The 53,303-nt window shown below is 42.1% G+C and carries 74 protein-coding genes and 2 pseudogenes (1 of these 76 running past the window's edge); 40 read left to right on the top strand and 36 right to left on the bottom strand.

Features of this window, described 5'->3' with window-relative positions; genetic code table 11:
* The 6 genes and pseudogenes from galU to ACWIUD_RS09810 form a co-directional block, all read right to left on the bottom strand.
* A pseudogene (galU, locus tag ACWIUD_RS09835) lies at positions 1–237 on the bottom strand (UTP--glucose-1-phosphate uridylyltransferase GalU) (its annotated part extends 579 nt beyond the left edge of the window); the annotation flags it as partial.
* Positions 234–371, bottom strand: coding sequence for a hypothetical protein (locus ACWIUD_RS09830; protein ID WP_454148751.1), 138 nt, complete (start codon positions 369–371; stop codon positions 234–236). The pseudogene galU and the gene ACWIUD_RS09830, both read right to left, overlap by 4 nt.
* The gene (locus ACWIUD_RS09825) at positions 368–1,126 is read right to left on the bottom strand and encodes an ATP-binding protein (protein WP_454148750.1); all 759 of its coding nucleotides are present in this window, start codon (positions 1,124–1,126) and stop codon (positions 368–370) included. Before ACWIUD_RS09825 ends, ACWIUD_RS09830 begins: the two co-directional genes overlap by 4 nt.
* Positions 1,126–3,537 (bottom strand): AAA family ATPase, encoded by a 2,412-nt coding sequence (locus ACWIUD_RS09820; RefSeq protein WP_454148749.1) that lies wholly within the window; start codon positions 3,535–3,537, stop codon positions 1,126–1,128. The genes ACWIUD_RS09825 and ACWIUD_RS09820 overlap by 1 nt, the downstream gene beginning before the upstream one ends.
* A 1-nt stretch (position 3,538) precedes the next feature.
* Entirely contained in the window at positions 3,539–3,694 is a 156-nt protein-coding gene (locus tag ACWIUD_RS09815; protein ID WP_454148748.1) for a hypothetical protein, read from the bottom strand.
* A 1-nt stretch (position 3,695) separates the two neighbouring features.
* Entirely contained in the window at positions 3,696–3,992 is a 297-nt protein-coding gene (locus tag ACWIUD_RS09810; protein WP_454136460.1) for an ATP-dependent Clp protease adaptor ClpS, read from the bottom strand.
* 154 nt (positions 3,993–4,146) lie between these two features.
* Between ACWIUD_RS09810 and ACWIUD_RS09805 the strand changes: the two genes are divergently transcribed.
* From ACWIUD_RS09805 to ACWIUD_RS09745, 13 genes are all read left to right on the top strand, one after another.
* Positions 4,147–5,847: an ABC transporter ATP-binding protein gene (locus ACWIUD_RS09805; RefSeq protein ID WP_454148769.1), complete on the top strand. Its 1,701-nt coding sequence runs from the start codon at positions 4,147–4,149 to the stop codon at positions 5,845–5,847.
* 33 nt (positions 5,848–5,880) lie between these two features.
* Positions 5,881–6,120: a hypothetical protein gene (locus ACWIUD_RS09800; RefSeq protein ID WP_454148747.1), complete on the top strand. Its 240-nt coding sequence runs from the start codon at positions 5,881–5,883 to the stop codon at positions 6,118–6,120.
* 10 nt (positions 6,121–6,130) lie between these two features.
* On the top strand, positions 6,131–6,295 hold the full coding sequence (locus ACWIUD_RS09795; protein WP_454148746.1) for a hypothetical protein: 165 nt from the start codon (positions 6,131–6,133) through the stop codon (positions 6,293–6,295).
* Between the two features lie 99 nt (positions 6,296–6,394).
* Entirely contained in the window at positions 6,395–7,147 is a 753-nt protein-coding gene (locus tag ACWIUD_RS09790; RefSeq protein ID WP_454148745.1) for an NAD+ synthase, read from the top strand.
* Between the two features lie 137 nt (positions 7,148–7,284).
* Entirely contained in the window at positions 7,285–8,208 is a 924-nt protein-coding gene (locus ACWIUD_RS09785; RefSeq protein WP_454148744.1) for a tetraacyldisaccharide 4'-kinase, read from the top strand.
* On the top strand, positions 8,205–8,786 hold the full coding sequence (locus tag ACWIUD_RS09780) for a hypothetical protein (protein WP_454148743.1): 582 nt from the start codon (positions 8,205–8,207) through the stop codon (positions 8,784–8,786). The genes ACWIUD_RS09785 and ACWIUD_RS09780 overlap by 4 nt, the downstream gene beginning before the upstream one ends.
* A gap of 19 nt (positions 8,787–8,805) precedes the next feature.
* The gene (locus ACWIUD_RS09775) at positions 8,806–9,759 is read left to right on the top strand and encodes an LTA synthase family protein (RefSeq protein ID WP_454148768.1); all 954 of its coding nucleotides are present in this window, start codon (positions 8,806–8,808) and stop codon (positions 9,757–9,759) included.
* Entirely contained in the window at positions 9,740–9,913 is a 174-nt protein-coding gene (locus ACWIUD_RS09770) for a hypothetical protein (RefSeq protein ID WP_454148742.1), read from the top strand. Before ACWIUD_RS09775 ends, ACWIUD_RS09770 begins: the two co-directional genes overlap by 20 nt.
* Positions 9,910–11,334: a peptidylprolyl isomerase gene (locus tag ACWIUD_RS09765; RefSeq protein WP_454148741.1), complete on the top strand. Its 1,425-nt coding sequence runs from the start codon at positions 9,910–9,912 to the stop codon at positions 11,332–11,334. The genes ACWIUD_RS09770 and ACWIUD_RS09765 overlap by 4 nt, the downstream gene beginning before the upstream one ends.
* 3 nt (positions 11,335–11,337) lie before the next feature.
* Positions 11,338–12,711 (top strand): cell division protein FtsA, encoded by a 1,374-nt coding sequence (gene ftsA / locus ACWIUD_RS09760; protein ID WP_454136451.1) that lies wholly within the window; start codon positions 11,338–11,340, stop codon positions 12,709–12,711.
* A gap of 27 nt (positions 12,712–12,738) precedes the next feature.
* On the top strand, positions 12,739–13,863 hold the full coding sequence (gene ftsZ / locus ACWIUD_RS09755) for a cell division protein FtsZ (protein WP_454136450.1): 1,125 nt from the start codon (positions 12,739–12,741) through the stop codon (positions 13,861–13,863).
* Positions 13,860–14,471, top strand: coding sequence for a GDSL-type esterase/lipase family protein (locus tag ACWIUD_RS09750; RefSeq protein ID WP_454148740.1), 612 nt, complete (start codon positions 13,860–13,862; stop codon positions 14,469–14,471). Before ftsZ ends, ACWIUD_RS09750 begins: the two co-directional genes overlap by 4 nt.
* 50 nt (positions 14,472–14,521) lie before the next feature.
* Complete coding sequence (locus tag ACWIUD_RS09745; RefSeq protein ID WP_454148739.1) at positions 14,522–14,788, top strand: hypothetical protein; 267 nt, start codon at positions 14,522–14,524, stop codon at positions 14,786–14,788.
* A gap of 12 nt (positions 14,789–14,800) precedes the next feature.
* On the opposite strand, the gene ACWIUD_RS09740 is transcribed toward ACWIUD_RS09745, so the two are convergent.
* Together ACWIUD_RS09740 and ACWIUD_RS09735 are read right to left on the bottom strand one after the other, a co-directional pair.
* The gene (locus ACWIUD_RS09740) at positions 14,801–14,968 is read right to left on the bottom strand and encodes a hypothetical protein (RefSeq protein WP_454148738.1); all 168 of its coding nucleotides are present in this window, start codon (positions 14,966–14,968) and stop codon (positions 14,801–14,803) included.
* A 27-nt stretch (positions 14,969–14,995) separates the two neighbouring features.
* Positions 14,996–15,205: a hypothetical protein gene (locus ACWIUD_RS09735; protein ID WP_454148737.1), complete on the bottom strand. Its 210-nt coding sequence runs from the start codon at positions 15,203–15,205 to the stop codon at positions 14,996–14,998.
* A 144-nt stretch (positions 15,206–15,349) separates the two neighbouring features.
* Here ACWIUD_RS09735 and ACWIUD_RS09730 point away from each other — a divergent pair, with 144 nt between their 5' ends.
* From ACWIUD_RS09730 to ACWIUD_RS09720, 3 genes are read left to right on the top strand one after another with little or no spacing between them, the layout of a single operon-like run.
* On the top strand, positions 15,350–15,826 hold the full coding sequence (locus ACWIUD_RS09730; protein ID WP_454148736.1) for a PH domain-containing protein: 477 nt from the start codon (positions 15,350–15,352) through the stop codon (positions 15,824–15,826).
* A 3-nt stretch (positions 15,827–15,829) separates the two neighbouring features.
* The gene (locus ACWIUD_RS09725) at positions 15,830–16,255 is read left to right on the top strand and encodes a hypothetical protein (RefSeq protein WP_454148735.1); all 426 of its coding nucleotides are present in this window, start codon (positions 15,830–15,832) and stop codon (positions 16,253–16,255) included.
* Between the two features lie 10 nt (positions 16,256–16,265).
* Entirely contained in the window at positions 16,266–16,883 is a 618-nt protein-coding gene (locus tag ACWIUD_RS09720; RefSeq protein ID WP_454148734.1) for a hypothetical protein, read from the top strand.
* Between the two features lie 390 nt (positions 16,884–17,273).
* On the opposite strand, the gene ACWIUD_RS09715 is transcribed toward ACWIUD_RS09720, so the two are convergent.
* Genes ACWIUD_RS09715 through ndk form a run of 5 tightly spaced genes read right to left on the bottom strand, consistent with a single transcriptional unit; the run spans position 17,274 to position 20,196 of the window.
* Complete coding sequence (locus ACWIUD_RS09715) at positions 17,274–18,236, bottom strand: beta-ketoacyl-ACP synthase III (protein WP_454148733.1); 963 nt, start codon at positions 18,234–18,236, stop codon at positions 17,274–17,276.
* 10 nt (positions 18,237–18,246) lie between these two features.
* Positions 18,247–19,224 carry a phosphate acyltransferase PlsX gene (plsX, locus tag ACWIUD_RS09710; protein ID WP_454148732.1) on the bottom strand — a complete coding sequence of 326 codons (978 nt, stop codon included), beginning with the start codon at positions 19,222–19,224 and terminating at the stop codon, positions 18,247–18,249.
* A complete protein-coding gene (gene rpmF / locus ACWIUD_RS09705) occupies positions 19,221–19,373 on the bottom strand; it encodes a 50S ribosomal protein L32 (RefSeq protein ID WP_454136439.1) in 153 nt (50 codons plus the stop codon). The genes plsX and rpmF overlap by 4 nt, the downstream gene beginning before the upstream one ends.
* Before the next feature lie 3 nt (positions 19,374–19,376).
* Positions 19,377–19,739 carry a hypothetical protein gene (locus tag ACWIUD_RS09700; RefSeq protein ID WP_454148731.1) on the bottom strand — a complete coding sequence of 121 codons (363 nt, stop codon included), beginning with the start codon at positions 19,737–19,739 and terminating at the stop codon, positions 19,377–19,379.
* A gap of 43 nt (positions 19,740–19,782) precedes the next feature.
* Positions 19,783–20,196 (bottom strand): nucleoside-diphosphate kinase, encoded by a 414-nt coding sequence (gene ndk, locus ACWIUD_RS09695; protein ID WP_454148730.1) that lies wholly within the window; start codon positions 20,194–20,196, stop codon positions 19,783–19,785.
* Positions 20,197–20,264: 68 nt separating this feature from the next.
* Here ndk and ACWIUD_RS09690 point away from each other — a divergent pair, with 68 nt between their 5' ends.
* Positions 20,265–20,456 carry a hypothetical protein gene (locus tag ACWIUD_RS09690; RefSeq protein WP_454148729.1) on the top strand — a complete coding sequence of 64 codons (192 nt, stop codon included), beginning with the start codon at positions 20,265–20,267 and terminating at the stop codon, positions 20,454–20,456.
* Here the strand turns inward: ACWIUD_RS09690 and asnB are convergent.
* Genes asnB through ACWIUD_RS09665 form a run of 5 tightly spaced genes read right to left on the bottom strand, consistent with a single transcriptional unit; the run spans position 20,453 to position 23,916 of the window.
* Positions 20,453–22,162 carry an asparagine synthase (glutamine-hydrolyzing) gene (gene asnB / locus ACWIUD_RS09685; RefSeq protein ID WP_454148728.1) on the bottom strand — a complete coding sequence of 570 codons (1,710 nt, stop codon included), beginning with the start codon at positions 22,160–22,162 and terminating at the stop codon, positions 20,453–20,455. The genes ACWIUD_RS09690 and asnB overlap by 4 nt on opposite strands.
* Positions 22,063–22,467 (bottom strand): hypothetical protein, encoded by a 405-nt coding sequence (locus tag ACWIUD_RS09680; RefSeq protein WP_454148727.1) that lies wholly within the window; start codon positions 22,465–22,467, stop codon positions 22,063–22,065. The genes asnB and ACWIUD_RS09680 overlap by 100 nt, the downstream gene beginning before the upstream one ends.
* Positions 22,415–23,071 carry a hypothetical protein gene (locus tag ACWIUD_RS09675; protein ID WP_454148767.1) on the bottom strand — a complete coding sequence of 219 codons (657 nt, stop codon included), beginning with the start codon at positions 23,069–23,071 and terminating at the stop codon, positions 22,415–22,417. Before ACWIUD_RS09675 ends, ACWIUD_RS09680 begins: the two co-directional genes overlap by 53 nt.
* Positions 23,055–23,762 carry a Bax inhibitor-1/YccA family protein gene (locus ACWIUD_RS09670; RefSeq protein ID WP_454148726.1) on the bottom strand — a complete coding sequence of 236 codons (708 nt, stop codon included), beginning with the start codon at positions 23,760–23,762 and terminating at the stop codon, positions 23,055–23,057. Before ACWIUD_RS09670 ends, ACWIUD_RS09675 begins: the two co-directional genes overlap by 17 nt.
* 22 nt (positions 23,763–23,784) lie before the next feature.
* Positions 23,785–23,916 (bottom strand): hypothetical protein, encoded by a 132-nt coding sequence (locus ACWIUD_RS09665; RefSeq protein WP_454148725.1) that lies wholly within the window; start codon positions 23,914–23,916, stop codon positions 23,785–23,787.
* Positions 23,917–24,074: 158 nt separating this feature from the next.
* Here ACWIUD_RS09665 and ACWIUD_RS09660 point away from each other — a divergent pair, with 158 nt between their 5' ends.
* The 6 genes from ACWIUD_RS09660 (at position 24,075) to mqnE (ending at position 29,831) form a co-directional block, all read left to right on the top strand.
* A complete protein-coding gene (locus tag ACWIUD_RS09660; protein WP_454148724.1) occupies positions 24,075–24,977 on the top strand; it encodes a DMT family transporter in 903 nt (300 codons plus the stop codon).
* Positions 24,974–26,182, top strand: a complete 1,209-nt coding sequence (gene ilvA, locus ACWIUD_RS09655; protein ID WP_454148723.1) for a threonine ammonia-lyase — start codon at positions 24,974–24,976, stop codon at positions 26,180–26,182. The genes ACWIUD_RS09660 and ilvA overlap by 4 nt, the downstream gene beginning before the upstream one ends.
* Positions 26,169–27,170, top strand: a complete 1,002-nt coding sequence (locus tag ACWIUD_RS09650; protein ID WP_454148722.1) for a hypothetical protein — start codon at positions 26,169–26,171, stop codon at positions 27,168–27,170. The genes ilvA and ACWIUD_RS09650 overlap by 14 nt, the downstream gene beginning before the upstream one ends.
* A 3-nt stretch (positions 27,171–27,173) precedes the next feature.
* A complete protein-coding gene (locus ACWIUD_RS09645; RefSeq protein ID WP_454148721.1) occupies positions 27,174–28,397 on the top strand; it encodes a glycosyltransferase family 39 protein in 1,224 nt (407 codons plus the stop codon).
* A gap of 34 nt (positions 28,398–28,431) precedes the next feature.
* Positions 28,432–28,689, top strand: a complete 258-nt coding sequence (locus ACWIUD_RS09640) for a hypothetical protein (RefSeq protein ID WP_454148720.1) — start codon at positions 28,432–28,434, stop codon at positions 28,687–28,689.
* Between the two features lie 98 nt (positions 28,690–28,787).
* Entirely contained in the window at positions 28,788–29,831 is a 1,044-nt protein-coding gene (gene mqnE / locus ACWIUD_RS09635; protein ID WP_454148719.1) for an aminofutalosine synthase MqnE, read from the top strand.
* On the opposite strand, the gene ACWIUD_RS09630 is transcribed toward mqnE, so the two are convergent.
* Complete coding sequence (locus ACWIUD_RS09630) at positions 29,828–29,971, bottom strand: hypothetical protein (RefSeq protein ID WP_454148718.1); 144 nt, start codon at positions 29,969–29,971, stop codon at positions 29,828–29,830. The genes mqnE and ACWIUD_RS09630 overlap by 4 nt on opposite strands.
* Between ACWIUD_RS09630 and ACWIUD_RS09625 the strand changes: the two genes are divergently transcribed.
* From ACWIUD_RS09625 to actP, 5 genes are all read left to right on the top strand, one after another.
* Complete coding sequence (locus tag ACWIUD_RS09625) at positions 29,955–30,287, top strand: hypothetical protein (protein ID WP_454148717.1); 333 nt, start codon at positions 29,955–29,957, stop codon at positions 30,285–30,287. The two genes, ACWIUD_RS09630 and ACWIUD_RS09625, sit on opposite strands and share 17 nt — an antisense overlap.
* The gene (locus ACWIUD_RS09620; RefSeq protein WP_454148716.1) at positions 30,248–30,412 is read left to right on the top strand and encodes a hypothetical protein; all 165 of its coding nucleotides are present in this window, start codon (positions 30,248–30,250) and stop codon (positions 30,410–30,412) included. Before ACWIUD_RS09625 ends, ACWIUD_RS09620 begins: the two co-directional genes overlap by 40 nt.
* Positions 30,413–30,440: 28 nt before the next feature.
* A complete protein-coding gene (locus ACWIUD_RS09615) occupies positions 30,441–30,617 on the top strand; it encodes a hypothetical protein (protein ID WP_454148715.1) in 177 nt (58 codons plus the stop codon).
* Between the two features lie 273 nt (positions 30,618–30,890).
* Positions 30,891–31,250, top strand: coding sequence for a DUF485 domain-containing protein (locus tag ACWIUD_RS09610; RefSeq protein ID WP_454148714.1), 360 nt, complete (start codon positions 30,891–30,893; stop codon positions 31,248–31,250).
* Between the two features lie 10 nt (positions 31,251–31,260).
* Positions 31,261–32,916, top strand: coding sequence for a cation/acetate symporter ActP (gene actP / locus ACWIUD_RS09605; RefSeq protein ID WP_454148713.1), 1,656 nt, complete (start codon positions 31,261–31,263; stop codon positions 32,914–32,916).
* Positions 32,917–33,062: 146 nt separating this feature from the next.
* On the opposite strand, the gene ACWIUD_RS09600 is transcribed toward actP, so the two are convergent.
* The gene (locus ACWIUD_RS09600) at positions 33,063–33,440 is read right to left on the bottom strand and encodes a hypothetical protein (RefSeq protein WP_454148712.1); all 378 of its coding nucleotides are present in this window, start codon (positions 33,438–33,440) and stop codon (positions 33,063–33,065) included.
* 60 nt (positions 33,441–33,500) lie between these two features.
* Between ACWIUD_RS09600 and ACWIUD_RS09595 the strand changes: the two genes are divergently transcribed.
* The 3 genes from ACWIUD_RS09595 to ACWIUD_RS09585 are packed head-to-tail and all read left to right on the top strand — an operon-like array spanning position 33,501 to position 35,262.
* A complete protein-coding gene (locus tag ACWIUD_RS09595) occupies positions 33,501–33,848 on the top strand; it encodes a c-type cytochrome (RefSeq protein ID WP_454148711.1) in 348 nt (115 codons plus the stop codon).
* Positions 33,845–34,498, top strand: a complete 654-nt coding sequence (locus tag ACWIUD_RS09590) for a M48 family metallopeptidase (protein ID WP_454148710.1) — start codon at positions 33,845–33,847, stop codon at positions 34,496–34,498. The genes ACWIUD_RS09595 and ACWIUD_RS09590 overlap by 4 nt, the downstream gene beginning before the upstream one ends.
* A gap of 2 nt (positions 34,499–34,500) precedes the next feature.
* Entirely contained in the window at positions 34,501–35,262 is a 762-nt protein-coding gene (locus tag ACWIUD_RS09585) for an SDR family NAD(P)-dependent oxidoreductase (RefSeq protein WP_454148709.1), read from the top strand.
* Here ACWIUD_RS09585 and ACWIUD_RS09580 read toward each other — a convergent pair.
* Complete coding sequence (locus ACWIUD_RS09580; protein ID WP_454148708.1) at positions 35,239–35,370, bottom strand: hypothetical protein; 132 nt, start codon at positions 35,368–35,370, stop codon at positions 35,239–35,241. The genes ACWIUD_RS09585 and ACWIUD_RS09580 overlap by 24 nt on opposite strands.
* Positions 35,349–35,549 carry a hypothetical protein gene (locus ACWIUD_RS09575; RefSeq protein ID WP_454148707.1) on the bottom strand — a complete coding sequence of 67 codons (201 nt, stop codon included), beginning with the start codon at positions 35,547–35,549 and terminating at the stop codon, positions 35,349–35,351. The genes ACWIUD_RS09580 and ACWIUD_RS09575 overlap by 22 nt, the downstream gene beginning before the upstream one ends.
* A gap of 69 nt (positions 35,550–35,618) precedes the next feature.
* Between ACWIUD_RS09575 and ACWIUD_RS09570 the strand changes: the two genes are divergently transcribed.
* On the top strand, positions 35,619–36,344 hold the full coding sequence (locus tag ACWIUD_RS09570) for an exodeoxyribonuclease III (protein ID WP_454148706.1): 726 nt from the start codon (positions 35,619–35,621) through the stop codon (positions 36,342–36,344).
* Here ACWIUD_RS09570 and ACWIUD_RS09565 read toward each other — a convergent pair.
* The 6 genes and pseudogenes from ACWIUD_RS09565 to ACWIUD_RS09540 form a co-directional block, all read right to left on the bottom strand.
* On the bottom strand, positions 36,306–36,485 hold the full coding sequence (locus ACWIUD_RS09565) for a hypothetical protein (protein WP_454148705.1): 180 nt from the start codon (positions 36,483–36,485) through the stop codon (positions 36,306–36,308). The genes ACWIUD_RS09570 and ACWIUD_RS09565 overlap by 39 nt on opposite strands.
* A gap of 17 nt (positions 36,486–36,502) precedes the next feature.
* Positions 36,503–36,631, bottom strand: coding sequence for a hypothetical protein (locus ACWIUD_RS09560; protein WP_454148704.1), 129 nt, complete (start codon positions 36,629–36,631; stop codon positions 36,503–36,505).
* Entirely contained in the window at positions 36,628–36,795 is a 168-nt protein-coding gene (locus ACWIUD_RS09555; protein WP_454148703.1) for a hypothetical protein, read from the bottom strand. Before ACWIUD_RS09555 ends, ACWIUD_RS09560 begins: the two co-directional genes overlap by 4 nt.
* A gap of 9 nt (positions 36,796–36,804) precedes the next feature.
* Positions 36,805–37,362: a ribosome recycling factor gene (gene frr, locus ACWIUD_RS09550; RefSeq protein ID WP_454148702.1), complete on the bottom strand. Its 558-nt coding sequence runs from the start codon at positions 37,360–37,362 to the stop codon at positions 36,805–36,807.
* Between the two features lie 68 nt (positions 37,363–37,430).
* Positions 37,431–37,709 (bottom strand): annotated as a pseudogene (gene secG / locus ACWIUD_RS09545) (preprotein translocase subunit SecG); the annotation flags it as partial.
* Positions 37,706–37,933: a hypothetical protein gene (locus tag ACWIUD_RS09540; protein WP_454148701.1), complete on the bottom strand. Its 228-nt coding sequence runs from the start codon at positions 37,931–37,933 to the stop codon at positions 37,706–37,708. The gene ACWIUD_RS09540 and the pseudogene secG, both read right to left, overlap by 4 nt.
* Positions 37,934–38,013: 80 nt before the next feature.
* Here ACWIUD_RS09540 and ACWIUD_RS09535 point away from each other — a divergent pair, with 80 nt between their 5' ends.
* From ACWIUD_RS09535 to ACWIUD_RS09525, 3 genes are read left to right on the top strand one after another with little or no spacing between them, the layout of a single operon-like run.
* Complete coding sequence (locus ACWIUD_RS09535; protein ID WP_454148700.1) at positions 38,014–39,021, top strand: Fe(3+) ABC transporter substrate-binding protein; 1,008 nt, start codon at positions 38,014–38,016, stop codon at positions 39,019–39,021.
* Positions 39,022–39,058: 37 nt separating this feature from the next.
* Positions 39,059–40,642 carry an ABC transporter permease gene (locus tag ACWIUD_RS09530; RefSeq protein ID WP_454148699.1) on the top strand — a complete coding sequence of 528 codons (1,584 nt, stop codon included), beginning with the start codon at positions 39,059–39,061 and terminating at the stop codon, positions 40,640–40,642.
* A complete protein-coding gene (locus tag ACWIUD_RS09525; protein ID WP_454148698.1) occupies positions 40,639–41,796 on the top strand; it encodes an ABC transporter ATP-binding protein in 1,158 nt (385 codons plus the stop codon). Before ACWIUD_RS09530 ends, ACWIUD_RS09525 begins: the two co-directional genes overlap by 4 nt.
* Here the strand turns inward: ACWIUD_RS09525 and ACWIUD_RS09520 are convergent.
* From ACWIUD_RS09520 to ACWIUD_RS09510, 3 genes are read right to left on the bottom strand one after another with little or no spacing between them, the layout of a single operon-like run.
* Positions 41,756–41,917, bottom strand: coding sequence for a hypothetical protein (locus ACWIUD_RS09520; RefSeq protein ID WP_454148697.1), 162 nt, complete (start codon positions 41,915–41,917; stop codon positions 41,756–41,758). The genes ACWIUD_RS09525 and ACWIUD_RS09520 overlap by 41 nt on opposite strands.
* A 28-nt stretch (positions 41,918–41,945) precedes the next feature.
* A complete protein-coding gene (locus tag ACWIUD_RS09515; RefSeq protein ID WP_454148696.1) occupies positions 41,946–42,485 on the bottom strand; it encodes a DJ-1 family glyoxalase III in 540 nt (179 codons plus the stop codon).
* A gap of 58 nt (positions 42,486–42,543) precedes the next feature.
* Entirely contained in the window at positions 42,544–42,726 is a 183-nt protein-coding gene (locus ACWIUD_RS09510; protein WP_454148695.1) for a hypothetical protein, read from the bottom strand.
* 58 nt (positions 42,727–42,784) lie between these two features.
* Between ACWIUD_RS09510 and ACWIUD_RS09505 the strand changes: the two genes are divergently transcribed.
* The gene (locus ACWIUD_RS09505; RefSeq protein ID WP_454148694.1) at positions 42,785–43,495 is read left to right on the top strand and encodes an outer membrane beta-barrel protein; all 711 of its coding nucleotides are present in this window, start codon (positions 42,785–42,787) and stop codon (positions 43,493–43,495) included.
* 8 nt (positions 43,496–43,503) lie between these two features.
* Here ACWIUD_RS09505 and ACWIUD_RS09500 read toward each other — a convergent pair whose 3' ends face one another.
* From ACWIUD_RS09500 to hemL, 5 genes are read right to left on the bottom strand one after another with little or no spacing between them, the layout of a single operon-like run.
* Entirely contained in the window at positions 43,504–44,151 is a 648-nt protein-coding gene (locus tag ACWIUD_RS09500) for a hypothetical protein (RefSeq protein ID WP_454148693.1), read from the bottom strand.
* Positions 44,145–45,329, bottom strand: coding sequence for an MFS transporter (locus ACWIUD_RS09495; RefSeq protein WP_454148692.1), 1,185 nt, complete (start codon positions 45,327–45,329; stop codon positions 44,145–44,147). The genes ACWIUD_RS09500 and ACWIUD_RS09495 overlap by 7 nt, the downstream gene beginning before the upstream one ends.
* 37 nt (positions 45,330–45,366) lie before the next feature.
* Positions 45,367–45,921: an AtpZ/AtpI family protein gene (locus ACWIUD_RS09490; protein WP_454148691.1), complete on the bottom strand. Its 555-nt coding sequence runs from the start codon at positions 45,919–45,921 to the stop codon at positions 45,367–45,369.
* Between the two features lie 15 nt (positions 45,922–45,936).
* Positions 45,937–46,179: a hypothetical protein gene (locus ACWIUD_RS09485; RefSeq protein WP_454148690.1), complete on the bottom strand. Its 243-nt coding sequence runs from the start codon at positions 46,177–46,179 to the stop codon at positions 45,937–45,939.
* Positions 46,172–47,464 (bottom strand): glutamate-1-semialdehyde 2,1-aminomutase, encoded by a 1,293-nt coding sequence (gene hemL / locus ACWIUD_RS09480; protein ID WP_454148689.1) that lies wholly within the window; start codon positions 47,462–47,464, stop codon positions 46,172–46,174. The genes ACWIUD_RS09485 and hemL overlap by 8 nt, the downstream gene beginning before the upstream one ends.
* 170 nt (positions 47,465–47,634) lie before the next feature.
* On the opposite strand from hemL, the gene ACWIUD_RS09475 reads away from it, so the two are divergent.
* From ACWIUD_RS09475 to ACWIUD_RS09460, 4 genes are all read left to right on the top strand, one after another.
* Positions 47,635–48,816 (top strand): NifS family cysteine desulfurase, encoded by a 1,182-nt coding sequence (locus ACWIUD_RS09475; RefSeq protein WP_454148688.1) that lies wholly within the window; start codon positions 47,635–47,637, stop codon positions 48,814–48,816.
* Positions 48,817–48,827: 11 nt separating this feature from the next.
* Entirely contained in the window at positions 48,828–49,808 is a 981-nt protein-coding gene (locus ACWIUD_RS09470) for an iron-sulfur cluster assembly scaffold protein (RefSeq protein WP_454148687.1), read from the top strand.
* Positions 49,809–50,042: 234 nt separating this feature from the next.
* Positions 50,043–50,258, top strand: a complete 216-nt coding sequence (locus ACWIUD_RS09465; RefSeq protein ID WP_454148686.1) for a hypothetical protein — start codon at positions 50,043–50,045, stop codon at positions 50,256–50,258.
* The gene (locus ACWIUD_RS09460; protein ID WP_454148685.1) at positions 50,236–52,974 is read left to right on the top strand and encodes an FAD-binding and (Fe-S)-binding domain-containing protein; all 2,739 of its coding nucleotides are present in this window, start codon (positions 50,236–50,238) and stop codon (positions 52,972–52,974) included. Before ACWIUD_RS09465 ends, ACWIUD_RS09460 begins: the two co-directional genes overlap by 23 nt.
* Positions 52,975–53,303 lie beyond the last annotated feature (329 nt).

Here is a 53,303-nt window from a genome sequence, read left to right as displayed (position 1 = left end):
GGCGTCTTTTAGTTGCGCTTCTAGCTCGTAACTTGCGTCAAAATGGTCTTCAATGGCGCGTTTGCCCCGCCCCGTTACGATTGCCATCGTATCGCATTTTGCATTCAACGCTTCTTCGATTCCATATTGAATGAGAGGCTTTGCATTTACAGGGAGCATTTCCTTTGGTATCGCCTTTGTAGCAGGGAGAAACCGCGTCCCATAACCCGCTGCGGGAAATAAACATTTTTTAATCATCTTTTATCCTTTCGTGTTAAAATTGCCGTCATTGCGAGATTTTGCGTAGCAAAATCGTGGCAATCCATTTTTGATTCGTGGATTGCTTCGTTGTGGCTTCGCCACGCCTCGCAATGACGATAAAAGCACTTCATACCAATCCTATCTTTGAAGCGCGATAAAAATTATACGCTACGCGCCCACTTCGCGCACCCTTTTGCGTAGCGTAAGCAAGGGCTTTTTTGCGCACCTCATCACTAAAATCGCCCTCAAAATACAACGCCACGATTTGCAAATATTCATCGATTGTGGATTTGTAAAATGGCAACGATAGCCCAAATCTATCGCTAAGGCTGATTTTTTCCTCTACGGCGTCTTGAAAATGGATTTCGCCATTTATAAAATGCGCTCCCTCATTTTCGCTTTGCATTTCGCTAATCAAATGTTTGCGATTAGAAGTAGCGTAAAGCAAAACATTGCTTGGCACTTTTTCGATAGAGCCTTCAAGGACGACTTTCAACGCCTTGTAGCTCGTATCGTCCGCCTCAAAGCTCAAATCATCGCAAAACAAAATAAATTTATAGGGCTTATCGCGAATCTTATCAATTAGCATTGGCATAATATCAATATCGCTCATCGCAATTTGAATGACTTTTAATTCGCCCATAAATTTTGTAAAAATCGCACGAACCAAAGTGCTTTTCCCGCAACCACGCGCACCATAAAGAAGCGCATTCATTCCGCCACGCCCACTTATGAAACTTTGCGTATTTTTTAAAAGCGATTCTTTTTGCTCATCAATGCCGACTAATTTTTCTAAATCAAATGCGTTAAAATCCTTGACTTCGTGTAAATATTTGCCCCGCCAAATAAAGGCATTGCTTATTTCAAAGTCTAATTTTTCAATCATTATTCTTTGCCTTTTTTATGAGTTTTATTCGCAGAATCTAGCGCAGATTCTGCGTTTTTTGGGCGGGATTTTGTAGATTCTGCGTTTTTTATATTGTTATTTCGAGTCTCTTTTTTGTCATTTTGAGCTTTGTCATTTTGAGCCGTAGGCGAAAAATCTCTTTTATTTTTTTTGAGATTCTTCGCTACGCTATCGCTTCGCTCAGAATGACAAATAAAGGTAAATTCTTCGCTTTGTTTAGGGCATTTATTAAATTTTAGTCCATTTTTATCCACGCTAATTTTTATATGAGAATCCTTTGTGAAACGCTCAAAGATTATCATTTCGCTTAATGGGATTTTGATAACTCTGTCTATGATTCGCTCAATCTCTCGCGCTCCAAGCGATTTGTCAAAGTCCAAATTTAGCAAATAATCCACCGCCTTTGAATCTAGCGCGATTTGAATATCTTTTAATTGCAAATTTAAATCAGCGATTTGTTTTGCGACAATCTGCCTTAAATGCGACATTTCAAGCGCATTAAACTTCACCACACAATCCAAGCGATTGCGAAACTCAGGCGAAAAAATCTCTTTTAACGCGCTATCTTTGGCACTTGAATCCTTTGTAAATCCAAGCGTAGGCATTTCTCCCTGCCCCACATTTGAAGTCATAATGATTATGACATTTTTAAAATCCGCCTTATTTCCGCTATTGTCCGTCAATGTCGCACTATCAAAAATCTGCAAAAGTAGATTATAAATGCTACTATGCGCCTTTTCGATTTCATCAAGTAGCAAAACGCAATGCGAATCCTTGCGAATCGCCTCCACAAGCAAACCGCCCTCTTCAAATCCCACATATCCCGCAGGTGCGCCCACAAGGCGCGAAACCGAATGCGCCTCGCTGTATTCGCTCATATCAAAGCGTTTGAGATTGATATTTAGATTTTTGGCAAGTTCCTTTGCAAGTTCGCTTTTGCCCACGCCTGTGGGTCCTGTGAATAAAAACACGCCGATGGGTTTATTTGGATTGCCAAGCCCAGCTTTGTTTTTAAGTAGCGATTTGTAAAGTGCCTCTATCGCCAAATCCTGCCCATAGATTCGCGCTTTTAGTTTGGCGCAGAGATTTTTTAGCAAAATCTTATCATCTACGCTTTTATCAAGTGGGAGCTTTAAAATCCGCGCCACTAGGGATTCAATGTCGCTTTGCTCTATTTTATCTTTTCGTGCGATTTTATAATGCGCCCCCGCTTCATCAAGCAAATCAATCGCGCTATCTGGCAAAAATCTATCGTTGATATATTTTGTGGAGAGATTTACGCAGGATTTTAACGCGCTTGTGGCGTAGCTCACGCCGTGAAATTTCTCATAAAATGGCGCAAGTTGCGTTAAAATTTTAAGCGAATCTTCAATGCTAGGCTCATTTATATCAACCTTTGCAAATCGGCGCGATAACGCCTTGTCTTTGTTGAAATGATTGCGAAATTCGCTAAAAGTAGTCGCTCCAATGCAACGAAACGCACCATTTGAAAGCGCGGGTTTAAGCAAATTTGATACATCTAAACTCCCGCCACTTGTGCTTCCAGCCCCTACAATCGTGTGAATCTCATCAATAAACATTATGGCATTTTTTATTGTTGCAAAACTATTTAGCACCTCTTTTAGCCGTTTTTCAAAATCGCCTCTATACTTTGTCCCTGCGATTAGTGCGCCCAAATCAAGCGCGAAAATTCTGCAATCTTTTAACTCATCGATTATTTCATTTTTAGCGATTTTTAGTGCCAAACCCTCCGCAATCGCCGTTTTGCCCACGCCTGATTCGCCTACCAAAATGGGATTATTTTTTTTGCGCCTACACAAAATCTCACACACGCGCTCAATTTCTCGCTCTCGCCCTATCACAGGGTCGATTTTCCCATCTTTTGCCAAAGCAACAAGATCTTTTGTGTAAGTTGCAATGGCGGAGGATTCAGTCGCTTCGGCGGATTCGGGGGCGGATTTTGTTTGCGCATTTTTGTCAATCACCTGCTCCAAAATATCTAACTTTGTGATATTTTGCGCTTTTAGTAGCATCGTAGAATAAGCGCGTTCATCGCTTGTAAGGGCGATAAGCAAGTCAAAAATATCCATATAACGCTTTTTTTTGTTATCCGCCAAATTTATCATAATGCCAAAAACATTCTCTAACGCGGTGGTGTAGATAGGATTGCGCACTGATTCGCCTGAATCTAAATAATTTTTCAAATAATTTAGCGTTAAAAGCTTTAATTCATCGGTATTTGCGCCCACATTTGCCAAAAATCGCTCCCCGTCATCGTTGTTTAGCAATGCCAAAAAAATGTGTTCGGTTGTCAAAATATCGTGGTGCAGGATACCAGCCGTTTTTAGCGCGTCCTCCATAATGGCATTTAGATTTTTGTCTAACATCATTTTATGTCCTTAAAAGCGATAGATTCTGCGATTTTGCGCTAGATTCTGCGAATCGCAGAATCTGCTTTGTTTTATTTTGCGCGAATCGCAGAATCTCTTTATTTATTGTTTTGCAGAATCTCTTTTTTGTCATTTTGAGCGAAGCGAAAAATCTCATTTCATTCGTCCTCAACTACGATTCGCAAGGGGTATCCCGCCTCTTTTGATTTGATTCGTGCAATTTTTGCCTTTGTGTGCGCAATATCATAGGGATAAATGCCACAAATGCCACTGCCCTCGTTGTGAATCTTTAACATTATGCTTTCTGCTTCGCTTTGATTTTTCCTAAAAACTTCACACAAAATCATCACCACAAATTCCATCGCCGTGTAATCGTCATTTAGCATTATAACCTTTGACATTTTAGGCAGTGGGACTTCCACGCTTATGGCGACTTCCTCTTTGATTTTTTCCATAATTTGCTCTTTGTTTAGAAATTAAAATCGTAATTTTAGCATAAGTTTTGGCGTGATTTACAAAATAGAATTTACGATAAATTATTGTATAATGCGCCATAAATTTTATGCAAATTTTTATGCACTCAAATTTTATACAAAGGTTACGGCGTTTATGAAGCTAATTTTTAATTTTTTCTCGCGTTTTATGCCCTATATCAAGGGACATTACAAGTATTTTGCAATAGCGATTTTAGGCTCTCTTATGACAGCAGGGGCGACTGCGGGAGTGGCGTATTTTATAAATCCATTGCTTGGCACACTAAATGGCAAAGTGCCAAATCTCCCGCTAATTAGCTTTGAATCAATGCAAAATAATCAAAACCTTGCACTTGTGATGGCAAGTATCATTGTATTTTTGTATCTAATGAAATCAGGCGGTATGTATATTCAAGGCTATTTTATGACTTATATCGGGGGCAATATCGTCCGCAAGATTCAAGATAGAATGCTTCGCCGTGTGCTATCTTTTGAGCTAGGATATTTTAATAAAATGCGCACTGGAGAGCTAATATCGCGCACACTTAGCGATGTGGGGGCGATTCGCACCGCTGTTAGCAACTATATCCCTGAATTTGTGCGTGAAGTTATCACAATCATAGGACTTGCCGCTGTTGTGATTTATCAAAATCCAAAATTGGCATTCTTTGGATTAGTCGTAATGCCTATGGCTGTAATCCCGCTAAAAATGATTTTTCGTAAAATCAAAAAATATCTCCACACTTCAATGCAAAAAGGCGCGGATATTAGCGCGAAAATCGTAGAAATCTTTAATAATGTAGAGATTATCAAAGCAAGCAATGGCGAAAAAATGGAGGCAGATATTTTTGAAGCAAAAAATTTGGAGCTTTTCAAAATCGGTATGAAATCCACCAAATACGGACAGCTAACCACGCCACTAATGGAAGTGCTTGGCTCTATTGCCTTTGGAATCGTGCTTTATATCGCAATCATTCAAATAAACAAAGGCAATCTCACAATGGAGCAATTTGGTAGCTTTGCCACCGCACTTTTTATGCTTTGGACGCCGATAAAGCGACTTGTAAATATGTGGGGCGGAATGCAGGGCGTGATTGTGGCAAATGACAGAATTTCGCAGATTTTGGAGAGAGAGCCTGAAATAAAAGACGGCACAATAACGCTAAATGCGCCGATTCAAAGCATTGAGCTAAAAAATGCAAGTTTCAAATACGGCGATATTGATGCGATAAATGGCGTGAATCTAAACTTTAAGCGCAATGAAATCACCGCGCTTGTGGGAAAAAGCGGTGCAGGGAAAAGCACTTTGGTAAATCTAATATTACGCCTTTATGAATGCAGTGGCGGAGAAATCGCCATAAATGGCAAAAATATCAACGACTACACGCAACAAAGTCTTTGCGCAAATATCGCAATCGTAACGCAACGAATCTTTATTTTTAACGACACAATCGCCAAAAATGTCGCTTATGGGCAAGAAATCGATGAGGCAAGAGTCGAATCTGCTTTGAGGGACGCGCAAATGTGGGACTTTGTAAAGGATATGCCAGATGGGATTCATAGCATTTTAGATGAGTTTGGCGCGAATCTTAGTGGCGGACAAAGACAGCGAATCGCAATCGCAAGGGCACTTTATCGCAACCCTGAAATTTTGATTTTAGATGAAGTAACGAGCGCACTTGATATAAACACCGAAAATCTCATCAAAGAGGCAATAGGCGCGATTCGCAAGGATAAAATTATCATCATAATCGCCCACCGCCCTAGCACGATTGAGTTAGCCGATAAAGTGGTGCAGTTAGAAAATGGGGTTATAAAAAGTGTGCGTGTAAAGTAGGCAATTTGTCTTTGGGTATTCATTTCGCAGATTTTGCAAATCGCCACAAGGCACGGACGCAAAAGTCCGCTATCCTTGTGTCGATTCACCAAAAACTACGAAAGCAACACCGCAATTCGCAGAATTTGCGAGCGAAGCGAAGCAACCAATACTTCGATTGAGATTCTGCGAATCGCAGAATCTCGTGCAATTTTTTCGTCATTGCGAGTCCTTGCCAAAGGCAAGGGCGAAGCAATCCAAAAAAATTGTTATTGCGATAAGTCGCGCGTTTAAGGGCGACTTCGTGGCAATCCAAAATTCTCCCCCTCCCTTGCGAAATATACCCCGCCCCAACCCCTCCCGCAAGGGGAGGGGCTTTTCTCTATCTCCCCCTCCCTTGCGGAGGGGGATTAAGGGGGTGGGTAAAATTATTTTAGATTCTGCGATTCGAAAATTCGTGGCAATCTAAATCAAAGATTCTGCGTTTTTTATGCGAATCGCAGAATCCAAAAACTTAAATTCTTTTTTAGCTATAATCGCAAAATTTTATTTTCAAACGGAGCAAATTATGCAAAAAAAAATCGAAAAAATACAAGATTTTTTACAAAAAGAGGTAAAAAAGCGCGGATTTAAAAATGTCGTTTTTGGATTAAGCGGTGGCATTGATAGCGCGGTGGTGGGGCAGTTTTGCGCTTCTGTTTTTAAAAGCAAAGCAAAGGCAATCATTATGCCCGCATTTACTTCAAATCCTAAAAATACGCAAGATGCGATAAACTTCGCGCGGAGCGTTAGTTTGAGCTATGAAGTGGTGGATATTTCGCAGATTTTGCGGAGTTTTGTTGAAAATTTGGATTTATACAATGCGCCAAATGTCCGCCGTATAGGCAATCTCACGGCACGCATTAGAATGAGTGTGCTATATGATAAAAGTATCGAAAATAACGCGCTGGTGGTGGGTTGCAGTAATAAAAGTGAGCTTATGCTAGGCTATGGCACGATTTTTGGCGATTTGGCGTGTGCGATAAATCCCATCGGCGACTTATTTAAGAGCGAGATTTTCACACTCGCCCAAAATATCGGCATTCCACGCCATATCATCGCTAAAAAACCAAGTGCGGATTTATTCGCGGGGCAAAGCGATGAGGGCGATTTGGGATATAGTTATGCTGAAATCGATAAGATTTTAAGATTGATTGAAAAAGGTGCGGGGGCAAAGGACTTGATTCAAGCTGGTTTTGGCAAAAAATTCGCAGAATCTATCGCAAAAAAAGTAAAAAATAATAAATTTAAAAGCGAAATGCCAAAAGTGCTAAAATTATAAGAAATTTGATTTTGGGCGAGATACAAAATAGATTCTGCGATTTTGGCAAAATTACAAAGAAATTTCAAGGCAGATTCTGCGATTTTAAGCAAGATTCAAAGCAGATTCTGCGATTTGAAACATAAAAAAGGGGCAAAATGCGTTTTATTGATAGATATTTTTATAAGCCAAATTTCTTGCATATTTGCATAAGTTTTGCTTTGCTTCCTATGTCGCTTTTTTACCTTATCATAGCGACTTTACGGCGCAAATGTGCCAAATATTATGACTTCAAAATTCCTATAATTAGCGTGGGAAATCTCATCGCAGGTGGCAGTGGCAAAACGCCCTTTTTGTGCGAAATTGCAAATGATTTTGAAAATGTCGCCGTCATCTCGCGAGGTTACAAGCGCAAGAGCAAGGGGCTAGTGATAGTTTCAAAAAATGGCGAAATTTGCGCCACGCAAGAGCAAAGTGGCGATGAAGCATACCTAATCGCGCTAACTTTAAAAAATGCAAGTGTGATTGTCAGCAAAGACCGCGTAGCAGGGATTTTGGAGGCGCAAAAATTAGGCGCAAAAATCATTTTTTTAGATGATGGATTTCGCTTTAATTTTAAAAAATTAAGCATAGTTTTGCGCCCAAAATTAGAGCCATTTTTCAAACTCCCCATTCCTAGCGGAATCTACCGCGAAAATCCCTTTGCAAGGGGCGATTTAAATCTAAAAGAGGGCGTGGATTTTGTGCGCGAAGTGGGCGTAGAAAACGCCACAGCACGAATGCTACTTCTAACCGCCATCGCAAATCCCGCAAGATTAGATGAATTTTTGCCAAAAGGCGTCATCGGCAAGATTTTGCTAAAAGACCACGATAGATTTGATTTGGACTTTTTACGCACCGAATTTAAACGCGTGGGCGCGACTTCTTTGCTTGTTACGCGCAAGGATTTTGTGAAACTTAGCAAATGCGAATTGCCTTTGAGTATCTTAACGCTAAAAATCCGCATAGATTCACACATAAAAGAGCGAATAAAAAACTTCGTAGCGGAGTTTGATAAATCAAAATTAAAGGAAAAAAAATGAAGCAAAAATTATTTTCAATCGCCATATTTTTTATAAGTTTTTTGGCTGGAATTTTATTTTTTGGGGCAAAATATTTTACATTTGGATTGTCGTTTGAGGATTTGCTAGTAGTTGTAACTATGCCCTTAATTGGGACAAATCAAGTCATAATCGAGCTAATCTTAAAAGATAGTTTGCTATTGGTGCTATTGCCTAGCATTTTATGTGCGATTTTTATCACTTTTTTGCCAAATATTTGGCGCAATAAATTCACGCACAAATGCTATATTTTCATCAAACAAATTTTTATAAAAATCTTTGCAAATAGCGTTGTGTTAAGGTTTTTTATATGTATTTGTTTTTTTGTGATTGGATTTATTTTAGCGGATAAAAAACTCCAAATTACCACCGCGATAAATAATCATTATTTTGCAAGTTATTCGACGATTTATGAGGAAAATTACATTACACCAAAAATTAGCGATTTTAAAACACCAAAAAATAAAAGAAATTTGATTGTGATTTTCGCAGAATCTATCGAATCTACTTTTAGCAGCGATAATAATCCTTATGAGTTAATCGAATTGGGGGGGGCGTAACGCTACAAACTTTCACAAAATCGAACTTGGAGCAGATGAGCAATCACGCTATTCACCGCACGGAGAGTTAATCCCAAATCTTACAAATTTCGCACAAAATGGCATAAATTTTAGTGCAAACTACGCTTTGGGCGGACACTTCCCTACAAGCAATACAGGTTCGACAATCTCCGCCACCGTGGCATATTTTTGCGGTGTGCCATTCAAAATTTCTAGCGCATTTCACAAACATAAAAACGATATTTTGCCAAATGCCACTTGCATAGGCGACATTTTAGGCGCACTAGGGTATAATCAAAGCGCATTTACTGGCGCAAAAGCACCCTTTGGTGGATATGAAAATTTCATCAAAAATCAACACATAAAAATTTTTGACGCGGATTATTTTGTGGAAAATGGATTGCTCGAAAAGAAAGAAAATTGGGGTGTAAATGACTATGATTTATTTTCTTTTGCCAAAAAATATTTGGAGGATTACGATGATGACGCGCCATTTGCGCTATTTATTAGCACTATTGATTCGCATTATCCGGGATTTGTTGATAAAAATTTTTGCGCGGATTTGGAGGAAAATTACGCAAATTCTGTGCGTTGTAGTGATAAAATCATTGGGGATTTTGTGCGATTTGTGCAAAATTCGCGCTTTTGGGAGAATACTAGCATTGTGATTTTGGGCGACCATTTGACTACGGAGCGTGGATTTGTCCCGCAAGATGCGTTTCGCTACATTTATAATACCTTTATAAATCCGTATTTTAGCGCAAATCCAAGCAGAAATCTTATCAAAAAGCGCGAATTATCGCATTATGATTTTAGTGCGTTAATTTTAGATTCGATAGGGATTCGCACGGAAGCCTTTGGATTGGGGCGCAATCCGCTCTATGGCAAAACGCTATTAGAACAATATGGGCAGTTTGAATTTGATATGCAGATACGAATGAAATCCAAAGTATATGAAAATTTTTGGAAATAATCGCAGAATCTGCAAAATTTTCGCACTAGATTCTGCGAATCGCAGAATCTCGCAAATTCAAAATTCGCAGAATCTCCAAATATTTTCAAAAAACACAAAAATTTTTATGCTACAATTTCAAATTTTAACTTCAATTTTTAAGGACTTGCGTTGATTTCGTGGATGCAAAAGCATAAAAAATATTTAATCGTTACCATTTGGATAAGCACGATTGCCTTTATTGCCGCAGGAATGGTGGGCTGGGGGGCGTATAGTTTTGGCGGCTCATCTAGCGCGGTGGCGAAGGTGGGAAGCATTAAGATTACCGCGAATGATTTGAATTTAGAGTATAACAATATCTTGCGAAATTACGAGCAAAATAGCGGTATGACGCTTGATGCAGAGCAGGCAAAGGCGCTTGGCATTGAGGATTTGGCGATGCAAATGCTGATAAATAAAGCGTTGTTAGAGAATTTCGCGCTAGATTCTGCGATAAGAATTAGCGATGATGAGGTGTTTGATGAGATTAGCAAGATTGAGAGTTTTAAGGAAAATGGCGCATTTAACACAAATCTTTACAAAGAGATTCTGCGACAAAACCGCCTAAAACCGCTTGATTTCGAGGAAAAAACGCGCAGAGATTTGCTAATCCAAAAGATTTTGGCGTTGTTCCCATCCATTCTAACGCCGTTAGAAAAAGAGATTTTGGATTTGGTAAATTTGCAGGATAGATTAAGCGTGCAAATAATCCCCGCAAGTGCCGTGCGTGTGAATATTAGCGATGATGACTTGCAAAAATATTTTAATGAAAATAAGGAAAAATATAAAAGCGACAAACGCTTTGAAGTTGAGATTCTGCGATATGAGATAGATGCGGTGGAAGCGGAAGATTCTGCGATTAAGAAATATTATGATGATAATTTGCAAAATTATACAAAAGACGGCGCAAGGGAGGATTTTGGGGCGATAAAAGAGCGCGTGGCGGAGGATTTTAAAGAATGGAGGGCGAAGCGAAGTGCTTTGGAGGCGATTATCGCTTTGCGAGATGGGAAACAAAAAGGCGAGATTCTGCAAATCACTCAAAATTCGCACCCTGCGCTTGTTAGCGCGATTGAAAAAGCAAAGGGCAGAGTTGAACCCATTTTAGATGGCGGGGCGTATTACGCGATAAAAGTTTTGAAAGAAATCCCGCAGGAAAATCTCTCATTTGAAATCGCAAAAAAGCAAGTGCGAAGCGACTTCTACCCCACTGCGCTAAAAAATGCTTTGATAAAAGAAGCACAGGCAAGGCAAAATATTTTCGCCGGAAGGGATATTGGATTTTACTCGCTTGGCGCAAATAAGAGCATTTTATCCCTAAATATCGCAGAATCTGCCCACGCTTTGCAAGAGATTTTTAGCAAAAGCGATAAAAGCGGATTTGTGATTTTTAGCGATAAGGTGCTTTTATATAATATTTTGGAACAAAAAATGCTAGATTCTACGCAGAATCTGCCATTTTACAATGACTTTAAATCGCGCATTTTAGAGCAAAGTATATTTGAATTTTTAAGCAGAAAGTATAAGATTGTAGATTACACAAAGCAAAGGGGTTAGGTTATGGAGCAGATAGTTTTAGGTATTGATATTGGTTCATCCAAAATTTGCTCTCTTATTGCGGATTTGCGCGATGGGACGCCACGCATTTTAGGTGTGGGACTAGCGCAGTCAAACGGCATTCAAAAAGGTTCGATTAAGGCGATAGATTCTGCGAGTAAGGCGGTAAAAGAGTCTATTGATGAAGCAAAAAGAATGGCAGGTGTGGAAGTTAGCAAGGCATATATTTCACTCTCTGGCATTTCTACAAATAGCAAAAATATCAGCGAAGTGGTGACTTTACAGGCAAACTGCGAGATTGGTAGCAAGGAAATAAATCGCATTATGCAGCAAGCCGCCTTCAACGCCCCGCGAAGCGTCATCCCGCAAAATTATGAGTTAGTGCATATTTTGCCCTATTCTTTTAAATTAGACAATCGCGAGTTTATCGATGACCCATTTGGGATGGTGGGTTCTAGATTAGATATGAATGCGCGTGTGGTGTATGCACATAAAAGCGATTTGGCAAATCTTAAAAAAGTCATCCAAAATGCGGGAGTTGAAGTCGCAGGAATCGTGCTAAATGCCTATGCGAGCTCCATTGCCACGCTAAATAATGATGAAAAGGAACTAGGCGTGTGCTGCATTGATATGGGGAGCGATAGCTGTAACTTTATGGTGCATCGCGGGAACTCAATGCAGTATGATGACTTCGTGCACGCTGGCTCGTGGAATGTGACAAATGACATCGCCACCGTGCTAAATACCACCATAAATATCGCAGAACTGCTAAAAATAAAATTCGCAAAGTTAGATGAATTAACGCAAGATGATTTGGAAATGGTGATGGAAAAAGTCCCCACACGCAGTGGCGAAGAACGCGCGATTAAATATGAAGTATTTCACGGCATAGTCACCGCAAGGGTGCTTGATATGCTAAATCGCATTGAGGTATCCCTAAATCAAAGCGACTTTAAAAACACGCTTGGCGCAGGTATCGTCCTAACCGGCGGAATGTCGTGTATGAAAGGGTTGCAAACAATGGCGCGCGCGGTATTTGGCGAACTATCTATTAGAATCGCAGAGCCAAAGACGCTAAATGACTCATTTGAGATTTTAAAAGACAAGGGCATTCCGTATGCGTGTTTTAGCACGGCAATCGGGCTAATTTTATATGCGTCTGGGAAATTTACAAATTATGAGTTAGATTCTGCGGGTAAAATGCTACAAAAGCAAAATATGCAATCTAATGCAAAATTTAATTCGCCCGATATAAAGGAAAAAGTTAATTTAGAAGATATCATCAAAGAGAAAGAAAAAGTCGATGAAATCGTGCTAGATGACGGCAAAAAGAGTCTTTGGGAGCAATTTATGAATTGGTTGCGGAATTTGTTTTAGGCAAAATTTGTTTTAGGAAGGATGAAAATGCAAGTAGAAATCACAGAAATGCAAAATAGAAGCAAGGTTAGAATTAGCGTAGTTGGCGTAGGCGGTGGCGGATGCAACACCATAAACCACATCATAAAGCACGGCATAAATGATGAAATCAAACTAATCTCCCTAAACACCGATGAGGAAGCGTTAAGCAAAGTTTCCGCACATAGCAAACTAAAACTTGGCGAAAAAACCACCGATGGACTTGGCGCAGGTATGTGCCCTGAGATAGGCAGAAAGAGTGCCGAAGAGAGCTATGAAAGCATTATCGAAGAGATAAAAGGCTCTCACATCGTGCTAATTGCCACAGGACTTGGCGGTGGCACGGGCACAGGCGCATCGCCCATAGTCGCAAAAGCAGCAAAGGAAGTAGGCGCACTAACAATCGCCGTAGTTACCAAACCATTCAAACACGAGGGTTCATTACGCGCCCGCCTTGCGGATGAGGGATTAAAAGAGATTAAAAAAGAAGTGGATAGCTTCATCGTCATCCCAAATGAAAAGTTGCTCTCCATCATCGATAAATCGCTTGGGTTTAAAAACTGCCTAAAAATCGTAGATGATGTGATGGCACAGGCGGTAAAAGGCATTGCGAGTTTTGTGCTACATAATAGTGGCGATGGGATAAATATCGACTTTGCGGATTTAAATACCGTAATGCAGTTTAAGGGACTTGGACTTATTGGCATTGGCGAGAAAGAGGGCGAAGATTCTGCGGTGGAGGCGGTAAAAGAGGCAATCGAGTCGCCTTTACTTGATAATATCAGCATAAATGGCGCAAGAGGCGCGATTGTGTATTATGAGCTAAATGAAGACTACCCGATGCACAAAGTAAATGAGGCAAATGAAATCATCGAGTCTGCCATCGATAGAGAGGCAAATGTGAAGTTTGGATACAAATGGAATAACGAGTTGCATCCATCGCAAATCAAAGTCACGCTTGTATTCACCGGCTTTGAAAAGGAACTCATCCACTCTCCGCAAGAAATCGCCCCCGTTGATAAATTCCCGCAAATGACGCAAATCAAAATCGCCGTAGGCGGTGGCACGCGCAACACTGCGGTGAATTTTGATGATATCGATAGACCGACTTTCCTTCGAGCACAGCAGGATTGAAGTCGCTTCTTGTAATCTGCCTAATTATTTTGGGCGGATTTTTTATTTTCAATCACAACTCCGCAAATCGCAGAATCTGCCCCCTGCAAGGCGATAGCATAATCACAATTGGCGATAGCTTGGCAAATGGCTATGGCGTGAGCGAAAATGAAAGTTTCGCCATTCAAACCGCGCAGATTCTGCAAAAAAGAGCGATAAAATTAGGCATAAATGGCGAGACAAGTAGCGAACTTTTAGGGCGGATAGATGGCGAGCTAGCGGGGAAAAATCCTGCTGCGATTATCATCTCCATCGGTGGCAACGACTTTTTACGCAAATTTGATAAATCCGCCACCGCGCAAAATATCCGCGCAATCACACAAAAAGCAAAGGCGAAAACTCCCTGCGTGGTGCTTCTTGGCGTGCCTGATGGACTTTTGGGATTGGTGGGTGGCGTATCAAATATTTACACAGATATCGCGGAGGGCGAGGGCGTTTTACTCGAAACAAGCGCAATGCCAAAAATCCTGCGCCAAAGCACACTCAAAATCGATGAAATCCACCCAAATAAGGACGGACACACGCTCATCGCCAAATCACTCGCAACGCTCATAAACAGCGCGAAATAGGGGATTTGATTTTGCGCGTTTTGCGCGGAGATTCTGCGAAAATTTGATTTTTGCGAGCGGATTCTGCGCTTTTTGGCGACAGATTCTGCGAAAAATGCGATTTTGGCGTGGGAGATTCTGCGAATTTTGGCGTAAGATTCTGCGAAAAATGCGCTAGATTCTGCGAAAAATGCGATTTTGGCGTGGGAGATTCTGCGAAAAATGCGATTTTGGCGTGGCAGATTCTGCGAATTTTGCGCGAAAAACGCAGAATCTGCTTTTATTTTTTCATAGATTCTGCACTTTTGGCAATTTTTCGTGCGATTCGCAGAATCTAGTGCACTATTCCGTCATTGCGAGAGAATGAGCGAATGCGAATTCTCGTGGCAATCCATTTCGGATTCTACGAATTTTGTGAGAAAATTCGCAGAATCTAGCATTGTGATTTTCGTCATTGCGAGGCGTGGCAAAGCCCAAGCGTTGCAATCTACGAATCGCAAATCTATCCAAAACCACACACGAATCCGCCCACAACACACACGAATCTACCCCTTTTTCTCTAATAAATCCGCATCTATGGTTTTTATAAGCGATTCAATCTCAGCAGTTTGCTTTTCGTTCTCGCAGATTTTTTCTCTCATCTTAAATCCCGCCTCGATGAGCGCGTAAAGCTCGGGCTTTGTGGTGCGCCATCGTTGAAGTGTGCGCGTGGTGATGCGCAAAATCCGCGCTTTGTCCCGCTGTGTGTATTTCAATGATTATCCTTTGGGTTTTTGCTTTGGATTCTAATCTCGCCACTCTTTATGGCAAACTACGACAATATTTCTAATATTTATCATAATTTAAGAAAATATGTCGTATAATGCGATTTTTAAATTTTCAAATAAAGGGAGAAAAAAATGGCTTTCGCATATAGTGAGCAAACAAATGTGGATAGGATAGTTTATCGCGCCAAAATTAGTTGGTGGATATATGCCGTGTCGGTTTTGCTGATTTTTATCGGCTTGGTAGCAGTGGCTGTATCTGCTATCGAATCGCTTGATTCAATCGGTGTTGGTGTGATAATTTTAATCGTAGGGTTATGTCTATTTATCAAAAATTTTATCTATGTATTTTCTACCGAGCTTTATATTACGCAAAAATTTACCATAGCCAAATATGGACTAATCAAGCGCGACACGATAGAAATGCTAAATAGCAAGGTTGAGAGCATAAGAGTAAATCAAAGCATACTTGGTAGGATTTTAAATTACGGCAATATCGTTGTGGTAGGTGCAGGTGGTAGCTCATCGCCCATAAGATTCATAGCCGAGCCATTAGAATTTAGGCGACAATTACTCTATGTGCAAGAAAGTAATGAAAAAAATAAGGAGTAGGGAATGAAAAAGTTAGCGTTAATAATAGCAGTATTTATAAGTGTAGCATTAGGGGAACAAGTGCTTATAACCAAAGATGCGTTTAAGGATATGTTAGTTGGCGATATTAGCAAAAATGGTGTTGTTATAAATGTTAAGGGCAACAATAGAGCAGAAGTAGGCAAGGAGGTGGTAGCTGGTTGCATAAAGCAAAATAAAAAGCACAAAGCAAGAGTTGGCGCGGAAATAAAATATGAGGCTTTGTATTTAAGCGACCGTGAATATTTTGCCGTATGTAAATTTATAAACACCTATGAACGCGATAATGTTAAAACTTATATAATAGAACTTAATTGGATTTATGAAGATGTCTATCAAATGTGGCAGATTGATGAATATAAAAATACTAACAAATTAAAAATTGATTTGAAAAATGAAAAAACTTTATAAGGAGTCCAAAATGCCACCAAATACGCCAAGCAAAGATGATATGAAGCGAATCGATAAGATTTGGGATAATATGCGCGAAGTGCGACATTGCACGCTTGAAACTAATGCGCTAGATTTGCTTTTCAATCAATACAAAAGCAACACGAATCTAACTGAAATTATCCTAAAAATAGGTTGCCTTGATAATTTTTATAGCACAAATGCGACTAAAAATGTCAAAATCCCCGATATTGCCGAGCGAATCATTAGTATAAAGGACTTTGATTCGCGTTTGCAAAAGTGGGATAAAAATTTGGTGCGTGAATTGGCGATTTTTAAAAATGGCGATAAAGAAATCAAACTCTACTCTTTTGCCACAAAATACTGCGCGTTGCATAATTGTATGGTGTATAAATGCGATAATTACGCGATTTTTGATAGTATCGTGTGTAAAAAATTAAAGGCATTTAATAAGCAATACAAATTTGCGGAATTTAGCGATGATGATTTTGAACTAGAAAATTACCCTAAATATGTGGAAATTTTGGATAAATTTAGAAAAAGATTCGCGCTAAATTGCACTTTTAGAGAGTTGGATTTGTATCTTTGGAAAATGGGAAAATTAGAGAAGTTAAAAAATGATAAATAGTGATTTTTTAGATTCGCGCTTAAATTGCGTGAATCTATGCGAATCTTACGAATCTAATGTGCGAATCTTTGGGGATTTATCTTTGAATTTGTGTGAATCTAGCGTTTAGATTCGTGTGATTTGGATTGCCACGAAAATGCTACGCATTTTCTCGCAATGACGGAGTGGGGGCGATTCGCTTTAAGATTCGGATTGCCTTTGGCAAATCATAAATTCACCTCGCAATGACGGATTTTTTAGATTCTACGATTCGCCATAAATTTGCAGAATCTTAATATTTTTTTGGCGTAGATTCTGCGATTTTTGTATTTTTTTATTAGATTCTGCGATTTTCGTGCGATTCGCAGAATCTATTCACAGATTCTGCGATTTTGTCAATAAACACCCTTTTCACTCCCCATCAAAATATACCAAGCTCGAACCCCAAGTTAGTCCCCCGCCAAAGGCGTCTAGCAGTAGCAAATCGCCCCTTTTCAACCGCCCATCATTATAAATCTCATCGATTGCCATTGGAATACTTGCCGCCGAAGTGTTGCCGTATTTTTGCACGGTCAGCACGATTTTTTGCGCGTCAAATTTCAGCGCATCGCCCACCGCCTTTATAATCCGCAAATTCGCCTGATGCGGGATAAAAAAGTCGATATTTTCAGCAGTCATTTTATTTTTCGCCAAAATCTCTAACACATCATTTGTGAGCGTCTTAACGGCGAGTTTAAAAATCTCATTGCCCTTCATTTGAAGCGCAGAATCTCGCGGTGTGCAGAGCAAATTTGCATATTTGCCATCCGCGCTAATGCTAACATCTAAAATCGATTTTTTCGCATCATCGCTCCGCCCCACAACCGCCGCTCCCGCACCATCGCCAAAGAGAATGCAAGTCCCCCTATCGCTAAAATCAAGCACAGAGCTTATTTTCTCCGCCCCCACAATCAAAATATGCCTACACGCGCCACTTTCGATATATGCCTTTGCGATTGAAAGCAAGTAAATAAACCCGCTACACGCCGATGAAATATCAAAGGCAGGTTTGTTTGTAATGCCTAACTTATGCGCGATAAGCACCGCAGTGGAGGGCATACAAAGATAGTCAGGCGATAAAGTCGCGCAAACTACCATATCGATTTTATCAGCGGTTAGATTCGCGCGGTGCAGGGCGATTTTCGCTGCTTCATATCCCATATCGCTCGTGCTTTGCGTAGATTCTGCGAAAAATCTGCTTTTTATCCCCGTGCGCTTGGTTATCCACTCATCGCTTGTATCTAGCGTTTTCTCAAACTCGGCGTTTGAAACGCTACGAGATGGCACAAAAGAAGCGATTGATTTTAGCGAAGCGAAAATATTTGCAGAATCCATAAAATCTCCCTTATTCTTGCGTGAAAATCTTTTCGATTTTCTCCACCACCTGCGATTCTACCGCGCTTATGCCTTGATAAATCGCGCACTCAATCGCCCGTCCGTTGCTTTTGCCGTGACAAATGATTAGATTTTTTTTCACGCCTAAAAGTGGCGCACCGCCGTATTCTGCGTAATGTGTGCGCTTTTTAAGTGCCATAAATGCGTCCTTCATCAGCAAAGCACCGATTTTATTTTTGAGACTTTTGCCAATCTCTTCTTTTAAAATCGCGCTAATCGCCTCCGCCACGCCCTCGCTTGCTTTTAGCACCAAATTACCGGCAAATCCATCACACACGATTACATCGATACTTGCGTTAAAAATGTCATTGCCTTCAACATTGCCTTTGAAAAATGCGAAGTTTTGTAGCGTTTTAAACGCCTCTTTTGTGAGTTCATTACCCTTTGAATCTTCTTCGCCATTTGCCAAAAGTCCCACGCGCGGGTTTTGATAGCCTAACACAGACTTTGCGTATTCATATCCCATCTGCGCGAACTGCACCAAATGCTCCGCCTTGCAATCGACATTTGCCCCAGCGTCCAAAATTATGCTAGTCTTTTTGTCAATTCGTGGCATCGTGGTGCAAATCGCAGGACGCAAAATCCCGCCAACTCGCCCAAATCGTAGCGTGGCAAGGCTCATACTCGCCCCGCTATGCCCCGCAGAAATCACCACATCGCCCGCATTTTCGCGCACAAGCTCGACTGCCTGATAGATGGAGGTATCCTTCTTTTTTAGCGCGTTTGTGGCGGCGTCCTCCATTTTTATCGCATTTTCGCAGTGGTGAATCGCAACTCGCGCATTTGGCGTGATATGTTTGCAAATCTCGCGCTCATCGCCCACCACAATCGCACTAAAATCACCGCGTGAATCTAGCGCACAGCGCAATCCTGCGATGATGGGAGCGACGCCATTATCGCCACCCATCGCGTCAAGCACGATTTTCACTTATAATTGCCCGTTTCTTTGCAGATGGTGTGTGGCAACTTCCAATTACCATTTTTGTCTTTCACAGGCATTTGCAATTTGACTTTGTAATGTGTCCTGCGCTTCAAACCTCGTGTCTTGCTAACTCTTCTCTTTGGAACAACTGCCATTTTTTACTCCTTTATGTGATAGTCTAATTTCAGCGATTCAATCTCGCCCAAAAATATTTCATCTAAATTTATGAAATCATCAAAAACCTCAATCACAGCGAGATTCTGCGAATCATCATTTGAATTATACGCGCCATTTTTTACAAAAATCGCCGTCTTTTCGTTGATTTTTTCGCTAAAAATCTCGCCACTTCTATCGCAAATCACGCGCATTTCACCCAAAATCGCAGAATCTATTTTGATTAGATTACTCTCATTTTGCATTCTTTGCAACGCCCCGCTAATTTGCACTTCAAAATCATCGCCTTGCAAGTGCAAATTAAAGGGTTTCGCCTCAAATCCAATCTTTCTAAATTCTATTTTCATTTGACTTTTTTACGCAAAAATTCGCAGAATCTAGCGCAGAATCTCAACTAATTTGCGTGTGCGAAAAGAAAAATGCGATTTCATTTTTCGCATTCTCCAAACTATCGCTACCGTGCACCGCATTTGCGTCAATGCTCTCCGCAAAGTCCGCGCGAATCGTGCCTTTCGCCGCCTTTTTAGGGTCGGTATCGCCCATCAATTCGCGATTTTTTTTCACCGCATTTTCGCCCTCTAACACGAGTGCCACGACAGGTCCGCTCGTCATAAACGCCACCAAATCCCTAAAAAACGGGCGTTCTTTGTGAATCGCATAAAAATCCTGCGCGTTTTTCTCGCTTAGCGTTAGTTTTCGCATCGCAGCGATTTTTAGTCCATTGCACTCGAATCTATCGATGATTTTGCCAATCGCATTTTTTTTCACGGCATCGGGTTTAATAATCGAAAGTGTCCTCTCCACGAAATCTCCTTTTCAAAAAATAAAACCGCGATTTTAGCATAAAAAAATTAAAGTTTGTTAAATGTGTGATGATTTGCAGAATCTGGCGTAGATTTTGCGAATTTCGTATTTTTTTTACTAGATTCTGCGATTCGCAGAATCTAAATATTTTTTTTGGATTGCCACGCTCGCTTTACTCGCTCGCAATGACGAAAAATATCAAAACGGCGCAAATTACATATCCAAGACACAAATTGTCGCCCAAAGACGAATTGCACTAAAATCTAATCGCCTCTTTTAATCCCTCTCTCCATAAATACGGATTTATCCCGCACCACAACCTCTCTCCTGCGCTAAATGAATTTTCCGCCCCACTGCAAATTTGCTCCATTAAATGCGCGATTTGCGCGGGATTTTCCACTAACTCACATTGTAAAAACTCGCGTGAATGCACCAAATCCATCCCCCACTCCCTCAAATCTCCCTGCAACCAATCCACAATCGGCGAGTTAAACCCAATCTTTGACTTTCGCCACGCCACTTCACTAGGCATAAAATCACTCACACTATCGCGAATTAGGCGTTTTGTATATCCGCCTCCAAATTTAAAATGATACGGCAGGGAAAACACAAACTCCACCAATCGATAGTCCATAAATGGCATACGAATCTCCACGCCATTTATCATCGAATACCTATCGTAGTTGCGAAGCAAAGTCGGCAAAATGCTTTCATAAAAAATCCCCAAAAGTTGTGCGCTGAAATAATCTAAATGCTTAAAATTTGCGTGATTTTCCGCAAAAAGTGCTTTTTTCTTAAATCCCGTGCCTTGCTTTATGGCGATTTTGGCGGTGTGTTTTAGTGCGTTAAAGAGCGTAAGTTTATTGCTCGTGGTGGCATTGTGCGTTTGCAAAATATCTAAAAACATTTTTGGGGAAAACTTCGCATCCCACAGGGCATTTAGCAAATGTCCATATCCGCTAAACAACTCATCTGCGCCGTGCCCATCGAGTGTTACGCTAACGCCACTTTGCTTTACCGCCCTATATGTGGCAATCATAGGGATGGGCGAGGTAAGATACAAATCCTCAAACATATAAAAATAATGCGTGATTTTATCCCAAAAATTAAGTGCCTTTATCTCTAAAAAATCCGCCTTTATTTTCAAAAAATCTGTTACTTTTTTTGCATAAACTCGCTCATCTAGCGCAGTTCCATCAAAGCAAGCGACAAAAGCGTGCTGAAAGTCCCTGCATTCGCGCGTAGTGGGATTTTGCCTTGCGATTTGCGCCATCGCACAAATCGTAGCACTTGAATCTAATCCACCGCTTAACGCCGTTCCAATCGGCACATCGCTTCGCATACGAATTTTCACCGCATCTAAAAATAATTCTCTAAACTGCTCCACTGCGTCATCATAGCGTTTTGGCGGTGCTTTAATGTTATCCAAAATGTGATAATAACGCCTAAATGCAAGATTTCTCCCATCAAAATACGCAAAATGCGAGTGCGGAAAGGACTTTATCCCATCAATTAGGCGATTTTCCCCGCTTTCATAATCAAAAATGTTATTTATATTTGCCATTTTGATAAAATCTTTATGTGGTTTTAAGTCCCGCAAATACGGATAAATCGCCTTCATCTCACTTGCAAAGACAAATAAATTTCTGCCATCTTTATCCTTTGTGAATGCGTAAAATAGCGGTTTTTTGCCAAATCTATCGCGCGCCAAAAATAATCTTTTTTCTTTTTCATCCCACAGCGCGAAGGCAAATGCGCCGTTAAACTTATTTAGGCACACTTCGCCCCACTCTGCAAAACTCGCCAAAATGACCTCTGTGTCGGAGTTTGTGCGGAAAATGTAACCTTTTGCGATGAGAATTTCTTTTAACTCAATGAAATTGTAAATCTCGCCGTTAAATACGATTTGATAGCGGAGATTCTGCGAATTTGACGGGGATTGCGGGAAGTTATGTGTGAATTGCATACCCGAAGACGAATTGCTTCCCCCCCCCCCGTATTTTCGATTATGGGAGCAATTTTCCTCCCCTCAAATCCCATCGGTTGCCTTGCATTATCACTTAAATCCAAAATCGACAATCGCCTATGCCCAAGCATAATCTCTTTGCTTTCATAAATCCCACAATCATCCGCACCACGATGGGATAGCGCATTTAGTGCATTTGTGAAATTTGCTCTATTGCTCGCTGGGAGCGTTCCTAAAATGCCACACATAAAATTATCCTTTGCAAAAAACTTCAAAATATGTGATTTCAATATCATATAATTCATAGCGAATCGCCTTAAAAATCTCGCAAATTGCGGTTGATTCGGCGAAACTATTTTCATTTGTCATTGCGAGATTTTCGCTAGAAAATCGTGGCAATCTAGTTTTTTGCTCTTGGATAGTTGCCTTGCTTCGTTCGCAAATCCTGTGGATTGCCGCGTTCGCTTCGCTCACTCGCAATGACGAATCTATTTTAGATTCTGCGTTTTTCGTGCGAGTCGCAGAATCTAGCGTAATTTTCGCAGAATCTTCCGTAGATTCTGCGTTTTTTTCACCATTTGCAAAATCTAACTTAAATATTTCCTCCAAAACCCTTGCTGATTCTTGTGCGCGTTTAAAGTTTGCGATTGCAATATCACGCAGTGAATCTCGCATAATCTCACTTTGTGTGGATTTTTTAAGAATGTCATTTTTTATGTCGCGGTTTTGGAGTAGTGAATCCAAAAGATTCGCATTATCGATTCGCGCCCTGTGGCGCAGAGTTTTAAGGCGACTTGCCAAAGACAAATCATTTAAGATATATCTTGCAATATCCTCAACCACGCGAATCCCTTCTCTTAAACGATTGAGATTCGCGTCAATTAGGCGTTTTTCAGTCCCTATTTGCATATCCAAGTATGTGTAGTAGGCTCACAAATAGATTATAAACATCTAAATAAAGGCTGATTGCCGCCATTATCGGGCTATCGTAGCGTCCGCGAATGATATTTTGCGTATCATAGGCGATATAAAGCGTGAAAACGATTGTGGCAATGCCTGAAATCACCACGCTAACTAACCCCGCATTTTGAAATCCAAAGAAATATCCCGCCACAAGGTTGATGAGACTTGCCACGATAATGCCAATAAGCGCGATAAATAGGATTTTACCCCAGCTTGACAAATCGCTCTTTGTTTTTAGCGCGTATAGCGACATAATGCCAAATACGATGGTTGTGCCTAAAAGTGCCTGTGCAACTATGCTAACACCCGCAGGGAGCGACAATACGCTATATAAAAGCGGCACTAACGCAATGCCTGTGAGCGTTGTAAAGGTGAAAAGCAAAATCACATTCACCACAGGCTTATCTTTCAAAAAATGAAGCGCGATTAGCGAGATAATTTCAAGTGCGAAAATCCCAAACATCGGCAACCCGATAATTCTCTCCGCAAAAGGTAGCGCGATATACGCCCCAATCGTGCCAAAAAGCAAGCTCGCCGCAAAAAACTTGTAAGTTTCTTTCACAAATGCCACAAGCGCATTTTCACTCGCTCGCTCAACGCCCACGCCTTGCGTGTAATTTCTATCATATAATGCCATTTTCAACTCCGTAATGTAAAATTTAAAAGTGCGGATTATAGCAAAATAAAATAAAATTGCAAGTTTCGCAGAATCTGCCACTAATTTCGTCATTGCGAGGCAGTTTGAGCGAAGCGAAAACAACGAAGCAATCCATATTTTTTAAATAAATCATAGATTGCCACACTCGCTTCGCTCGTTCGCAATGACGAATCTATTCTAGATTCTGCGATTCACTAAAACAATATTAGATTCTGCGTTTCGCCAAAATTAAGGCAGATTCTGCGAATTTAGTTCATTTACGCTACAATTTACGCTTTTAAAAGGATAATTATGACACGAAACAAACTCATTTCGCTTGGAATGCTTTATATGTTTTTGGGTGCGCTGTTTTTTTCGTTTATGAACTCCGCGCTAAAAATTCTCTCGCAAAATATCACAATCCACGAAAATCTCTTCTTTCGTGGCATTACGATGAGCGTGTTTGTGGCGTTGCTCTTGTGGATTCGAAGCAAGAAGCGCCACAAGCACCATCACAAAAAAGGTGGGTGGGGCAAGTTGCTCTTTCGTGCGGTGGTGGGGAGCATTTCGCTTTATGCAATGCTTTATAATGTCGCGCATATCGAGCTTGGGACGGCGATTGCCTTTGCACAAAGTGCGCCCATTTGGACGGCGATTTTTGCGTTTTTTATCTTGCGTGAATCGCTTAAAATATCGCAGATTGTAAGCGTGTGCGTGGGATTTATCGGCGTGATTTTGATTAGTAATCCGCAAACTTCAAATCTCCCGCCTTTTACCATTTTTTGCGGTATCATAAGTGCCACATTTGCCGCACTTGCCTTTATTAGCATTCGTTCGCTAAAAGGATATTTTGATGATTTGGAGATTATGCTTAGTTTTGGCGTGGTGGCGAGTGTGATGGGATTTGTGGCGATTTTAATCGCACAAGATTCATTTAGCGCGCTAACTTTCAAAGACTTCTTTTTTATCGTGGTAGTAGGCATTATGGGGACTTTTGGGCAGTATTATATCACTCGTGCTTACACTTTTGCCCCCGCTGGGATTGTCGCGCCAATAGATTATAGTCGAATCGTTTTTAGCGCGGTGCTTGGCATTTTGCTAGGCGATTCACTGCCAAATATTTTTATTTTTTCAGGGATTTTTCTTATAATTTTATCAGGCATTTTAATCGCATTGCCAATAATATTGCAAGAATTTCACAAAGGACGCAAATGATAGCTTTACAAAACTTCAAAGACGCAAGAGCGCGCGTGCAAAACATAATCGCAAAAACAGAATTTAGTTTCGCGCCAAAATTAAGCGAAATAGCGCAGTGTAGCGTGTTTCTAAAAAAAGAAAATTTGCAAAAGACAGGTGCATATAAGATTCGCGGTGCGTTTAATAAAATCTCGCGTTTAAGCGAAGCTGAAAAGCAAAATGGCGTAATTGCCGCAAGTGCGGGTAATCACGCGCAGGGCGTGGCATTTAGCGCAAAGCATTTTGCGATTCGCTGTGTGATTGTAATGCCCGAAGCCACGCCACTTTTAAAGGTGAAAAACACGCAGGATATGGGCGCGGAGGTAATTTTAGCGGGGGAGAATTACGATGATGCTTACAATCACGCGCTAAGAGTCGCCAAATCGCAGAATCTCGCATTTATCCACCCCTTTGCAGATGATGATATTATCGCTGGGCAGGGCACTATCGCGCTAGAAATTGCCGAAGAGCAAGATTTGGACTTTGTCATCGTGCCTGTGGGTGGTGGCGGGCTGATTTCTGGCATTTCAAGTGTGTATAAAAATATTTCGCCAAAGACAAAAATTATCGGCGTTGTGGCGCAAGGGGCGAAAGCGATGTTTGATTCATTTCACAAAAATGCGATTTGCAACGCAAAGTCCGTGCATACGATTGCCGATGGGATTGCCGTGCGCGATGTGAATGCAAAGAATTTCGCGCTAATCAAAGAGTGCGTAGATGACATCGTGATGGTAGATGATGAAGAAATCGCAAATGCGGTGCTGTTTTTGCTAGAAAAGCAAAAGTTAGTTGTCGAAGGTGCGGGAGCGGCGGGAGTGGCGGCGATTTTGCACCATAAAATTGCGCCAAAGCAAAATGAAAAAGTCGGCATAATTTTAAGCGGGGGCAATGTCGATGTGACGATGTTAAGTCTAATCATCGAAAAAGGTTTGATTAAGGCACATCGCAAAATGCAGTTTAAAACCGTGCTGATTGACAAACCGGGCAGTTTGGAGAAGCTAACGGCGATTTTATGCAAGGCGGAGGCAAACATCATCAAAATCGACTATAACCGCATCTCAACGACTATCGATTATGGCGATGCGATTATCACAATGACGCTAGAAACAAAGGGCAGAGAGCATCAAAATGAAGTGCGGGAGAGTTTGAAAAAGGCGGGGTATCAAATCGATGAGTTTTATTGATGGCAATTTCTTTTGGGGCAATTCGTCTTTGGGCGCACCTTTCGCACTTTTAAAATTTTTTGGGCGTTCGCAGACCGCTAGTCTAGTCTCACACCCAAAAAATTTTAAAAATACAAAACTTCCACCGCAATTCGCAGAATTTGCGAGCGAAGCGAAGCAACCAATACTAGAATTGTTTTTAAACGCAGAATCCAAAATAGATTCGTCATTGCGAGGCAGTGTGAGCGTAGCGAACACAACGAAGCAATCCACAAATTTTTGCGATAGCAAAAATGATAAAAATCAATCGTGCGAAGCACCCAAAACTCGCCCGCTTCGTGGTGCAAAAAATCGGGAGCAAACGAGCAGTAGTGCGAGTGCCGATTTTTTGCTAGAAGCGGATAAGCGAGGCTCTCCCCCTAAAAGCGAAAAAGCGGCTGCTTTTTGGCGCGTAGGGGGAGCGGGGCGGGGGGTGCAGCCCTTTTTGCGAAAAAAAACAAGCAAATCCAAACAAAAAAACAGCGAAAATGACGCAGATTCTGCGATTCAAGCGAAAATCGCAGAATCTCACATAAAAACGCAGAATCTAAAAAGAGATTCTTTGCTCGTAAATCCTATGGATTGCCACGATTTTGCTTCGCAAAATCTCGCAATGACGAAAAAAACACAGAATCTAGATTCTGCAAATCGAATAAAAATCGCAGAATCTAACGCAAAATCGCAGAATCTAATCGCAGAATCTAAAACTACCCACCCCCTAGCCCCCTCCGCAAGGGAGGGGGAATCTGTGGTATCGCCACGCGCAAGGGTGGGGGGACAAAATAGAGATTTTTCGCTCATTTCATTCACTCAAAATGACAAAGCAATTTATAGATTTGCAAGTGTGGGTCGGTGCTTCGCACAGACGCCACGATTTGCAAACAAATCTCGCAATGACAAAATTTGGCACACTAGATTCTGCGATTCACGCAAATTTCACAAAATCCGCCAAAATCCCACGAACGGATAAAAAATGAAAAGATTCTGCGATAAATACGACTTTTACTTCGCGCTCATCGCATTTGCAAACATTATCGCCTTGCTTTATCTCATAGATGGCGCAAGTGTGAGTTACAATGAAGCAAATCTATTTTTGGCAAACGCCACGCCCAGTGCGAAAATCGCCCATTTTTTCGTAGCGAAATTTGGCGCAAACGACTTCGCCCTAAAAGCACCAAACTTGCTCTTCCACGCGCTAAATCTCGCCTTAATCTATCTTATCTCAAATCGCATTTTAAAGCAAAAGAGCGATTCAATCCTATGCGTAGGGATTTACGCGCTATTGCCTTGCACGATTATGCAGGGCGCACTTTTCAACGAAACCACGCCAATGCTCTGCCTTACGCTACTAATTTGCTATGTCGAGCTATTTTCACGCACAAAATTTCTCATCTACCCGCTTGTTTTGCTTCTCGCACTCATCAGCAAAAGTGCTGTGGTGCTTTGCGTGGCGATATTTTTATACGCACTTTTGGGGCAAAATAAGCAAATGCGATTTTTAGAGAAGTTAAAGGCAAATTTGTCGCAAAACGCCGTCCTTCTAATCTTTGCAACCCTTTGCTTCACGCTAAATTTATACATTTATGGGACGGATATTTCAGGCAGTCCAAGCGGTAATTTTGTGGATATTTTTGGCGCATTTGCCCTGCTCTACTCGCCTCCGCTCTTTGTGTATTTTATCTACACGATTTATCGAAGTTTTACCAAAGGTAGCGCGAATCTTTTGCTATTTGTGGGTGGCGTGAGCTTGGTGGCGAGTATCGTGCTATCTATCCGCCAAGATGTAAATAAAGAGATTTATATGTTTATGAGTTTGTGCGGAGTGCCGATTATGGTGCGCCAAATGATGAGCGATATCCGCCTGCGTCTGCCGAGATTTCAGGACGCATATAAACGGCGATTTGTCATCATTATCGCGGTGCTCGTGCTTGAATCTACGCTAATGCTTTTTGCAAAGCCCATTTGCGCGTTTTCAAACGATGATGGTTTATTTTTGCATCAATTTTATTTCGCCAAAGAACTCGCAGATGAGCTAAAAGGGCGCAAAATCTCACGCGTGAAAATCGAAGGGCGAATGCAAAGGCGAGTGGAATTTTATGGGATTAAGAATGGTGGGCAGAGACTGAAAAAGGTGAATCGCGGGGGGAATATTTTTGTGAAGTATAAAAATAAAATTGTTGCGAGATATGCGCTGTGAAAGCAATTCGTCTTTGGGTAATCATTGCAGAGATTTGCAATTTTTCGGGGTGTCGCAGACCCCAAGTCTAGTCTCCACCCCAAAAAATTGCAAAAACTCTACAAGCACAACCGCAATTCGCAGAATTTGCGAGCGAAGCGAAGCAACCAATACTAGAATTGTTTTAAATGCAGAATCTAAAATAGATTCGTCATTGCAAGGCGCACAAAGCGAAGCGAGTGCAACGAAGCAATCCAAAATTCTCCCCCTCCCTTGCGGAGGGGGACAAAGGGGGTGGGTAGATTTATTTTAGATTCTACGATTTTCACACGAATCGCAAAATCCACTCAAATTCTCATTCAAAAAATGCTACAATTTCGCCTTTAATTCTATGCAATTTAGGACAAAAAAATGATTGATTTAAGCGATTTAGACGCGAAAAATTTAGTGCGACTTTATGATTTGGATTTGTTTGAATTGGGCGAAATGGCGGATTCGATTAGGCAGCAAAAGCACAAAAACAAGGTGTATTTTAATCTAAATCGCCACATAAATCCTAGCAATATTTGCGCTGATATTTGCAAATTTTGCGCATTTAGCGCACATCGCAAGAATCCAAACCCTTATGAAATGACAAAAGATGAGATTTTGGCATCTGTCAATGGCGCGTATAGTCGCGGGGCGCGGGAGTTTCATATAGTTAGCGCACATAATCCAAACTATGATTATGCGTGGTATTTTGAGATTTTTAGGACGCTAAAAGCGCGATTTAGCGACATTCACATTAAGGCTTTGACTGCGGCAGAGGTGGATTTTTTGCACCGCAAATTTGGCAAGGATTATGAGATGATTTTGCGTGATATGGAGGATTGCGGCGTGGATTCGATGCCCGGTGGCGGGGCTGAGATTTTTAACGCTGAAATCCGCGCAAAAGTTTGCAAAGGCAAGGTGAGCGCGGAAAATTGGCTAAAAATCCACGCACTTTGGCATAAAATGGGGCGCAAAAGCAATGCGACAATGCTCTTTGGACATATCGAATCAAAGATTCATCGAATCGAGCATATTTTGGCGATTAGAAATTTACAAAATGAGAGTTTGGGATTCAATGCTTTTATCCCTTTGCTTTATCAAAAGCAAAATAATTTTCTCAATATCACGGATTTTCCTAGCGGAATCGAAGTGCTAAAAACTATCGCCATTAGCCGAATTTTGCTCCCAAATGTCCCAAATATCAAGGCGTATTGGGCGACTTTGGGGCTAAATGTCGCGCTAGTGGCGCAGGAATTTGGCGCAAATGACATTGATGGCACGATAGAGCAAGAAAATATCCAAAGCGCAGCGGGGGCGAAAAGCAAAAATGGCGTTAGCAAAGAGTTGCTAATTGCGCAAATAAAAGACGCGGGATTTGTGCCTGTGATGCGGGATAGTTTGTATAATGAGATAGAAGCGTTTTAGATTCTGCGATTTGGCAAAAGATTCTGCGAATCGCAGAATCTAGTGTGTTTTTCGTCATTGCGAGCGAGCGAAGCGAGCGTGGCAATCCAAGATTCTGCGTTTTTCGCAGAATCTAATAAATTATTGTGCGAAGCACCCAAATCTCGCCCGCTTCGTGGTGCAAAAAATCGGGAGCAAACGAGCAGTAGTGCGAGTGCCGATTTTTTGCTAGAAGCGGATAAGCGAGGCACTCCCCCTAAAAGCGAAAAGCGGCAGCTTTTGGCGAGTAGGGGGAGCGGGGAGGGGGGTGCAGCCCTTTTGCGAGAAAAAACAAACGAATCAAATAAACTAAATGACGACACTATCGAAAATTCTGCGAAATGCACGAAAAACGCAGAATCTAGCGCGTTTCATTCGTGCGAGAATGACAATTTGAGATGGATTGCCACGAAAATCCTACGGATTTTCTCGCAATGACGGAAAAAACGCAGAATCTAATTGTGGATTGCCACGAAAATCCTACGGATTTTCTCGCAATGACGCAAAAATCGATTTTACCCACCCCCTTAATCCCCCTCCGCAAGGGAGGGGGAAAATTTTGAGATTCTTCGCTCACTGCGTTCGCTTAGAATGACAAAATGGATTGCTTCGTTGCACTTGCTTCGCTTCGTGCGCCTCGCAATGACAGAAAAATCGCAGAATCTAATTGTGGATTGCCACGAAAATCCTACGGATTTTCTCGCAATGACGGAAAATTCGCAGAATCCAAATAAAAAATCAAACGAAATTCGCCAAATCTCGCAATGATATATCAAAAATCCCGCGCCGTAATTCAAAATCAAATTTCACGCAAAAAGTCAAAAAACTTATATTTTTTTGAAATTAAAAATTTTTGCAAAAAGTATATTTTCACGCTAGATTCTACGATTTTTGATTTTTTAAAACTCTTTTTTGTTACATTTTTGCAAAATTCTTGCAGAATCTACTTCGATTTTACATTTACAAACAAAAACTTTGTGATAACCTTAAAGCGTTGCATAAATTTTTGTGACAAAATTTTACAAAAAAAAGGGAGATTTTATGAGAAAAGTTACGGCAGAAGGCGCAAAGGCGCGGTTTTATAAATTTGTCGCATTTAGAGATAGATTCTGCGTGTGGTTGTCGCTTGTGATTATTGTGATTTATTACGCGTTTGTGGCGAGTGTGGGATTTTTGCCTGAAATGCTTGGGTATCGCTTAGGTCCTAGCTCAATTACGCTTGGCATTTTGTGGGGCATTGCGATAATCGTCACTTCAATCGCAAGCACGGGCATTTACACGCTTTTTGCAAACAAATATTTCGACAAAGAGCAAAGCGAGATAATCGAAGATTTAAGCGAAAGTGGCGCGTTAGATTCGATGATAAAAGGCGCAGAATCTAGCGTAGATTCTACGAAATAAGGGGGATTTTATGAAAAAAGCATTTTTAATTAGCGCGATTTTAGGCGTTTTAAGTGGCGCATTTGCCGCTGGGATTGACACGGCGGGCTTGGAGCAGGGCGAGCGAAACTACTTTGCCATCGGTATGTTTTTGGTTTTTGTCCTTGCTACGCTTGGCATTACTTATTTTTCGAGCAAAGTCTCACAATCCGCCGCTGGATTTTACACCGCTGGTGGCAATATCACGGGTTTGCAAAATGGCATTGCGATTGCTGGGGACTTTATGAGTGCGGCGAGCTTTTTAGGCATTGTGGGGCTAGTTGTGGCAAATGGCTTTGATGGGCTGATTTACTCCATCGGCTTTTTGGTGGGGTGGCCCATTGTGCTATTTCTAATCGCTGAGAAGTTTCGCAATTTAGGCAAATACACATTTGCGGATATCATCGCGTATCGCTTGGATTCAAAAAAAGTGCGGACGATTTCGGCGATTTCGGGACTAGCGGTGGTAATGTTTTATCTAATCGCGCAAATGGTTGGCGCAGGTGGGCTAATTCAGGTGCTTTTTGGGTTGCCTTACTCGTATGCGATAATAATTGTCGGCATTTTGATGATTTGCTATGTGACTTTTGGCGGTATGCACGCAACTACTTGGGTGCAAATCATAAAGGCACTTTTATTGCTCGGTGGCGCGACTTTGATGGCGATTTTGATTTTGCAAAAGAGCGGATTTGACTTGCATAAATATTTTGAAATGGCAATTAGCAATCACGCAAAGGGCGATGCGATTATGAAGCCCGGCACTTTTTTGCCTGACCCTGTGAGTGCGATTTCGCTAGGACTTGCGCTGATGTTTGGCACGGCGGGATTACCACATATTTTGATGCGATTTTTCACGGTGAAAAACGCCAAAGAAGCGCGAAAATCGGTATTTTACGCCACAGGATTTATCGGGTATTTTTACATTTTGACTTTCATCATCGGCTTTGGAGCGATTGCATTTTTGATAAATGACCCATCATTTATTAACGATGAAGGCAAGAGCCTAATCCCGCCAAATATGGAGGCAGTTTTGCTCTCAAAAGTGCTAGGTGGCGATATATTTTTAGGATTTATCTCGGCGGTGGCGTTTGCTACGATATTAGCGGTGGTTGCGGGGCTTACAATCTCGGGTGCTGGGGCGATTAGCCACGATTTATTTGTGAATGTATGCAAGGATGGCAAGTGCGATTCAGCAACCGAAATGCGCGTGACAAAAGCCGCGACAATCGGCATTGGCATTATCGCAATCATTTTAGGACTTGCATTTCAGGGGCAAAACATCGCATTTATGGTGGGACTAGCCTTTGCAATCGCGGCAAGCGTGAATTTCCCAATAATCTTGCTTTGCATTTATTGGCGTAACTTAACCACAAATGGCGTCCTTTATGGTGGCATAATCGGGCTTGTGTGCGTGCTAACGCTAGTGCTTTTAAGCCCGAGCGTGTGGGTAAAAGTGCTAGGATTTGAAAGCGCGATTTTCCCCTATGACCATCCTGCGATTTTCTCAATGCCGCTTACATTTGTGGCGATTTGGGTGATTTCAAAGAGTGATTCAAGCATTCGCGCAAAAAAGGATAAAGATGGATTTGCGGCGCAGGATTTTCGTGCGCAAAGTGGGATAGGGGCGAGTGAAGCAGTGGCACATTGAAAAGATAGGGGCAATTTGTTCTGGGGTAATCTTTACGCGTTGTTTTTATACAAAACTTCGCGCGAATGGTCACCCAAGTTCTATTTCGCTTGTTTCGCATAAAAACAACGCAAAGCACTACCGCCATTACTTCGATGGTTGCTTCGCTACGCTCGCAAAACAAGGCAAAGCCGAAGTTTCTTTATCCAATCCTGCGGATTGTAGATTCTGCGATTCGCAGAATCTAATAAAAAAATACGAAAATATCGCAGATTCTGCGTTTTTACGCGATTCGCAGAATCTATTTTAAAATTGTCATTTTGAGCGAGTGAAACGAGCGAAAAATCTCCGTCATTGCGAGGCGCACGAAGCGAAGCGAGTGCAACGAAGCAATCCACACGCCCTAGATTCTGCGATTTTTGTGTTAGATTCTGCGATTCACAGAATCTTTGGATTGCCACGATTTTGTTTTCGCAAATGCAGGGCTTGCAAGCAAATCTCGCAATGACAAAAATAAACACGCCTAGATTCTGCGTTTTCCGCAAAATTTCGCAGAATCTGGCACTAATTTTGCTATCATTTCCACAAAAATTTTAAGGATTTTTATGCGAATTTTTATGATTTTACTTGCATTTTGCTCGCTCTTTGCGCAAGATGAGCGCAGGGAGTTTATCACGCAGATTGAATATGGCAAGGCGTTGTATAAAAATCCGCGCGGGATTGGGTGCATAAAGTGTCACGGGGGAAACGCGGAGGGCGCGGTAATTAGCATTATTTATCAAAATGGCAAGGCAAAGAAAATCACCGCGCCAAGCATTCGTGGCATAAATTTTTTACGATTTGAGAGTGCGCTAAAAAATCCAAAAGGGCTAATGCCTAGCTACAATCTCACAAACTCCGAGCTTATCGCACTTTATGCGTTTCTAAATCCAAATTTCAAACTACCAAAATGACCTACGAGCTCACAAAGAAAAATATCAAATCGCTAACCCTTCGCGTGGATAAAAATGGCGTCATAAAGGTTTCTGCGCCCCGCCGCGTGGATAAAGAATACATCGATAGCTTTGTGGCGAAGCATAGCGAGTGGATTGCCAAAAAACGCGACAAAATCCCTAAATACGCGGACGGAGAGGCGATTTGGTATTTTAATGAAAAGTATATTTTAGATGTGCGAATCGGCGATAAAAACAGCGTGTATGAATCGCAGAATCTTTTCGGCGAAAAAACGCTAGAAATCACGCTAAAAACGATGGATTCTGCGAATCAAATGGCGCAAATCAAAAAGATAATTTTCAAATGGTATCGCCAAAAATCGCAGAATCTAATAAATGAAATCATCGCAAAGCACAAAAGCACGATAAATAGGGAGGTTTCACATATTAGCTTGCGTGAGATGACTAGCAAATGGGGCAGTTGCAACTATAAAAGCGCGCGAATCTCCCTAAATGTCGCACTTTTTGCACGCCCGCAGATTTGCTTTGAGTATGTTTTATGCCACGAACTCGCGCATTTGCTCCACCCAAATCACGGGAGCGGATTTTACGCGGTGCTTGGCGAGTTAATGCCAAATTGGCGTGAAATAAAATCAATATTGAAAGGATGAAAATGGTAGCATTGGTAACAGGCGCAAGTGTGGGCTTTGGACGCGAAATCGTGCGAAGATTCGCAAATGCGAATCACAAAGTTATCGCCCTTGCACGGCGCGAATCTAAATTGAAAGAATTGCAAAATGAATGCGGGGGCGAAAGCGTGGCGATTATGCCTTGTGATATTTGCGACATAGAGGCGGTTAAGGCAGGTTTGCAAAGTTTAGGCGAGAGCGACAAATCACTGCAAAAAATCGATATTTTGGTAAATAATGCGGGACTTGCGCTTGGGCTATCAAGCGCGGATAAGGCAGAGATTGGCGATTGGGAGCGAATGATTGAGGTAAATATTTTGGCACTAATTCGCCTAACGCACCTACTTTTGCCCCAAATGGTGGCGCAAAAAAGCGGACACATTATAAATATCGGCTCGATTGCAGGGAGCTATCCCTATCCCGGTAGCAATGTTTATGGCGCGACAAAGGCGTTTGTAAAGCAATTTAGCCTAAATCTCCGCGCGGATTTGTTTGACAAAGGGATTCGCATTAGCAATATTGAGCCCGGACTTTGCGGTGGGAGCGAGTTTTCGCTGGTGCGCTTCAAAGGCGATAAAGCAAAGGCAAATGCCGTGTATGATGGCACAGAGCCACTAAGCCCAAAAGATATTGCTGAAATCGTGCTATGGGTGGCGACTCAACCAAAGCGCGTAAATATCAATCGAATCGAAGTTATGCCGACTATGCAAGCGCCAAGTGCGTTAAATGTCGCTAAAAAAAGTTAGATTCTGTGGTTTTGGGTGGCAATTTGTTCTGGGGTAATCATTTGAATTATTTTTGCATAAAACCACGCTCGATGGACGCCAAAGTCCTATCTCGCTTGTTTCACGCAAAAATAATCCAAAGCACTACCGCCATTACTTCGATTGTGATTCGTTACACGAATCAAATTGTAAAATAATCTGTCATTGCGAGGCGAATCGTAGATTCGCCGAAGCAATCCAAAGGGCGCGAATCTAAACGATAGATTCTGCGAAATGTGTAAAATTCGCAGAATCTGCAAAATTTTCATATTTTTTAAGAAAAATTTAAGGGGGGGGGGAATTATAATGCCCTTTTATTTTAATAAAAGGGAGGCTAAATGAAGCTAATTTCTTGGAATATCGAAGGATTGAAGGCAAAGGTTGAAGGCAAAAGATTGCAAGATTTAGTGGCGGCGCAAAAGCCTGATTTGCTGTGTTTGCAAGAGGTAAAAACGGCTGATTTTCCGCACGAGCTTAACGCACTTGGCTTTAAAAATATCTTGCATAACACACAAAAGCAAAATAGCGGTGTGATGACGCTATGCAATCGTGCAGTTGTGGCGGATAAAAAATGCGAATTTGCAGATGACGCGCAAGCAAGGGCGATTGAGAGCCACTTTGGGGATTTTGTGCTGTTTAATATCTATTTTCCGTTAGGCGACAAGGATATGGATTACAAGCTAAAATTTTATAGCGATTTTATCGACTATCTCGCAAATTTTAGCGACAAAAAAGTCATAATTTGTGGGGATTTTAATATCGCGCATAAGGATATGGACTTGAATACGCAGTGGAGCGGTGTGGGCACTTTGGCGGATGAACGAGCATTGATGGATAAACTCATAAATTTGGGCTTTGTGGATACGCTTCGTGCGATGAATGCAAGCGAGCGCAAAATCACTTGGATTAGCCATCAAAATCGCAATGCGAAAAATTATGCGGGGTTAAGATTGGATTATATTTTCATCAGCGAAAATCTCCGCCCTGCACTAAAAAACGCCTTTATTGTGGATAGCAGCTTTGGCTCAGACCACAATCCTATCGGCGTTGAGATTGAGTTGTAGATTGTGCGATTTGCGGGAGATTCTGCGAGATTTGTGTAATTCGCAGAATCTGCGGTGCGTTGCGTGATAGATTCTGCGATTTATCCCGTCATTACGAGATTTGGCAACTTTGTCAAAAAGTGCAAAATAGTGGCAATCCATTAGGAAGAATCTGTATTTTAGACGAATTGCTTACTTACAATGAATCTGCATTGATTCGCTTTTGGTTTATTGATTTTTTTTGTGGATGGTTGCTTCGCTTCGCTCGCAAATTCTGCGAATTGCTTCGTTGTTTTTACTTCGCTCAAACTGCCTCGCAATGACGAAGTGGGAGTAGATTCTGCGTTTTTCGCATTTGATTCGCAGAATCTTGATGGATTGCCACGAGAATTCGCATTCGCTCATTCTCTCGCAATGACGGAGTTTTTTTGAGATTCTTCGCTCGTTTCACGCGCTCAGAATGACAAAACAATCGCAGAATCTAAACTTTCAAAATCTCTTCTTCTTTATGCTTCACCATTTCGTCCGTCTTTTTCACAAACTCATCGGTGATTTTCTGCACTTCATTTTGTCCTGCTCTGCTCTCATCTTCGGTGATATTTTTGTCTTTTTCTAATTTTTTAATCGCATTGTTTGAATCTTGACGGATATTGCGAAGCGCAATTTTGGTTTTTTCGCCCATTGACTTTGCCTCTTTTGCGATTTGCTCCCTTTGCTCTTTTGTCATCGGGGGGAAAAATAACTTCACACTATCGCTGTCGCTATTTGGATTTACCCCGATATTTGCCTCTGCGATGGCGCGTTCGGTGTCTTTCAATAGATTTTTATCCCACGGCGTTACGATTATCGTGGTGGCATCTTGCGCAATCACCGAGCCAATTTGATTTAGCGGCGTGGGAGTGCCATAATAATCCACGCGAATATTATCCAAAATCGCCACGGACACCTTGCCACTGCGAAGTGTGCCAAAGTCGCGTTTTAGGGCGTCAATGCTCTTTTGCATACTCTCTTTTGTGTGATTATAGACTTCATTTAGCATCATTTATCCTTTTTGCCAAAGGGCGAATCGCCCACATTTGGCGCATCAAACTCTAATTTTTTGGGTTCAGGCGCACTTTGTGGCACTTCGATTTTTTTGTTATCAAAGACGGATTTGCTTGTTTCTTTGTTATAAAAATACCCTAGCGCGATGGTGTTTATGATGAAAACTAGCCCCGCAATCATCGTAAATTTCGCTAAAAATCCAGCCGGACCTTTCGCGCCAAAAAGGCTCTCGTTGCTCCCGCTATACACGCCAAGCCCGATACTTGAACTTTTCTGCAAAAGGACTGCGATTGTGATGATGATTGATAGTAGAATCTGCACCGCTAAAAGAATGCTTGTCATTGCGTAACTCCGTGAATTTTATGGATTTTAAAAAAATAAAAGTTGCGATTGTAGCATAAAAATCTTAAAAAAATATTTATTCGAATCGATTCGCAGAATCTCGCAAAATTTCGCCGAATCTCGCTAATTTTTGCAGAATCTAATGCGATTTCGCAGAATCTTTTCGCAGAATCTAAATGCGATTTGCAGAATCTTTTCGCAGAATCTACACAAAAAAAACACAAAAAAATGATTTTTATTCTTATTTAAGTTTTGGTTTGCTAAAATCGCGCTTTTTAAATTTAAAAAATGAGAAGGATAAAAAATGAAGTTTTTTAAGATAGTTACGCTTGGCGTGGCGTTTAGCGCGATTTTAGGTGCAAATGAAGTGAATATTTATTCACATCGCCATTATGACACGGACAAGGGCATTTTCAAAGCATTCACGGACAAAACGGGCATAAAAGTCAATGTGCTTCAAGCAAAAGCAAACGAACTCGCCCAAAGGCTCGAATCTGAGGGCAAAAACAGCAAAGCGGATATTTTTATCACAGCAGACGCGGGCAATTTAGAGCAAGTGCGCGTAGCGGGGCTTTTTCAAAGTGTCACTAGCGATGAAATCGAAGCTCTCTCGCCAAAAGCGTGGCGTGGCAAGAATAATGAGTGGTTTGCCATATCCAAACGCGCTAGGATTATCATCGCTTCAAAAGAGCGCGTCCTAAAGGGTAGCATTGCAAATTATGAAGATTTGACAGACGCAAAATGGAAGGGCAAGATTCTTGTGCGAAGTTCAAGCGCGGTGTATAATATTTCGTTGCTCTCGCAAATGATTGAAACGCTTGGACGCGATGAAGCAAAGGCGTGGGCGAGTGGTATCGTCCAAAATATGGCGCGAACTCCAAAGGGTGCGGATAGAGACCAGATTCGCGCGGTGTATGCGAAAGAAGGCGATGTGGCGATTTCAAATAGCTATTATTTGGGGCATTTGCTAAATTCGAAAAACGAAAACGACCGCAAGGCGGGAGAAAGCGTCTATGTGATTTTCCCAAATCAAAATGGGCGTGGCACTCACATAAATGTAAGTGGCGTGGGCGTGCTTAAAAACGCGCCAAATAAGGCAAATGCGATTAAATTAGTAGAGTTTTTGCTATCCCCCGAAGCGCAAAAAATGCTAACTGATGGCAATTTTGAATATCCAATAAATCCAAATGTCGAGCCAAATGCGCTTTTAAAAAGCTGGGGCGAGTTCAAAGTGCAAGAGCCAGACTTTGAGAGTTATTACAAAAATGCCAAAGAAGCGTTGAAAATCTTTGATGAAGTGGAGTGGCGGTAGGGCGGTGCGATGAAAATTTAAACAGGCGCGAATCCAAATGAAAAATCTAAATTTTAAGTGGATTGCCCCTGCGATTATTCTCGCAGGATTCGTGCTTGTGCCGATTTTTGTAGTGATTTTTCATCTGCCATTTATTGATTTAGGGACGCTTAGTCATTTGAGTAGATTCGTGCTACCGCGCTATATTTTGGGTAGTGCGATTTTGCTTTTTGGGGTGCTAATTTGCACTTTGATTTTAGGTATTTTAAGCGCGTATTTAATCGCATTTTATGACTTTTTTGGACGCAAAATCTTTGAAATCGCCCTTATTTTGCCACTTGCCATCCCTGCGTATATTATGGGATTTGCGTGGGTAAATCTATGCGAATTTGAGGGTGTGATACCCACGCTATTTGGGATAGATTCACGCATTGATATTATGAATACCGCAGGGGCGATTTTGATTTTGTCTTTTTCGCTCTACCCTTACATTTATTTTTTCACTAAAAACAATTTTTCGCAGAATCTTGGCACGATAATTCGTAGCGCGCAAAGTTTGAGTGGCTCATCTATGCGGATTTTTTGGAGAGTTGTTTTGCCATTTTGTCGCGTTAGCATTGTGGGGGCGAGTTTGCTAGTGCTAATGGAGACGCTAAGCGAATATGGGCTTGTGTCGTATTTTGGCGTGGATTCATTTAGTGCGGGGATTTTTCGCACTTGGCTTGGCGGTGGCGATAAAAGCAGTGGTGTTGCGCTATCGGCGGTTATGATAATTTTTGTTTTTATAATTGTGGTAGCTGAATCCTATCAGCGCAAATCACGCTCTTACGCACAAAGCGCGTTTTTGCCTACGCCTAGACAAAAATTGTGCGGATTTAAAAATGCGTTTGCGTTTTTTATATGCTTTGCGGTGCTATTTTTTGCCTTTATTGTGCCATTTGCGTGGCTTTTGTATTGGGGATTTTATGATATAGCGCAAACCTTTCCCAAATTTACAAGCGCGATGATTTATAGCTTGGCGATGTCGTTTAGTAGCTCATTTGCAATCGTTTTAATCGCATATTTCCTTTGCTTTGTGGTGCGACTTGGCGGTGGCAGAGCGGCAAAGGCGATTTTAGCACTCGCAAGTCTTGGATATGCAATCCCCGGCGCGGTTGTGGCGATTGGCATTTTGCTATTTTTGGGCTTTATAAACACGCACATTTTATCTCCGCTAAATATCGCTTACGCGCTTGGTGGGGGATTTGCGGTGCTATTTTTTGGATATTTGGTGCGATTTTTGGCATCGGGCATATTTGCGATTCAAAGCGGATTTACCAAAATCCCGCGAAATTTTGACTTTGTAGCGTTAAATCTCAAAGCCACTCCGCTTCGCATTTTTACCAAAATCCACTTTCCGCTAATCCGCACTAGCCTAGCACTCGCCTTTGTCATCGTGGCAATCGACATTTTAAAAGAGCTCCCCATCTCTACGATTTTGGCAAGTTCGGGCTATCAAACTTTGGCAGCTGCCGCCTTTGGATACAGCGACAATGAGCAAATCTATGACGCCGCCTTGCCTAGCCTACTAATCGTGCTTTTTGCGCTAATCCCAACGCTTCTAATGCACTTTTTACATAAAAATGACGGAGGCGCGAAATGAAAATTTTAACCATAAAAAATCTAAGCAAATCTTTTGGCAAAACGCCCGTGTTGCAAGATATTAGCTTTGAAGTGGGTAGTGGCGAAATCGTGGCGATTTTAGGCGAGAGTGGCTGTGGCAAAAGCACACTTTTAAGCGCGATTGCAGGATTTTTTGGCATAGATGGCGGAGAGATTTGGCTGTGCGGTGAAAAAGTGGCAGATTCTGCGAATTTCGCCCCGCCAAAAGAGCGCAATGTCGGCATTTTGTTTCAAGACTACGCGCTATTTCCGCATTTTAGCGTGAAAGAAAATATTTTGTTTGGTATCGCGCATTTGCAAAAGGCAGAGCAAAAACAACGCTACGATGAGCTGGTAGCAATGCTTGGGCTTGAAACGCTTGGCACTCGCTATCCGCACGAGATTAGTGGCGGACAGCAACAGCGCGTGGCACTAGCGCGCTCTCTCGCCCCGCGCCCCAAAATGATTTTATTTGATGAGCCATTTTCAAATCTCAATCACACGATGAGCACGAGAATGCGAAGCGATATAAAGGCGATTTTACGCACACACGGGCTTTCTGCGATTTTTGTGACGCACGATAGGGAGGACGCCTTTGCTTTGGCGGATAAAATTATTTTGATGGAGGGCGGTAAAATCATCGATAAAGGCACTCCAAAAGAGCTTTATGAAAATCCAAAAAGCGCGCAAAGTGCGGAATTTTTGGGCGTGATAAATGTGATTGAAAAAAGTGCGATTGAGAATGTGAAAAATGCGAATTTTCGCAAATTTTTAGAAGCAAAAAATGGGCTGATTCGCCCAAAAGAGTTGCGGATAGTGGGAGATTCTGCGAATGGGGGAGATTCTGCCTGTTATCCCCCCTCCCTTGCGGAGTTTGAATCTAAAAATCCCCCCTCCCTTGCGGAGGGCGACTCTCAATCTCTCCCCCTCCCTTGCGGAGGGGGATTAAGGGGGTGGGTAGATTTGCAAGATTCTGCGAAATCCGCCAAATTCGCAGAATCTAGCGCGATTTCTAACTGCGTTTTTGCCGAAGTTTTGGATAGCGTTTTTTATGGCGATTATTATGAAATCATCGTGTGCGTCGAGAATCTACGCTTTACATTGCAAACATTTTTTAAAATAAACTCAAAAGAAATAATGTTAAATTTTGATTAGATTCTGCGAATTCAGCCAAAAACGCAGAATCTGCGCTAGATTCTGCGATTTTTTCCGTCACTTGCGAGATTCTGCGTTTTTCTGTATTTTTTCCGTCACTTGCGAGATTCTGCGTTCGCAATGACGACGCGGGGCAGATTCTGCGAAATCTAATCTAACAACAACTCTTTTGCGATTTTATCGCGCACATCGCGCCCTAGCAGGTATTCCACAATCGCAAGGGCAAAGAGAGTGGCACTTGCAGGACCATTTGCGGTGATGATATTTTCATCGATAACCACGCGCTCCGCGCAATATTTCGCACTCGAACTTATCGCATTTTCACAGCTTGGGTAGCGGGTAAATTTATTTTTTAGCACACCTGCCTTGCCTAGCACGATTGGCGATGCGCAAATCGCCGACACTAGCTTACCTTGCGCATTTAGCTCTTGCAACGCATTTATTACAAAATCATCATTGCAGAGATTTTGCATACCATCATAGCCACCAGCAAGGGCGATTGCGCTAAATTCGGCTAAATTTACCGCGCTCAAATCGCACTCGCTTTGCAAAATGATATTATGCGCCCCGCACACAGACTTTTCGCGCCCTGCCAAAACCACGCAAAGCCCAGAGCGGCGCAAAATATCCACAATGCTAACTAGCTCAATTTCCTCAAATCCGCGCAAAATAGGCACTAAAACTTTCATTTTCCCCCCTTAAATTTAAATGCGAAATTATGGCAAAATCACTCTTAAATCGCAGAATCTAGCGGAGATTCTGCGATTTTTCTGTCACTTGTGAGATTCTGCGTTTTATTGCAATTTTCGCAGAATCTAGTGTAAAAAAATCCGTCATTGCGAGATTTGACGAAGTCAAATCGTGGCAATCCATATTATTATTTTTTTTGGATTGCTTCGTTGCACTCGCTTCGCTTCGTGCGCCTCGCAATGACGAAATGCGGGCAGATTCTGCGTTTTATTGATTTTTGCATTAGATTCTGCGTTCTATGCGAGATTCTGCGCCAAAGATTACCAAAAAGAATGTAAAGCGCATAGCAAAGAAAAACGCAGAGATAAAACTAGCAAAGCAAGAAACAAGCGGATTTTTCTTGGGATTTGGCGGAACATTGGCAAATCCAAGCGCGACTAGTGAATATAGCAGGAAAATTAGAGTATATTCTGCTCTTATGCCTAGCGGTTATTGGGGAGCAAACTATGTTTATGTATTGTGGGGCACTTACTATCCTGCAAATGTCGATGGCGGATTTGAAGCGTTGCTAGGATATAAGCACTTTGCAAATCCATACTTTGGAGTGCGCTCTTATTTGGATTACAATGCGCGATTTTTGGATTTATTACATTCGCATAATTTCACCGCTAACTTTGATATGCTAATAAATTTTGTGACAACCAAACCTTTAAAGGTGGGATTTGTGCTAGGATTTGGCTATGGGCTAGTGTATGAGCGCGTAAATAGCGATATTTGCAAGTATTTCAATGATTGCAATATAATAGGCGAGACGATGCAGGGGAACTTTGGAGTGCGCTTTGTGATTTACAACAACAGCGCGATTGAAGTGCTATTTCAGCCGCGATATTCGGGTAGATTGCTTACGGAATTATACAAAAGCAGCTACGGCACAAATCGCTACGAGTTATTAAATGAAATCAAAGAAGTCGCGTTGATTGGCACTTTGCGATTTGTATATACATTTTAGCGCAACTTTTAATGCAACTTTCGCACGGCGTAAATCGCGCTTGTGAGCGTGGATAGGGCGATGCCTAGCAAAAATGGGATTGCGAAAAATGCGCCGTTGTTGATGAGTGCGATGACGCTAATCCCCAAAAATGCGTAGGATAGAAGGCGAAAAAGTCCAAATGAGATTTTTGCACCGATGAAAAATCGCTCTTTTTTGGGGAGAGATTCAGGGGTAGATTCTGCGATTTTGGTATTATTTTCATTAGATTCTGCGTTTTGTTTGCAACTTTCATTAGATTCTGCGTTCGCAGAATCTTGGATTGCTTCGGTCGCTTCGCTCCCTCGCAATGACGGATTTTTTGAATCATTTAAATCCTCCGCAATTCTAGTATCTTGCGCGAGTTTCGTGGGTTGTGCCGAAAAATTCGAGTGAGATAGAACTAGTGGTTCATCGAGCGAGAATTTTTCAAACTCCCGCGAAGGTCGCGTGAGAGACGAATTGCCAATACCCAAAGACGAATCGCCACAAGCACTAATCTTTCTCATTACCGAGCGATACGAGCTCCACACAATCATCATCGCCCCCACCCACGCCACTTCAAAGCTTATCAAAAATCGCACATCAAGCACCGCCACAATCAAAGCGCACACGAGATTCGCGCATAAAATCAGCATTTTTCGCCCTTTACAATCAGCAAATAATACGCCACCAGCGCAAAAATCGCAATCACACCGCACCCCAAAAACGCCACGCTAAAATCCCACGCCCCAATCGCAAATCCCAAAAAATATGGTCCCACCCCCGCGCCCAAGTCTATCATCATAAAATATGTCGCTGTGGCAAGTCCCAATTTGTCCTTTGGCGCGAGTTTGATGGCGAGACTTTGCGCCGATGAGACGAAGTTACCATAGCCAAAGGCGCAGCAAATCGCCCCCAAAATTAGCACGAATCCATTTTGCGCAAAAGCGATTAAAACAAGCGCAAGTGCGAGAAAAACAAGCGATGGCGCGATGATTGCATTATGCCCTTTGATATCAAAAATGCGCCCAGCAAAAGGGCGAATGAGAAGCGAAGTCACCGCATACACGATAAAAAACGCCGAGCCAGCTTCTATCAGCCCCCGCTCTTTGCAATACGCGCCAATAAAGCTCAAAATCCCGCCAAAGCAAAACGCCACCAAAAATCCCACAAACGCGATTCGCAGGGCACTTGGCTCGATAAATTCAAGCAATTTTGTTTTTAGCGAGTGAGTGCGTGGCTCAAAGTGCAATGCGCCCTTTTTTAGCTCACGCACCTTCATCGCAAACACACACAAAATCGCACACGCTATAAACCCAAGCGACACGCAAAATCCCGCGTCAAACGCACTATGATTCACCAAATACACCGCCACAAAGGGCGCAATCCCACTTGCCACCACGCTACTAAGCCCATAATACCCAATGCCAACGCCCCGCTTAAAACTCGGTATCATTCGCGCTACAATCGTCCCGCACACGCTAGAACACAGCCCAAAGCTAAGTCCGTGCAAAAATCTAGTGAGATTTAGCAAGGCGATATTATGCGCGAAAAAATACAGCGCATTAAACGCAAGGGAGGCGAAAAGCCCTAAAATAAGCCACTTTTTAAGATTGAGCTTATCCAAACTTTTGCCAACGCAAAGTCTAGCCACCATCACGCCGATGACAAAAATCCCACTTGCAAACCCCGCCACCGCGCTTTTTGCGTGCAAAATATCTAGCGCATAGCTTGTCGAAATGATGGTGGTTAGGTAAAAACTCGCCGATATGCAAAAATTTATCCAAATCACAGCGATGAAATAGAAATTAAAAAGATTGTAGCGTTTTGTCATTAAAATCCTTTATGTGCGGTGCTGTGGCATTTTTAAGCTATTTTTCATTTTTGTATTTTGGATTTTCTTTGATTTTTTCAAAGTCGCGCAGTTCGGCTTTATAGACTTTATAGACATTTAAAATAGCAGCGGCAATCCCCCACGCCACGCCTAAAAATAACACCCAAAATACGCCAAAGATTTTTTGCATTAGCACCCCTACGCCAATTCCTAGCAAAATCGCTACGACAATGGAGATGCCAAGAGATAAGCCATTTGCACCGACAATTAAAGGACGCAATTTTGGCGTAGATTCTGTTTTTTTTGTATTTTTTTCGCTAGATTCTGCGTTTTTTGTTTGATTCGCAGAATCTACATTTTGTTCTCCCTCCCTTGCGGAGGGGGCTAGGGGGTGGGTAGATTCTGCGATTAGATTCTGCGAAATTGCGTTAGATTCTGTGATTTTTATGCGATTCGCAGAATCTAGATTCTGTGTTTTTTTCGTCATTGCGAGATTTTGCGTAGCAAAATCGTGGCAATCCACATTTAGATTCTGCGTTGTTATGTAAGATTCTGCGATTTTTGTATTTTTCGCATTATTATTTTTTTGCATTTTTAACCCACCCCCTTAATCCCCCGCGCGCATTTGGGAGGGGGAGAATTTTAGATTCTGCGATTTTTTTGTCATTCTGAGCGAACGAAGTGAGCGAAGAATCTCTGTTTTTTGAGATATTTCGCTTCGCTCAATATGACAATTTTGTTTGGATTGCTTCGTTGTGGCTTCGCCACTGCCTCGCAATGACGAAGTGGGACGCGAATCTATCGATTCGCCTTGCAATGACAAATCATTTGAATTGCTTTCATTATCCATTTCGCAACTCTTCAAACACCACTTCACACGAATCTACTACTCTATCAATGACAGATTCGTCCATCGCCGTGCAAACAAAGCCCGTCTCAAATGTCGATGGCGCAAAATACACACCTCTCTCTAACATTTTTTGATGAAACTTCGCAAAAAGCGTGGTATCGCTCTTTTTGGCGTCATCAAAATTTCGCACAGGCTTGTCGTTAAAGAAAAAGCCAAACATACTGCCACGCACGGCAGTTTGCATTGCAAAGCCAAAGCGATTCGCCCTATCTTTCATACCATTTGTCAAACGCAACGCCAAATTTTCCAAATTCGCATAAAGATTATTGTCTCGCTTTATTTGCTTCAACACCGCTAGTCCCGCCGATACAGCGATAGGATTGCCACTCAAAGTCCCTGCTTGATAAACCGCACCTGTTGGGGATAGCATTTCCATAATGTCGCTTCGTCCGCCAAATGCCGCTAGTGGCAACCCTCCGCCGATAACTTTGCCAAAAGTCGCCAAATCAGGCGTTACTTCATAAAATCCAAGTGAGCCTTTCAAAGACGCGCGAAATCCGCTCATCACTTCATCAAAAATTAGCACCGCGCCAAAAATATCGCATAGCTCTCTCACGCCTTTGATAAACTCCGCTTCCGCAGGGACTAGCCCCATATTTCCTGCAATGGGTTCAATTATCACACAGGCAACCTTTCCACTTGCCTTAAAACACGCTTTTAGCGAATCCAAATCATTATACCGCGCCACAAGCGTGTGTTTGCTAAAATCCTGTGGCACACCGGGCGAACTAGGATTGCCAAAAGTCGCACAGCCACTTCCCGCGCTCACAAGCAATGAATCGCTATGCCCGTGATAGCAGCCATCAAACTTTATAATATCATCTCTCCCTGTAAATGCCCGTGCTAAGCGAATCGCACTCATTGTCGCCTCCGTGCCAGAGCTTACAAGGCGAATCTTTTCGATTCCATCATACACTTCGATAATCTCTTTGGCGAGTTTTGTCTCCATCGTAGTAGGCGCACCATAGCCCACGCCACGCTCTAATGCCTCTCTTATTGCTTCAAGTGTCGCGCTATCTTTATGCCCTAAAATAAGCGGTCCCCAGCTCTGCACGAAATCGACATATTTGTTGTTGTCCTCATCGATGAGATAGCAACCATTCGCGCTTTTTATCATTCTAGGATTACCACCCACAGAGCTAAACGCGCGGACAGGCGAATTTACGCCCCCTGCAATCACCGCCTTTGCTTCGTTGAAGTCGTTTATGGAGTTTAAAATATTCATCTTTGTCCTTTGAATCTAAAAATTTTTAGCAATTATACTACTTTAAAGCGTGTAAAATATACAAATTTTATGAAATTTTGTGTAATTTTTCTTGCTTTTTTTGCAAAATTTCATATAATGCCAAACTTTTTAAATAATAATTTTTATCAAATTTGAAACATATAAAGGAAATGAAATTGAAGGAAGTTTATTTAGACAACAACGCCACCACAATGGTGGATAGCGCGGTTTTTAGCGCGATGAGTGATTATTTTTGCAAACACTACGGCAATCCAAATTCGCTTCACAAAATAGGCACGGACACGCATAAGCCACTGCGCGAGGCATTTGATAAGATTTATAACGCAATAGGCGCAGATTCAAGCGATGATGTCATAATCACTTCGTGTGCTACGGAGTCAAATAATTGGGTGCTAAAAGGCGTGTATTTTAATGAAATTTTGCGAAATGGCGGGAAACTTGGGGACAAAAATCATATCATCACCACGCAAGTAGAGCACCCTGCGATTAGCTCAACTTGCGCGTTTTTGGAGGAATTGGGCGTGAAAATCACCTATATTCCTGTAAATAGCAAGGCTGGGATTGACGCTTCTGCCGTGCGTGATGCGATTACACCCCAAACTATGCTAGTTAGCGTAATGTGGGCAAATAACGAAACAGGCGTGATTTTTCCCGTGCAAGAAATCGGGGCGATTTGCAAAGAAAGGGGCGTTTTATTTCACACGGACGCCGTTCAAGCGATTGGCAAGATTCCCGTAAATGTGCGCGAATCAAATGTCGATTTTTTGAGTTTTAGCGCACATAAATTTCACGGACCAAAGGGCATTGGCGGACTTTATATTCGCGCTGGATTGGAGCTTTCCCCACTTTTTCACGGCGGTGAGCAAATGCAGGGCAAACGCAGTGGGACGCTAAATGTGCCTTATATCATCGGTATGGGCGAAGCATTTGCGTTAGCAAAGGCGCATTTGGATTTTGAAGCTGACAAAGTGCAAAAAATGCGCGACAAACTTGAATCCGCGCTTTTAGCGCACGATGATGTGCTGATAATCGGGCGCGATTCGCCCCGTGTGCCAAATACGATTTTGGCAAGTATTCGAGGCATTGAGGGCGAAGCAATGCTTTGGGATTTAAACAAAGCTGGTATTTGCGCATCTACGGGCAGTGCGTGTGCAAGTGAGGATTTGGAGGCAAATCCTGTGATGAGTGCCATCGGCGCAGACAAAGAGTTAGCACACACGGCGATTCGATTGTCGCTATCGCGATTCACAACCGAATCTGATATTGATTATGCCATTGGCGTGATAGATTCGGCGATTAAGCGACTTCGCAATATTTCAAGTTCATATTAAAGGAAAAAGTTATGGGAAAAGATAATTTATTAGGCGGTTCATTGTGGGAGGCGTATTCTAAAAAAGTCCAAGAGCGAATGGACAATCCCACGCATTTAGGCGTCATCACGCAAGAGGACGCAGACAAAAAAGGCGCGAAACTAATCGTAGCAGACTATGGCGCGGAGGCTTGTGGCGATGCGGTGCGATTGTATTGGCTAGTTGATTCAAATGACACGATAATCGATGCGAAATTCAAAAGTTTTGGCTGTGGGACGGCTATCGCAAGTAGTGATATGATGGTAGAGCTATGCCTAAATAAAAAAGTCCAAGACGCCGTAAAAATCACAAATATCGATGTAGAAAAGGCACTCCGCGATGACCCCGATACTCCCGCAGTGCCCGGACAAAAAATGCACTGCTCCGTAATGGCTTATGATGTGATTAAAAAGGCAGCGGGGCTTTATTTGGGCAAAAGCGCGGAGGATTTTGAAGATGAAATCATCGTGTGCGAATGTGCGCGGGTTAGCCTATCTACGATAAAAGATGTGATACGCCTAAATGATTTGAAATCCGTTGAGGAAATCACGCAATACACCAAAGCAGGGGCATTTTGCAAGTCCTGCATAAAGCCGGGCGGACACGAAAAAAGAGAGTATTATTTGGTGGATATTTTGCGTGATGTCCGCGCTGAAATGGAGGCTGAAAAGCTAAAAGCAAACGCCACAAAGTCAAGCGCAGGGACGCTAGAATTTAAAGATATGACAATGGTGCAAAAGGTAAAGGCGATTGATAAAATCATCGATGAAAATATCCGCCCTATGCTTATGATGGATGGCGGAAATATGGAAATCATCGACATCAAGGAAACTAGCGATAATTTTATCGATGTGTATATCCGCTATTTGGGCGCGTGTAGTGGCTGTGCGAGTGGTTCTAGTGGGACGCTTTTTGCAATCGAATCGATTTTACAAGAAAATTTGGCGCAAAATATAAGGGTGTTGCCTATTTAAGATTTTGCGAGATTTATTTTAAGATTCGGCGAAAAGTGCGCTAGATTGGGCGAATTTATTTAAAGATTCTGCGTTTTTATTTAAAAGATTCTGCGAAAAACGCGATAGATTCTGCGTTTTTATTTTAGATTCTGCGAATCGCAGAATCTTAACGCCACAAAATCACAAAAATCCACATTTAGATTCTGGCAGAATCTACCAAAAAATCATCATTTTTGTTATAATCTTTCACTTTTGAGGGAGATTCTGCAAATCTTTGGAGATTCTGCGATTTTTGGGCGAGATTCTGCGAATTTTGCAGAATCTGTAAAATTGGGAGATTTTATAATTTTTTTGGAGGTAGGAAATGAGTGCAAAGCCAAACTACACACACTTCATAAGCAAGGCAAAATCAATCTGCATTGGGCGCGTTTGGGATTCGCGCTTAATGCGATACGCACTAGGCGTTGATGCGAGCTGTTATAGCTATGTGCCAAAAGTCGTCATTCGCGCAAACAGCGAGGACGAAATCATCGCTCTTTTGGCACTTGCTAGACAATGCCACACACCTATCACTTTTCGTGCCGCAGGGACTTCATTAAGTGGACAATGCAGTAGCGATTCAGTGCTTGTTATCGCAAATGAGGGCTTTAAAAGCATTGAAGTTAATGGCAATGTCATCGAATGTGGCTGTGGAGTGATTGGCTGCGAGGCAAATGCGGCGTTAGCGAAGTTTGGCAAAAAGATTGGACCAGACCCAGCGACTATCACAACCGCGTTAATTGGCGGGATTTTCAACAACAATTCAAGCGGAATGTGCTGTGGCGTGGAGCAAAATAGCTATAACACCATTCATTCTGTCCGTGCGGTGCTAACAGACGGCACTATCATCGATACAAGCGACAAAAATAGCGTTGAATCTTTTTGTAAAACCCACGCACACATTGTAGAATCTCTGCAAAAACTCCGCGCCGAAATTTTAGCTGACGATGAGCTGACAAAACTCATCGCACGAAAATACAAAATCAAAAACACCACAGGATACAGCATAAACGCCCTAGCAGATTTTAGCGACATTGCGGACATTTTAAATCACATTTTAATCGGTAGCGAGGGGACTTTGGCATTCATTAGCAAGGTGCGCTACAACGCCGTGATTGACGCAAAATTTAAGGCGTGTGGATTGCTATTTTTTGCGGATTTGAGCGAGGCGAGTAAGGCAGTTGTCGCGCTATCAAAACTTGGGCGAGATAAAGTTGTGAGCGCGGAAATGATGGATTATGCCTGTCTTATGGCGGTTAAAGATAGCGAAGGGATACCTAGCATAGTCAAAGAGTGCAAAGAGGGCTATTCGTGCATTTTATTTCAAAGCGAATCACAAGAGACATCAAAGTTAGAGGCGAATCTAGTCGCCATAAAAGCAGAGTTAGAATCCATCAAAATGCCATTTACGCCGTTGTATTCAAAGGATTCGCGTGAGTATGATGCGTGGTGGAAGATTCGCAAGGGAATCTTGCCTATTGTCGCAGGGACGCGCCCCAAAGGGACTACGATTATCACCGAAGATGTGTGCTTTGAGATTGATAAATTTACCGATGGCGTGGCGTGGTTGCAAGAGTTGTTTAAAAAATATGGCTTTGATGGCGTGATTTTTGGACACGCGCTTGCGGGGAATCTGCACTTTAATATCACGCCCGATTTAAAGGACAAAAAGCAATATGAAAATTTTGCCGCGCTTGTGGAGGAAATGAGTAGCAAAGTCGCACTAATGGGCGGTAGTGCCAAAGCAGAGCACGGCACAGGGCGAATGGTCGCGCCATTTGTGGAAATCGAGTGGGGCAAAAAGGCTTACGCAATCAATGTGGCGATAAAAAATATCTTTGATTCGGAGCGACTTTTGAATCCAGATGTCATAATCAGCGATGATGCGACAATTTTTAAGAAAAATCTCAAATCCGCGCCCAAAAATCTACTCAATCTGCCCGAAAATAGTGAGATGATAAATCGCTGTATGGAGTGCGGATTTTGCGAGAAAAACTGCCCATCGCGTGAGATTACGCTAACACCGCGCCAGCGAATCGCAGTGCTACGCGAAATCACGCGACTTTTAGAGGACGGCAAAAAGTATGAGGCAGACGCACTTTTGAGCGAATATGAATACTTTGGCGATGAAACTTGCGCGGGGTGCTCATCGTGCCTTGCTCTTTGTCCGCTTGGGATTGATACCGCAAATGTCGCCTTTGAGTTGCGAAAAGCTATGAGTGGCAAAACGCAGAAATTCGCGCAAAAAATTTATGATAATTTTAGTGCGATTTTGAGCGTGGCGCGTGGGGGACTGCGAATCTACCGCTTTGCAAGTGTGATAATTAGTGAATTTTGGATTAGCAAAATCACAGGCGCATTGCATAAATTAAGCGCGAATCTGCCATTTACCCCGCCATTTATGCCCCGCGCAAATGGTTATAATCTCACAAATAAGGGCGAAAATCTGCCTGAAAAAGTCGTGTATTTCACTTCTTGCACAAATCGCATTTTTGCCCCAAATGCCAAACAACGCGACAAACGCCCATTGCAAGAAGTGGTGGAGAGCATTTGTGCGAAGGCAAAAATCGGCATAATTTATCCGCACAAAATCAAGCAAATGTGCTGTGGCAAAATGTTTGAGGATTATGAAAGCATAAAGGCGCAAAATATGGCATTTTTAGAATCTGAGCTAGAAAAGGCGACTTGTGGCGGGAAATATGCGATTTTAACAGACCATTCGAGTTGCTTTTACTCTACGATTGCGCAGTTTGGGGATAGATTCAAGGTGTATGACATTAGCGAATTTATTTTAAGCATAAGCGACAAACTTGCGTGGAGCAAGGTGGATTCGCCACTTTTGGTGCATAGACTTTGTTTGTTAAAAAAGATGGGCAAGGATAGCGCGATAGTGGAAGTGGCAAAGCTATGCAGCGATGATGTGCGCGTGGTAAAAAGCTTTGAGTGTTGCGGATTTGCGGGTAAAAAGGGCTTTTTCACGCCAGAGCTCAACAAGTCTAGCACGGCGCATTTGGCAGATGAGAGCGCGACAAATATCATCGGCGTGAGTTCAAGTAGCACTTGTGAGATAGGACTTTGCGCGTATAGTGAGAGTAAATTTCAAAGTGTGGCGTATTTAGTAGATAAAGCGACTAGCGCGAAATAGAATGCCTCAATTCGTCTTTGGGTGCATCTTTCGCACTTTTAAAATTTTTTGGGCATTCGCAGACCGCTAGTCTAGTCTCACACCCAAAAAATTTTAAAAATACAAAATCTCCACCGCAAAATACTAGAATTGTTTTTAAAGGCAAAAAAAAACGCCGTCATTGCGAGGCGCACGAAGCGAGGCGAGCGCAACGAAGCAATTCGCAGAATTTGCGAGCGAAGCGAAGCAACCATCCAAGATTCTGCGATTTCGCAGAATCTAAAATATTTTCTGCTACAATTCGCCTTTTATTTTTGAAAATAAGGATGTGAAAATGAAAGAGTTGATTA

The organism is Helicobacter sp. 23-1044 (genome assembly GCF_053654695.1).
The sequence above is the reverse complement of the archived record's forward strand: the minus strand, read 5'-3'. Positions and strand labels throughout refer to the sequence as shown.

Excerpts from the sequence above, each read along its gene's own strand:
- ACWIUD_RS09830 (WP_454148751.1), bottom strand. The coding sequence starts at position 371 with ATGAAGTGCTTTTATCGTCATTGCGAGGCGTGGCGAAGCCACAACGAA.
- ACWIUD_RS09825 (WP_454148750.1), bottom strand. The coding sequence starts at position 1,126 with ATGATTGAAAAATTAGACTTTGAAATAAGCAATGCCTTTATTTGGCGG.
- ACWIUD_RS09820 (WP_454148749.1), bottom strand. The coding sequence starts at position 3,537 with ATGATGTTAGACAAAAATCTAAATGCCATTATGGAGGACGCGCTAAAA.
- ACWIUD_RS09815 (WP_454148748.1), bottom strand. The coding sequence starts at position 3,694 with ATGAGATTTTTCGCTTCGCTCAAAATGACAAAAAAGAGATTCTGCAAA.
- ACWIUD_RS09810 (WP_454136460.1), bottom strand. The coding sequence starts at position 3,992 with ATGGAAAAAATCAAAGAGGAAGTCGCCATAAGCGTGGAAGTCCCACTG.
- ACWIUD_RS09805 (WP_454148769.1), top strand. The coding sequence starts at position 4,147 with ATGAAGCTAATTTTTAATTTTTTCTCGCGTTTTATGCCCTATATCAAG.
- ACWIUD_RS09790 (WP_454148745.1), top strand. The coding sequence starts at position 6,395 with ATGCAAAAAAAAATCGAAAAAATACAAGATTTTTTACAAAAAGAGGTA.
- ACWIUD_RS09785 (WP_454148744.1), top strand. The coding sequence starts at position 7,285 with ATGCGTTTTATTGATAGATATTTTTATAAGCCAAATTTCTTGCATATT.
- ACWIUD_RS09780 (WP_454148743.1), top strand. The coding sequence starts at position 8,205 with ATGAAGCAAAAATTATTTTCAATCGCCATATTTTTTATAAGTTTTTTG.
- ACWIUD_RS09770 (WP_454148742.1), top strand. The coding sequence starts at position 9,740 with ATGAAAATTTTTGGAAATAATCGCAGAATCTGCAAAATTTTCGCACTA.
- ftsA (WP_454136451.1), top strand. The coding sequence starts at position 11,338 with ATGGAGCAGATAGTTTTAGGTATTGATATTGGTTCATCCAAAATTTGC.
- ftsZ (WP_454136450.1), top strand. The coding sequence starts at position 12,739 with ATGCAAGTAGAAATCACAGAAATGCAAAATAGAAGCAAGGTTAGAATT.
- ACWIUD_RS09730 (WP_454148736.1), top strand. The coding sequence starts at position 15,350 with ATGGCTTTCGCATATAGTGAGCAAACAAATGTGGATAGGATAGTTTAT.
- ACWIUD_RS09725 (WP_454148735.1), top strand. The coding sequence starts at position 15,830 with ATGAAAAAGTTAGCGTTAATAATAGCAGTATTTATAAGTGTAGCATTA.
- ACWIUD_RS09720 (WP_454148734.1), top strand. The coding sequence starts at position 16,266 with ATGCCACCAAATACGCCAAGCAAAGATGATATGAAGCGAATCGATAAG.
- ACWIUD_RS09715 (WP_454148733.1), bottom strand. The coding sequence starts at position 18,236 with ATGGATTCTGCAAATATTTTCGCTTCGCTAAAATCAATCGCTTCTTTT.
- rpmF (WP_454136439.1), bottom strand. The coding sequence starts at position 19,373 with ATGGCAGTTGTTCCAAAGAGAAGAGTTAGCAAGACACGAGGTTTGAAG.
- ACWIUD_RS09700 (WP_454148731.1), bottom strand. The coding sequence starts at position 19,739 with ATGAAAATAGAATTTAGAAAGATTGGATTTGAGGCGAAACCCTTTAAT.
- ACWIUD_RS09690 (WP_454148729.1), top strand. The coding sequence starts at position 20,265 with ATGATTTGCAGAATCTGGCGTAGATTTTGCGAATTTCGTATTTTTTTT.
- asnB (WP_454148728.1), bottom strand. The coding sequence starts at position 22,162 with ATGCAATTCACACATAACTTCCCGCAATCCCCGTCAAATTCGCAGAAT.
- ACWIUD_RS09680 (WP_454148727.1), bottom strand. The coding sequence starts at position 22,467 with ATGAATTATATGATATTGAAATCACATATTTTGAAGTTTTTTGCAAAG.
- ACWIUD_RS09675 (WP_454148767.1), bottom strand. The coding sequence starts at position 23,071 with ATGCAAATAGGGACTGAAAAACGCCTAATTGACGCGAATCTCAATCGT.
- ACWIUD_RS09670 (WP_454148726.1), bottom strand. The coding sequence starts at position 23,762 with ATGGCATTATATGATAGAAATTACACGCAAGGCGTGGGCGTTGAGCGA.
- ACWIUD_RS09665 (WP_454148725.1), bottom strand. The coding sequence starts at position 23,916 with ATGATTTATTTAAAAAATATGGATTGCTTCGTTGTTTTCGCTTCGCTC.
- ACWIUD_RS09660 (WP_454148724.1), top strand. The coding sequence starts at position 24,075 with ATGACACGAAACAAACTCATTTCGCTTGGAATGCTTTATATGTTTTTG.
- ilvA (WP_454148723.1), top strand. The coding sequence starts at position 24,974 with ATGATAGCTTTACAAAACTTCAAAGACGCAAGAGCGCGCGTGCAAAAC.
- ACWIUD_RS09650 (WP_454148722.1), top strand. The coding sequence starts at position 26,169 with ATGAGTTTTATTGATGGCAATTTCTTTTGGGGCAATTCGTCTTTGGGC.
- ACWIUD_RS09645 (WP_454148721.1), top strand. The coding sequence starts at position 27,174 with ATGAAAAGATTCTGCGATAAATACGACTTTTACTTCGCGCTCATCGCA.
- mqnE (WP_454148719.1), top strand. The coding sequence starts at position 28,788 with ATGATTGATTTAAGCGATTTAGACGCGAAAAATTTAGTGCGACTTTAT.
- ACWIUD_RS09620 (WP_454148716.1), top strand. The coding sequence starts at position 30,248 with ATGGATTGCCACGAAAATCCTACGGATTTTCTCGCAATGACGGAAAAA.
- ACWIUD_RS09615 (WP_454148715.1), top strand. The coding sequence starts at position 30,441 with ATGACAAAATGGATTGCTTCGTTGCACTTGCTTCGCTTCGTGCGCCTC.
- ACWIUD_RS09610 (WP_454148714.1), top strand. The coding sequence starts at position 30,891 with ATGAGAAAAGTTACGGCAGAAGGCGCAAAGGCGCGGTTTTATAAATTT.
- actP (WP_454148713.1), top strand. The coding sequence starts at position 31,261 with ATGAAAAAAGCATTTTTAATTAGCGCGATTTTAGGCGTTTTAAGTGGC.
- ACWIUD_RS09595 (WP_454148711.1), top strand. The coding sequence starts at position 33,501 with ATGCGAATTTTTATGATTTTACTTGCATTTTGCTCGCTCTTTGCGCAA.
- ACWIUD_RS09590 (WP_454148710.1), top strand. The coding sequence starts at position 33,845 with ATGACCTACGAGCTCACAAAGAAAAATATCAAATCGCTAACCCTTCGC.
- ACWIUD_RS09585 (WP_454148709.1), top strand. The coding sequence starts at position 34,501 with ATGGTAGCATTGGTAACAGGCGCAAGTGTGGGCTTTGGACGCGAAATC.
- ACWIUD_RS09575 (WP_454148707.1), bottom strand. The coding sequence starts at position 35,549 with ATGAAAATTTTGCAGATTCTGCGAATTTTACACATTTCGCAGAATCTA.
- ACWIUD_RS09570 (WP_454148706.1), top strand. The coding sequence starts at position 35,619 with ATGAAGCTAATTTCTTGGAATATCGAAGGATTGAAGGCAAAGGTTGAA.
- ACWIUD_RS09565 (WP_454148705.1), bottom strand. The coding sequence starts at position 36,485 with ATGGATTGCCACTATTTTGCACTTTTTGACAAAGTTGCCAAATCTCGT.
- frr (WP_454148702.1), bottom strand. The coding sequence starts at position 37,362 with ATGCTAAATGAAGTCTATAATCACACAAAAGAGAGTATGCAAAAGAGC.
- ACWIUD_RS09535 (WP_454148700.1), top strand. The coding sequence starts at position 38,014 with ATGAAGTTTTTTAAGATAGTTACGCTTGGCGTGGCGTTTAGCGCGATT.
- ACWIUD_RS09530 (WP_454148699.1), top strand. The coding sequence starts at position 39,059 with ATGAAAAATCTAAATTTTAAGTGGATTGCCCCTGCGATTATTCTCGCA.
- ACWIUD_RS09525 (WP_454148698.1), top strand. The coding sequence starts at position 40,639 with ATGAAAATTTTAACCATAAAAAATCTAAGCAAATCTTTTGGCAAAACG.
- ACWIUD_RS09515 (WP_454148696.1), bottom strand. The coding sequence starts at position 42,485 with ATGAAAGTTTTAGTGCCTATTTTGCGCGGATTTGAGGAAATTGAGCTA.
- ACWIUD_RS09505 (WP_454148694.1), top strand. The coding sequence starts at position 42,785 with ATGCGAGATTCTGCGCCAAAGATTACCAAAAAGAATGTAAAGCGCATA.
- ACWIUD_RS09500 (WP_454148693.1), bottom strand. The coding sequence starts at position 44,151 with ATGCTGATTTTATGCGCGAATCTCGTGTGCGCTTTGATTGTGGCGGTG.
- ACWIUD_RS09495 (WP_454148692.1), bottom strand. The coding sequence starts at position 45,329 with ATGACAAAACGCTACAATCTTTTTAATTTCTATTTCATCGCTGTGATT.
- ACWIUD_RS09490 (WP_454148691.1), bottom strand. The coding sequence starts at position 45,921 with ATGCAAAAAAATAATAATGCGAAAAATACAAAAATCGCAGAATCTTAC.
- ACWIUD_RS09485 (WP_454148690.1), bottom strand. The coding sequence starts at position 46,179 with ATGGATAATGAAAGCAATTCAAATGATTTGTCATTGCAAGGCGAATCG.
- hemL (WP_454148689.1), bottom strand. The coding sequence starts at position 47,464 with ATGAATATTTTAAACTCCATAAACGACTTCAACGAAGCAAAGGCGGTG.
- ACWIUD_RS09475 (WP_454148688.1), top strand. The coding sequence starts at position 47,635 with ATGAAATTGAAGGAAGTTTATTTAGACAACAACGCCACCACAATGGTG.
- ACWIUD_RS09470 (WP_454148687.1), top strand. The coding sequence starts at position 48,828 with ATGGGAAAAGATAATTTATTAGGCGGTTCATTGTGGGAGGCGTATTCT.
- ACWIUD_RS09460 (WP_454148685.1), top strand. The coding sequence starts at position 50,236 with ATGCGATACGCACTAGGCGTTGATGCGAGCTGTTATAGCTATGTGCCA.